Source organism: Streptomyces sp. NPDC057424, from assembly GCF_042803315.1.
Taxonomy (GTDB): domain Bacteria; phylum Actinomycetota; class Actinomycetes; order Streptomycetales; family Streptomycetaceae; genus Streptomyces.
Map to the genome: position 1 here is coordinate 1 of NZ_JBHVCP010000037.1, position 56491 is coordinate 56491.

Consider the following 56491-nt stretch of genomic DNA (forward strand, 5'->3'; position numbering starts at 1 on the left):
TCGCCATGATCAAGTCCGACCCCGCGTTAACAACGCTCGTGATCAATACACCTAGCGCCCTGCTCTGCCGGGCGCCCGCTTGTCTTGTCGCTTGTCGCCCTCAGAACAAGGACGTCCGCAGGCTTGTTCTGGGCGCCTAAACCACGTCTGACCTGCGAGCCGACAAGCGACAAGACAAGACAAGCGACAAGCCAGACGACAAGCAGCCGCGCACCGCCTGCGCTCCTTTTGAAATCGGGGGGCGGATCTTATGGCGCCCCCTTTCGTTCGTACGCCGCGACGGCTAGAAAGCCTTGTTCCGGTTGAAGTCGGTGATGTTGAGCTTGACATCCGCGGTCTTGAGCGTGGTGGGGAATTCGCCAGTCGCTGTTTGGCCAGGCTGGACGTTATTCTCCAGCTGAGTGCCGTTCGCTACTCGGGTGCCATTGGCGTCGACGGCTTCCCAGTCCCAGGAGTAGTTAGACTTCTCGGAGCTGTTGTTCTTGATCGTCCAGGTCAGCCAGATGTTCGTGATGCCAGCCTGGGAGCGATCGTCGACCTTGAAGCTGGTGAGATCTTGGCGCTCACTGGCTTCAGGATCTTCCCGGCCACCCTGTGGCTCTTCGCCGCCCTCGTTGGTCTGCGTCTCCTGGGTTGGAGCCGGTGTTGACCCCTCGTCCTCAGTGGTGCAGCCACCCAGCGCCAGCCCGCTGGCAGCGGCCAACGCTACAAACACTGATGCAATGCTGTGGTGCTTCATGGTGTACCTCTTTGTGGTGCTACCACTACATGTACTCCTGTGTGGCTTCAGTCGCACTGCACGCAACCTGAGCTGGCATCACGACCCGCCTGCCACCCACCGAGCACCCCGTGCACCTGCACCACTCTCCGGCAACAACATCGTCATTGAACCCCACCGCCCAGAGCGTGCGGGAGCTCCCCACTCGCCCGTCCCCGACGACGTCCGGCCGAGCTAGGCAGCGGCCCGGCGGTGCCCCTCAGGGGCGCAGCACGGCGCGATTCCGGGGCCTGCCCAGTCAGGCCGCTATCCGCTAACGCGCTGGTCACTGGCGGTTTTGACCGCTATCACTGCCGCTATCGTTAGCGCCCCCTGCCGCTATCGATAGCGGCAGATCGGGGCCCCGCGCTGGGCCGACTCTGGGCCGGTTGTGGGCCGGTAAGTGTCGGCCAACGACGACAAATGACCATCAACGACGACGGGTGCCGAGGGCGGGGCCAGCGCTCCGTAGCAGGTCAGAGCCCCCGGACCATACCCGTTTCCACCCAGGGGTGGCGGTACGGCAAGATGGGGTGTATCTGCCCACTGCCAGTTTCAAGCTGCCGGACGGTTTCTCTTGGCTGAGTTCATTTACACCATGCGCAAGGCGCGCAAAGCGCACGGCGACAAGGTGATCCTCGACGACGTGACGACGAGCTTCCTCCCGGGAGCGAAGATCGGCGTCGTCGGCCCGAACGGCGCCGGAAAGTCGACGATCCTGAAGATCATGGCCGGGATCGAGCAGCCGTCCAACGGTGACGCCTTCCTGACCCCCGGCTACACGGTCGGCATCCTGCTGCAGGAGCCCCCGCTGACCGAGGACAAGACGGTCCTGGAGAACGTCCAGGAGGGTGTCGCCGGGATCAAGGGCAAGCTCGACCGGTTCAACGAGATCGCCGAGCAGATGGCGACCGACTACACCGACGAGCTCATGGACGAGATGGGCAAGCTCCAGGAGGACCTGGACCACGCCAACGCGTGGGACCTCGACGCGCAGCTGGAGCAGGCCATGGACGCCCTGGGCTGCCCGCCCGGCGACTGGCCCGTCACCAACCTGTCCGGTGGTGAGCGCCGCCGCGTCGCGCTCTGCAAGCTCCTGCTCGAGCAGCCCGACCTGCTGCTCCTCGACGAGCCCACCAACCACCTCGACGCCGAGTCGGTGAACTGGCTGGAGCAGCACCTGGCCAAGTACCCCGGCACCGTCGTCGCGGTCACCCACGACCGGTACTTCCTCGACAACGTCGCCCAGTGGATCTGCGAGGTCGACCGCGGTCGCCTCTACCCCTACGAGGGCAACTACTCCAAGTACCTGGAGACCAAGGCCGCCCGCCTCAAGGTCGAGGGCCAGAAGGACGCCAAGCGGCAGAAGCGGCTCAAGGAAGAGCTGGAGTGGGTGCGGTCCAACGCCAAGGGGCGGCAGGCCAAGTCCAAGGCGCGTCTGGCCCGCTACGAGGAGATGGCCGCCGAGGCCGACAAGATGCGGAAGCTGGACTTCGAGGAGATCCAGATCCCGCCGGGCCCGCGTCTGGGCAACGTCGTCGTCGAGGTCAACAACCTCAGCAAGGGCTTCGGCGACAAGCTGCTCATCGACGACCTCAGCTTCACGCTGCCGCGGAACGGGATCGTCGGGATCATCGGCCCGAACGGCGCCGGCAAGACCACCCTGTTCAAGATGATCCAGGGCATCGAGGAGCCGGACTCCGGCGCCATCAAGGTCGGCGACACCGTCAAGATCTCCTACGTCGACCAGAGCCGCGAGAACATCGACCCGAAGAAGTCGCTGTGGGCGGTCGTCTCCGACGAGCTGGACTACATCAACGTGGGCCAGGTCGAGATGCCGTCGCGTGCCTACGTCTCGGCCTTCGGGTTCAAGGGGCCGGACCAGCAGAAGGCCGCCGGCGTGCTCTCCGGCGGTGAGCGCAACCGGCTGAACCTGGCCCTCACGCTCAAGCAGGGCGGCAACCTGCTGCTCCTCGACGAGCCGACGAACGACCTCGACGTCGAGACCCTCAGCAGCCTGGAGAACGCGCTGCTGGAGTTCCCGGGTGCGGCTGTGGTCGTCTCCCACGACCGGTGGTTCCTGGACCGGGTGGCCACGCACATCCTCGCCTACGAGGGCGAGTCCAAGTGGTTCTGGTTCGAGGGCAACTTCGAGTCGTACGAGAAGAACAAGATCGAGCGGCTCGGTCCGGACGCCGCCCGTCCGCACCGCGCCACCTACAAGAAGCTGACCCGGGGCTGATCGATCTTGCGGCACATCTACCGCTGCCCGCTGCGCTGGGCGGACATGGACGCGTACGGCCACGTCAACAACGTGGTGTTCCTCCGCTACCTGGAGGAAGCCCGTATCGACTTCCTGTTCCGCCCGGAGAAGGACTTCAAGCAGGGGTCCGTGGTGGCACGCCATGAGATCGACTACAAGCGGCAGCTCGTCCACCGGCACCACCCGGTGGACATCGAGCTGTGGGTCACCGAGATCAGGGCCGCGTCCTTCACCCTCACCTACGAGGTGAAGGACGACGACCAGGTCTATGTGCGGGCCTCGACGGTGATCGTGCCGTTCGACTTCGAGGCGCAGCGCCCGCGCCGGATCACCGCGGAGGAACGCGAGTTCCTGCGCGAGTACAGGGATGACGCCGAGGAGGCCGTCGCCGCATGACGGTGCTCCACCTCGCCGACGAGAGGGAGGCGGCGGATCTCGCGGCCTTCCTCTCCCGGCTGCTCCACTACGACCGTGGAGCAGCCGTGCGTCTGCAGGCGGCGGGCACCGCGCTGGCCGTCTTCGGGCGGCCGCCGTCCTTCGAGGTGCTCGCCGTGCGGGCGGTGCGGCTGGCGAAGCCGTACGAGAAGGGGCTCGATGCCACGCTGGACGTGACCGTGTCCGCCGGTGAGTTTCTGGAGACGGTGGACGAGAAGGCCGCCACGGCCGTCGTGCCCGGTGCGGTGACCGGGCCGCCGTGGGCGGGTGTGCTGCCGCCGCGCGGTGGCTGGCGGGCCGAGCCGGGGCTGCCGGCGCCGGACGACCTGCGGTCCCTGGTGGCCGCCGTGATCGCCGAGTTCCGCTCCCGTACGCAGGAGTTGCCCGCCGAGCTGCGGACGCGGGCCGAGCTGGACCGGATCGGGAGCGACATCTGGTCCCGTACGGTCGGGGACACCCGGCTCCCCGTCCGAGCCGTGCACGCGGCGCAGTCCCTCGGCTTCCTGCGGCCCGGGGTGCCGCCGGCGCTGTTCTCGTCGGGCGCGTGGCTGAGGCTGCGCACGCCGTACGGGTCCGTCGCCGTACGGCGTGCGGGGCTCGGGGCGCTGGACGTCAGCGTCCGCTGACCGGGCCCCGGGCGGGCGTCAGCCCGCGGTGTTGACCATCGAGGCCGCCGCGTACGTCAGGTAGTTCCACAGCGTGTGCTCGTGCTCCTCGGACAGGCCGAGTTCCTCCACGGCGACCCGCATGTGCTTCAGCCACGCGTCGTGCGCCGCACGGTCGACCGCGAAGGGCGCGTGCCGCATCCGCAACCGCGGGTGCCCGCGGTTGTCGCTGTAGGTCGTGGGGCCGCCCCAGTACTGGATGAGGAACAGCGCGAGGCGATCCTCGGCCGGACCCAGGTCCTCCTCGGGGTACATGGGCCGCAGCAGCGGGTCCTCGGCGACCCCCTCGTAGAAGCGGTGGACGAGCCGGCGGAAGGTCTCCTCCCCGCCGACCTGCTCGTAGAAGGTCTGCTCCTGAAGTGTGCCGCGCCGAATCTCATTCACGCGATCCATGGTCTCAGACGCCCCGGCATAGGACTCAAGACCTAGGACCCTCCCCCTACTGTGGAGGCATGGGCGGGTACGCACCCGGCAGGGAACTCGACGGTCTCGCCGCCGCCGCGCGGGCGGCGCTGGTGCGGCGGATCGAGGCGAGCGGGGTCTGGGCCGCCGATCCGGGCTGGCGGGAGGCCTTCGCGGCGGTCCCTCGGCACCTCTTCGTGCCGTACTACTACGTCGGCGTCGCCGGCGGTCACGAACGGCGCTGGGGCGAGAGCGCCGACCCGGGGGCACGGGAGCGGTGGATGCGGGGCGCCTACGAGGACACCCCGCTGGCCACCCGGCTGCGCGACGGCGAACTGCTGTCCTCCAGCAGCCAGCCCTCCCTGATGGCCGACATGCTGGCCGCGCTGGGCGTCGCGGAAGGCCACACGGTCCTGGAGATCGGCGCCGGCACCGGCTACAACGCGGCGCTGCTGGCCCATCGGCTGGGCGACGACAAGGTCACCACCGTCGACCTCGACCCGGAGATCACCGAGTCGGCCCGACGGCACCTGGCAGCCGCCGGGTACCACCCGGTCGTCGTCACCGGCGACGGTGCCCGGGGCGTACCGGAGCGCGCGCCGTTCGACCGGATCATCGCCACCTGCGCCCTGAGCGGCGTCCCGACCGCCTGGATCACCCAGAGCCGCCCCGGCGGCCGGATCCTCATGCCGCTCGCCACCGGCCTGATCGTGCTGACGGTGACCGCCGCCGGGCACGCCGAGGGACGTTTCCTGCACACGCCCGCCTACTTCGTGCCGCTGCGCGGCCCCGGCCGGCCCGGGGGCGAGCCGGTCCAGCTGGGCGGGGTGCCGCGCCGGGCCCGGGAGGACGACCTGTTCCGGTTCCTGCTGGCCCTGACCCGTGGCAGCCTCGATCCGCAGGAGGCGCACGCGCTGTGGGAGCAGGAGGGCAGGCCGCAGCGTGAGCGCTACGGCATCACGGTCACCGGTGAGCGGGGGGAGTGGGCCTGGCTGGACGACCCGGAGGGGCCGTACGCCTGGCCCCTCCCGTCCTGACGAGGCTGCTGAGCGGGGCTCGGGCTCAGCCGCGGCGGATCGTGATCGTCGTCCAGGCGCCCACGTGCACCCGGTCGCCGTCCTGCAGCGGTACCGGGACGAACGGCTGGATCGGGTCCTCCGAGCCGTTGACCGTCGTGCCGTTCGTCGAGTTCTGGTCGACGACCGCCCAGCTGCCGTCCGGCTGCTGGACCAGTACCGCGTGCTGGTGCGAGACGCCCGGGTCCTCCGGCGGCACCGACAGATCGATGTCGGGGGTGTCGCCGGTGGAGTGCCGGCGGCGGCCGATCGTGAGCTGGTTGCCGGTGAGCGTGCGCTGCTGCTCGGGCGAGTACGCGGGCAGGTTCAGGCCGGTGGCCTCCGGGCCGGAGCGCTGCATCATCGCCATGAAGTAGTCGCGGTCCGGGCCGATGGTCGCGGTCCACGTCGCGGGTCCCTGCGGCGCCTGGGGCTGCTGCGGGAAGCCACCGGGGCCGGGCGGGGCCTGGGTCGCGCCGGGCTGCGGGTAGCCGTAGCCGCCCTGGCCGGGACCGCCGGGACCGCCATGGCCGCCCGGGCCGGACGTCGGCGGGGAGATCACCCAGTCGTCGTCACCGCCGCCGAAGGACGGACCGCCCTGCTGCCCGGGCCGCTGGGTCCCCTGCGGGAATCCGGGCGGGGCCGGCGGGCCGGACTGGTGGAAGGCCTGCGGAGCACCACCAGGACTGCCGGGACCACCGGGTCCACCGGGTCCGGGTGGGGGCGGGACCGGACGGGAGGGGTCGGCACCGAAGCCACCGGGACCACCCGGGCCGGGAGGGCCGCCGAAGCCACCGGGGCCGCCCGGGCCGGGCGAGGTCGGGGCAGGGCCGGGCTGCGGGTAGCCGTAGCCACCACCCTGAGGGCCGCCGGGGCCGCCGGGGCCGCCCGGGCCGGGACGGCCGGACGGGTCGGCGCCGAACGGCGGGATCGGCTCGGCCGGGCGGTTCACCTGCGACGGGCGGGAGCCCTGGTACTCGTAGGAGTCACCGCCGCCGTACGACGGGCCGGGGGGCGGGCCGCCCTGCTGGCCCGGTGGCTGGAAACGCACGCCAGGGCCGGGCGGCGGAGCCGCGGGGGTGTACGACGTCGCCGTGTTCGTCAGGAAGTTCCACCGGCACTCCTCGCAGAACGGGGCGCCGCCCTCACGCGGCGTACGGCACTGCGGGCAGAGCTCCGGCTCGGCGTTCGGCACGGCGGACAGGTGCGGCGGGCGTCCACCGGGCTGGCCGCCGGGGCCCTGCGGGCCACCCTGGCCGGCGGGGGGCGGGAAGCCGTAGCCGCCGGGCGGGGGCGGCGGGGGAGGAGGCGGAGGCACGGCACCCGCCATGCGGTGACCGCAGACCTCGCACCAGTCGTCGGAACCCGACTGGTGTCCGTTCGGGCAGGTCGGCATGTCGGCGCGTCCCTCCTTCGATCTCTCTCAGATCACTTCTTCACGCGAACAGTCTTGGTGGACCGGGTTTCGAGCGTCATCTCGTCAGCCTCCGCGACCTTCGCCTTCAGTCGCACAGTACCGGTCGCGGCATCGACCACGTCCACCACCTTCGCAAGCAGTTTCGCAGTATCGGCGTTCCCTGAGGCACTCGCGAGCTGAACGGCCCGGCCCAGTTTGGCCGTCGCTCCGTCCATATCTCCGGACTTGCGGAGATCCAGCCCTTGCTGGATGACTTGTGCCAGTTCGGCCTGCCCGGTGTAGTGGGCGACCTGAGGGTTGATCGACGTCGAGGCGACCATGTCGTCCGTCCACACGGCCCGCACCAGACCCTGCGCGCCGAGGTTCTGGACGCTGCCGTCCGGCTGCGGAATGACCAGCGAGATCCGGGCCGCCAGCATCTCCTGCCCGATGTTCGCGACCGGGACCACGACGCAGACGTGGTAGTCACGGGACTCATCTCCCCAGGAACCGAGGGGGTAGTCGCCGGCGCGCGGGCCCGCCTCGGTGCGCCGGCCGGTCAGGTCCTCGACCGTCGGCGCGACCTGCTTGACGAACTTCACGGTCGTGTCGACCGGGGTCCACAGCCGCAGCGAGACGTCCGCGACCTCCTTGCCCATCGCCGTCTCCATCATCTGCGTGAAGTCGGCGGCGAGCGCGGCCGGATCGGCGACGATGTCGGCGGTGCCGAGCAGAGCCGAGGCGATCCCTGTGACTTCTTTCACTTCCCAGTCGGTGCCGACGCCACGCGCGTCACACGTGAAGCGCCCCGCGCACGCGTCGAGCGCGGCCTTCAGGTCCTGGGGTGCCTCGTGTTCGTTGCGGCCGTCGGTGAGCAGGATGCCGTGCCGGATCGCGACGTCCGCGGTGGACAGCAGCTGGTCGGCCAGTTTCAGCCAGGTGCCGATGGCGGTGCCGCCGCCCGCGCTGAGGGAGCGCAGGGCCTGCTTGGCCTGCTCGCGGGTGGTGGCGTCGGCGACCGCGAGGCGTCCGCCGCCCGGGTAGACCTCCTTCGCCACGTGCGTCCCGCCGATCACCGTGAAGTGCACACCGTCGCGCAGGGTGTCGATCGCCGCGGCCGTGGCGTCGCGGGCGTTGCGCATCTTGGTCGGCGGGTAGTCCATCGACCCGGAGCAGTCGACCATGATCGCCACGGCCGCGGACGGGCCCTGGCCGGGCGAGTAGAGGTGGGGCGCGGCGACCGCGCTGCCGATCGTGCCGCCGCCGGTCGCCGTCACCGTGAGGATGGCGTTGACCTCGCCGGCGCCCTCCGGCAGGTACTCGTTCTGGTAGACGTCCACGGAGAACTGGGGCACGTTCGACTTCGAGAAATTGGCCATGCCTGCTTCGATCCCCCTCCAAAGCCCCCGCCGCGGCGGGGTGATGACGGTAGGCGGACTGGTCCCCTCCGGTCCGCCGAGGCGTCCCCGTACGTGGCCTCAGGCCGATCCTGCCCCCTGGGGCACGGCCGGGAACGGCACGAGCGCCACTGTTACGTTGTCGTGGCCCCCGCCGTCCAGGGCGTGGCCGACCAGCACCCGGGCGCTGTGCAGCGGATGCGTGGCGGCGTCGAGCGGGACGACCCGGGCCATCTCCTCTGCCGCCTCCGCGTAGTTCCACAGGCCGTCCGTGCACACGACCACCACGCCGGGCCGGTCCGGCTTGAACGCGGCGGTGTGCGGTTCCAGTTCGTAGGCGTCCGCGCCGAGCCACCCGGTGATCGCGTGGGCCCGCTCGTCGGCGTAGGCCTCGGCCTCGCTCATCAGGCCCGCGGCGACCATCTGCGCGGCCCACGAGTCGTCCTCGGTGAGCCGGGCCGGGGGAGCGCTGCGGTCGACCGGGACCCAGTAGGCGCGGCTGTCGCCGACCCAGCCGACGATCAGCAGGCCCGACGTCACCACGGCGCCGACGATGGTGCACGCGGGGGCGTTCTGGTGGGGGGCCTGCTCACGGATCGTGGCGGGTTCCCCGGCGAGCGAGTTGACGGCTCGCGAGGCGGCGAGGATCGCGTCATGCATGGCCTGCTGTGGGTGCGTGCCGCGCGGCAGGGCCGCCAGCAGCGTCTCGCCCGCCGCCTTCGACGCGGCCGCGGAGGCGTCGTCGGGACGGGTCGCCGAGGAGACGCCGTCGCAGACGACCGCGACGGAGGCGGGGGAGCCGTCGGGCAGCGCGGTGGTGCCGACGGCGAAGGCGTCCTCGTTGCGGTGGTGGCGCAGGCCGCGGTCGCTGACCGCGGCCACCGGGCCGGACTCCTGCTCCATGTGGTCCCGTTCGCGCGGCTGGGCGTGGCCGCAGTTCTCGCAGTAGCCGTCGTCGTCCACGCGGCCGGCCCGGCAGGCGACGCAGACCTTGCCGCCGGTGCCCGCGGCCTGGGCCGTCGGCTCGGCGGACACCCGTGGGTCCGGTGCCTGGAGGAGGTACTCGTCGGGCTGTGTCTGGTAGATCTCCGGCGACGCGGCAGACCCGTCGGGCTGCGGCGGCCGGTCGAACCGCACGCCGGCGGCGGGGGTCGGCGGGGCGCTCGGGGGCGGGGGCGCCTGCGGCGGCAGGGCGGAGCCGCCCGAGTCCGTGCCCGGGAGGTCCGTCGGCAGGTGCGCCGCGTCCGGGGCGCCGGTGCCGCCGGGCCCGGGGGCGGGCCAGGCCGCGCCGGCGGGTGGCGCCGGCGGGGGCTCGGGATACTCACCGGCCGGCGCGCCCGGGGCGGGCACCGAGCCGTTCATGGTGATGGTCGGGTTGTCCTGAGGCCGTGCCGGCACGGCGGACAGGTCGTATCCGCACGCGCCGCAGAAACGGTCACCCGACTCGAGGGGTTCCTCGCAGCTCGGGCAGGCGGACAACTGGGGCATCTGCGACATCAACTACACCCACGTCCGGGGGCGGTAACGATTGGCACGTTCCACCAGGTCGATCCTCTCCTCGCCGCCCCGCGCCAGCCGGGCCAGCGTGCGGTACGAGCGTTCCAGACCGAAACGCAGGCCCCGCTCGTCCAGGCCGCTGCCGAGCAGCGTCCGTCCCCCGGCGGCGGGAGGGGCGGAACCCTGGTCCCCGGAGAGTACCCAGTCCAGCGCGCAACCGAGGACTTCGGCCGACAACTGCTCCCGCCGCGCCGGATCCAGACCGTACGCCTCCAGCGCCTCGACCTGCGCCGCGGCGGCCGAAAGATCCGCCAGGAACGGCGCGTCGGACGCGGTCGCCGTACGCTGCCGCAGCCGCGCCCGGACGGCAGCCACCCGCGCCGCCGTGTAGTGGATGGAGGACTCGGGAACCGACTCCAGCGTGCGTACGGCGTCCCGCCGGTCCCCGGTCGCCAGCTGGACCCGGGCCAGGCCGAACGCGGCGCTCACATAGCTCGGGTCGGTCGACCACACCAGCCGGTAGTACTCGGCGGCGTTGTCGAGCTGGCCCAGCACCTCCGCGCACAGGCCCAGCGCCAGCTTGGGCGCGATCTCGCCCGGGAAGGCGTCGTAGATCGCGTCGAAGGCGAGCGCGGCGCCCTCGTCGTCGCCCGTCACCAGCGCGGCCACGCCCCGGTACCAGACCACCCGCCAGTCGTCGGGCCGCTCGCCCTCCAGCGCGACCAGCGCCTGCAGCGCGGCGGCAGGGTCTCCGGTCTCCAGCAAGGCCCGGATCTGCCGGAGCCGGGTCTCGATCGACGGGGCGGGGGCGGTTGCCAGGGCACCGAGCAGTTCGGCCGGGGCGGAGGTCATCAGGCCCGCGAGGAAACCGGCGTTGGGGTCGGCCGGGTCGACGCGGGGGACGGGCAGGGCGAAGGCGGCAGCGGGGGCGTCGACGGGCTTGACGAGGCTGTGCGGGCTCTCGGGCCGCTGTGGGTGCGGCAGGGTGGCAGAAGCGCCGGCGCGAGCCCGGGGCCGCACCACCCGGGCCCCCAGGCGGGACACCTCGCCGTCCAGCCTGGGGAACAACTCCGTGTCGGTGACCCGCAGTTCCGGTCCGAACAGCGTGGACAGGGCGGGGCGGGCGCGGCCCGTCTGGAGGGACACGACCTCCCGCAGGACGCCCGTCAGCTGCTCGGTCATCTCCTGCGCGGAGGCGAACCGGCGGGCCGGGTCGGGGTCCGTGGCACGGACCAGGAGCCGGTAGAACGACTCGTACTGCCGGAACACCTCGATGTGGTCCGGGTCGGGCAGGGAGTCGACGTAGACGTTCGTGTAGCCCTGGAAGTCGAAGGTCAGGACGGCGAGGGTGCGGGCGACGGTGTACAGGTCGCTCGCCACCGACGGGCCCGCCACGGCCACCTCCGGGGCCTGGTAGCCGACCGTGCCGTAGATGGCCGACTCCTCGTCGTCCATCCTGCGCACCGCGCCCATGTCGATCAGCTTGAGCTGGTCCTCGGTCTGGATCGCGTTGTCGACCTTGAAGTCGCAGTACAGAAGGTTCCGGCTGTGCAGGTGCCCGAGCGCTTCCAGCGCCTCGATGCCGTACGCGCACGCCTGCTCCACCGGCAGCGGGTCACGCCTGCCCTGCGCGGTGCGGCGGGCGTTGGCGATCTCCTTGAGCGCCTTGCCTCCGACGTACTCCATGACGATGTAGCCGTCGAGCGAACCCGTGCGCTGGTCCAGATGCTCCACGAAGTTGTAGATCCGCACGATGTTGGCGTGTTCGATCTCCGCGAGGAAGCGCCGCTCGGAGATCGCCGCCGCCATCGCGTCCTGGTCGCCCGTGTCCAGCAGGCCCTTGAGGACCACCCAGCGGTCCGAGACCGCCCGGTCGACGGCGAGGTAGATCCAGCCCAGCCCGCCGTGCGCCAGGCAGCCGACCACCTCGTACTGGCCGTGCACCACGTCCCCGGCTCTCAGCTTCGGCACGAACGAGTACGGATGGCCGCACTTGGTGCAGAAGCCCTCCGTACGGCCAGGCCGGTCGCCCCGTGCCCGGCCCACCGGGGCGCCGCAGTCCGAGCGCGAGCAGTACCGCTTCCGCTCCGGAACCTCGGGGTTGTCCAGGACCATCGCGCGCGGGTCGGGCCGCGGGATCGGCGGCACCTGCACCAGCCCGGCGCCCAGCCGGCCCCGGGACCCGGAACCGGCGGTCGAGCCGGAGCTGCGCACCGACACCGAGCGGCCCGTCGACGTGCCCGACAGGGACCGCGACAGGCGCCCCGACACCGAGCGGCGGGACTTCGACGACTGGGACGACGTGCGCGAACTACGGCTGCTGGAGCGGGAACTGCCGCTGCCGGCCGACCCGCGGGAGCCGCCCCTGCCTCCGGCCGTGATGCCGGTGGGAGGCGAACCGACCATGCCTCCCCCGGAGGGGGGACCCCCAGCCGCGACGACCGGCGCGAGACCGCAGGTGTCGCAGTACAGTTCGCCGCCGCCCACGTCCTCGTAGGTGCCGCCGCAAGTGGGGCGCTGGCAGGTACGCGGAGGCGCGCCGGCCGGCTCGTGTGGTGCCTGACTCATGGACTCCCCCTCGTCGCTCATGCGCCCGGCCCCCTCCGGTCGTCCTCGGGCCCGCCCTGCCCCGGCACCCGTGGGCCGCCGAACAGCTCCGCCGCCGCGTGCTGGTAGCGCAGCACCGCCTGCTCGGCGGCGCGCAGGTCACAGGGCGCGCTCCACAGCATGCGGCGGGCCTTCTCGTACCGCTCCACCAGCAGCGTGTCCTCGGCGAACCCGTGCCGGGCGACCTTCGCCTTGTAGGCGTCTAGACGGCCGCGCAGCTCGGCGCGGACCGCCAGCGGGGCGGTGACCGCCGTCAACGACTCGCGGGCGCGCAGCAGTTCGTCCTCGGCCTTCTGCTCCAGCGACTCCAGCAGCGGGGACAGCCGGTGCCACTGCGCCTGTCTGCGGTACTCGGCGGCCGCCGCCAGCTGCTCCTGCAGCACGGTCGGCGGACCGCTGACGACCGGTACCTCCGTCGCCGCGATCTTCGCCAGCACCTCGCCGCGTGCCGTGCGCGCCTCCGCGAGCGTGCGGTCCGCGCGGCTGAGGATGTCCCGCAGTTTCACGATCCGCTTCTCGGCGTCCTGGCGAACCGTCAGTACGGCGTCGATCTCACGGCGTACGTCCTCCAGGGCGCGTGCCTCGCGGTCGTACACCGTCGTGTCCGGCCTGCCGCCGCCCGGTGCCGAACTGCCCTCCGCGGCCAGCCAGAACGCCAGCGGGTCCGAGACCACCTGCTCGCGCAGCTTCGTCAGTATCCGCGTGATGCGCTCCAGATCGTCGCCCGCCGGGTGCTCGCCGGGGCGAACGCCGACCGAGTGCGCGAGCCGTCGGGTGCGCTGGAGTTCGGCAGCGAGCAGATCGATCCGGGCCGGCAGGGCCGACCAGACCGCGTCCGCGGCGACGACCATGTCCAGGCTCGCCGCGTACAGCTCGTTCATCCGGTCGACGAGGGTGGCGAGTGAGTAGCGCTCGCTGAGTTTCGACGGACTGCCGTGCAGGGTGGGGGCGTTGGCCGTCGCCGTGGCGCTGCCCGCGACGGTGACCGAGTCGCCGTTCAGCAGTTCCGTCAGCTCCGCCAGGTCCTCGCGGCTGGACCAGCGGCGGCGGGCCCGGATGTCTCGGGCGGAGCGCAGCGCGTCCGTATAGGCGTCGAAGTACGTCCACAGCAGCGTGATCGACGCCTCCGTGGACGTCCAGCGCTCCTGGGTGACGCCGGTGAGCTCGGCGCCCTCCAGGAGTCTGCGGCCCGCGTGGTCCTGCAGGGCGAGGAGCGAGGTCTCGATCGCCTCGTGCTCCGCGCCGAGCCGCGCCAGCGCACGGTCCACCTCGTCCCGGTCCATCACCGGCCCGGTGGGTCCCGTGACGCCCATCGATCACCTCTCGCTGCGGTTGTGTGTCGCGTGTCGTCTGTCGTCGTCCGGTGGGGTGCTCGCGGGTCCAGCAGGTGTCAGGGGGTGCGGAGGTACTGCGGTGCCGGTGGTTCCGACTTCGTCGCATCCTTGCCCAGTGTGGCCGACAGCCATTGGTCGTACGACGCCTGCCAGCCGTTCGCCGTGTCCTTGCGGTAGTCCACCAGGATCTGGTTGACCCGGCGTACCAGGTCGTCCGCGTCCTTCTTCATCGCCACGCCGTAGTACTCGGCAGTGAAGGCGTCACCCTTGAGCTGGACCGTCGGATCCTGTGCCGCCTGGCTCGCCGCGAGCGCGCCGTCGGTCACCACCGCGTCGACCTCGCCGAGCTGCAGCCGCACCAGGCAGTCGAGTTGGTTCGGGACCGTGGTGGAGATGTCCGTGCTGGCGGGGAGTTCGCCCGCTTTCTGGTCCGCTTCCAGCGTGGAGTACGCCGTGGAGCCGGCCGCCGTGCAGACCTTGCGGTCCGCGAGCGTGTCGTCGTAGCCCTTGACGGGGGAGGACTTCGGGGCCAGGACCTGCTGGCCCGTCTTGAAGTAGGGCGCGGAGAAGGCGACGTCGGCGATGCGGGCGCAGTTGATCGTCATCGTGCGGACGACCATGTCCACGCGGCCGCCCTGGATCGCCGGGATGCGCTGGTCGGTGGGGATCGCCTTGAACTGGACGGCGTCCGGGTCGCCGAGTATGTCCTCCGCGATGCGGTGGACCAGGTCGATGTCGAAGCCCTCGAGTTCCGCGGTCTTGCCGCTGTTGGGGTTGCGGTAGCCCCAGCGGTAGCTGTTCTGGTCGACGCCGACGATCAGCTTGCGCTTCCCGCCCTTGCGGCCCTTGATCGTCCGGATCGTGTCGCCGTCGGACGAGGAGGGGGAGAGGGTCTGCTTCTCGGGGGCCTCGCAGTCCTCCTCCGCCTTGGTCTGGGCTGTTCGGTTCGCTGCGGTGGTGTGCTGGGTGGCCGTGGTGAGCGGCAGGCAGAGGGCCAGCAGCGCCACCAGGGCGCAGACGACTGCCATCGCGGTCACTCCGCCCCAGCCCCTGAGCGCGTTTCGCACGGTCGTTCCTCCCTTCGCCCCTGGCCGGTTCATCGGTACTCCGACAGCCTGCGGCCGATGCCCAGGACCGCGCCCGCGGCGCCCAGCACCGCGAGGACGGCCGTGCCCGCCGGCATGCCCGTCAGCGCGTCGCGGCCGTCGCCCGCCGCGCGCTCGAACTCCGTCTCCTCGTGCGCGAGGGCCGTGCGCAGGTTCTCGTCGACGCTGTCGAAGCATTCGCCCGTCGCGTCCTCGGTGCCGATGACCCGGTCCAGTGCCTCCTGGTAGTTGCCGTTCTCGTCCTGCTCGCGGGCCGCGGCGTGGCGCTTCTTCCACTCCGTCATGTTGCCCACGGCGGCGGTGACGGGGCGTTCGCCCGAGGTGTCGTCGGCGAGCTTCTCCGCCGCCGCCAGGTGCGTGGCGAGGGCCTTGATGTCCGTGCCGAAGTCGTAGTCGTAGGCGTCGTAGGTCTCTTCGCCGACCTTCTTCGTCTCCGCGCCGCGGGCCACCAGGGTCAGGTTCTCGTTGCCCCTGGCCTTGAGGGAGGCGATGCGCGCGTCGTGCAGGACGTTCAGGGAGCGGACGCCGTGGTCGTAGGAGTCGTTCAGGCCGGCGCGGGCGAGGGTGTGGCCCACGACCAGCCAGAGGAGGACGACCGTCGCGGTGGCTGTGGCGGCCACCAGGCCGTGGTTCAGGACCCTGTTCGTCCGCTGGTAGTTGCGGTGCTGGGCCCAGGCGAGGGCGGCCAGGGCGGCGACGCCGAGGGCGATGGCCGCCCAGGGGTAGGGCGTGGCGGCCGCGTAGTCCGCGCCGAGGCGCTGGTTCTCCTTCTTGTACAGGTCCTCCGCCGCCGGGAGCATCTGCTGCTGCATCTTCTCGTTGGCGTAGCGCAGGTAGGCGCCGCCGACGGGGAAGCCCTGGCGGTTGTACGTGCGGGCGCGCTCCACCAGGCCCTTGTACTCCGGGAGGAGCCGGTTGAGCTCGGCGATCGTCGCCGTGGACGGGGAGCCCGGTTCGGCGTTGGCGGCGGCGTTGACGAGCTTCTCGGCGGCCGTGCGGATGTCCCGCTCGTAGCGGTCGCGGGTGCCGGCCGACTCCTGGCCGCCGGCGAGGAAGCCGCTGGAGGCGGCGGTGTTGGCGTCCGCGAGCGAGCGGTAGATGTCGGCGGCGTCCGAGCTGAGGGGCTGGCTGCGGGTGAGGACGTCGTCGGCTGCGGCCGCGCGCTCGGTCATCTGCCAGGCGGTGACGGCGCCGAAGGCGATGACGAGGAGGGCCAGGAGGGCGCCGATGACGCGGAGGCGGCCTGGCTCGGTGGTGGCGGCGGAGCGGAGCTGGTCGAGGCCCTCGGCGAAGGCGGTGCGGCGGGGCCCTGCCGGGGACGGGGAGAGGGCCCGGGGGGTGCCGGGTGGCCCGGGCGGGGGCGCCGGTTGTGCCGGTACGGCCGGAAGGACGGGCAGGCCGGGGCCCGGTGGCGGTGTGCTGCTTTTCGCCGTGTACGTCACTGTGACCTCCCCCGTGGTCATCCGTCGCCGCAAGTATCGTTGCCGGGACCGGCATCCGCACCGGCCTTGCCTGGATCTTGATCGGATCGCAGTGTGGCGCACCCCCCTGCACCACTTCTCGCGGCTTCCCGTGCCACACCCCTCGTCCAGGAACACGTAAGGGGGGTTGGTTCGGTTCCCGGGCCCCCGGCGCGTCCCTCCCTTCCCGCCGTACGCGGGCACGGGTGCCTCACCTGTTGTAGTGCGCTCGCAGTCTCCCCTGCGCTCCCTCCCCCGGCCCGACCCGGTCCAGTCCGAGCAGTGCCGGGCCCAGGACCGGGCTGGACGTCACCACCTGCGGTACCGCTTTCGGTGCGCGCACGGTCAGCAACTGCTGACCCGCCTGGACCTCCTGGCCGAGGAGACCCCCGTCCTCCTGGGCGGTGGTGTCCTGGCAGCCCGGCACCCCCGGCTCAACGACCACCCCCCCCGGGTTCGGTGACACCGGCCCGCGGGATCGCGAAGGTGTCGTTGCGGACCCTCACCGTCGTGCCCCGGGCCCGCAGCGCCGCGGCCAGTCGTTCCTCCGCGAGGGGGAAGTCGGCGTTGACGAGGCATGCCGAGACGTGGGTGACCGAGGTGAGCCCCCCCACCCGCATCCGCACACGCGAGGAGGGCGGCACCCGGCAGGACCGGGTGCCGCCCTCTTCCTCAGGTGTGACGGCTACTTCGTGGTGGACGTCGGCGCGGGCGGCGCGAGCGGGGACGCCGCCACCGACTGCGGGGACGCCGAGTTGGCATACACCGACGGGGCGGCCATCGCCGCGGTCGGGTCGACGGGCTGTTCCTCGGCCGAGGCCGTGGCGCCGCCGACGATCCGGATGTCCGCCGTGTCGAAGGCCCGCTTGATGCGCCAGCGCAACTCCCGTTCCACCGTCAGGGACTTGCCGGGCATCGTCTTGGCCGTGACGCGCACGACCATGGAGTCCAGCAGCACGCTGTCCAGGCCGAGGACCTCGATGGGGCCCCACAGCAGCTCGTTCCAGGGCTCCTCGGCGCCCATCTTCTCGGCGACCTCGTCCAGGGCGGCCTTGACCTTGTCCAGGTCCTCGCCGACGTGGACGGTGACGTCGACGTTGGCCGTGGCCCAGCCCTGGGAGAGGTTGCCGATGCGCTTGACCTCGCCGTTGCGGACGTACCAGATCTCGCCGCCGTCGCCGCGCAGCTTGGTCACCCGCAGGCCCACCTCGATCACCTCGCCGGAGGCGACACCCGCGTCGATCGAGTCACCGACGCCGTACTGGTCCTCGAGGATCATGAAGACGCCGGACAGGAAGTCGGTGACGAGGTTGCGGGCGCCGAAGCCGATCGCCACACCGGCGACACCGGCCGAGGCCAGCAGCGGGGCGAGGTTGATCTGGAAGGTGCCCAGGATCATCAGCGCGGCGGTGCCGATGATCAGGAACGACGCCACCGAGCGCAGTACGGAACCGATGGCCTGCGAGCGCTGGCGACGGCGTTCGACATTGACCAGCAGCCCGCCGATCGCGCTGCTCTCCCCGGTCTGGGCGTTGCGGTTCATGCGGTCGATCAGCTTGGTGATCGCACGTCGCACGAAGACCCTCAGCACCGCGGCTATCACCACGATGAGCAGGACCCTGAGGCCGATCGCCAGCCACGTCGACCAGTTCTGCTCGACCCAGCCGGCCGCGTTCGTCGCGCTCTCCTGGGCGTCCTGGAGCGAAGGCACTCTCGGGGACTGGGTCTCCGAGGGGGTCGGCGACGGTGACGGGTCGGCGGCCGACAGGACGGCGTCCGCAACGGACAGGGACACGGCAGGTACCTCCAGGTGCAGCGGTCTGCCCCGGCGCGGCGGTTCAGGGGGTCAAGGTCACGACTGGGTCACCGAACGGGCAGAACCACCACACTAACGGGGCATTGTGTGTGCTCTCGCAGAATGTGTGAAGGAGGGGCTGTGCTCACCTGGGCTTGAACAGGCCACGATCCGTGGGATGAAGGTGATGTGGTCGAAAACACTCCCAGCCCGTTACGGGGACATGGTGGCGCTTCCACCAGGCATGAGGGGAAACTGGCTACGAATCGTCCCGGCGCGAGCCACGCGCCGCCGGCGTCCAAGGAGGCATCCGTGCCGCATGTCCTGGTCCTCAACGCGTCGTACGAGCCGCTAGGCGTCGTACCGCTCCGCCGCGCGCTCGTCCTCGTCCTCGAGAACAAGGCCGTATGCCTCGAGGAGTCCGGCGCCTATCTGCACAGCGCGACCGTCACAGTCCCCGCACCCAGCGTGGTCCGGCTCAAGCGATTCGTCCGGGTTCCCTATCGGGGGCCCGTTCCACTGACCCGCCGGGCGCTGTTCGCCCGCGACGGGGGCCGGTGCATGTACTGCGGTGGCGTCGCAACCAGCGTCGACCACGTCATCCCGCGCAGCCGCGGGGGCAAACACGTCTGGGACAACGTGGTGGCGTCCTGCCGCCGCTGCAACCACGTGAAGGCCGACCGGCACCTCTTCGAGATCGGCTGGCGGCTGCGCCACAAACCCGCCCCCCCGTCCGGCCTGGCCTGGCGCATCATCGGGACCGGCCACAGGGATCCGCGCTGGATGCCGTACTTGCAGCCGTACGGCGCGGAGGACGCCATGGCCCGGATCGACGGCATTTCCGCCTGAAGACGATCCGGGCCTTCGTCGTGCCGCGTGCGGCCGGCCGACCGGCCCGGGGAGCTCCTGTTCCCCGGGACGTCCGGCAGAAGGGGAGGGCGGCTATGCGTAGCGCAGCTCCCCCGGGCGTACCGAGCGGCGCAGCAGGGGCAGCGAGGTGGCCGCCGCCAGCAGGCAGGCGGCGTAGACGGCGACGGGGACCAGGACGGTCGCCCAGGGGACCGGGTGGCCGGTGAGCAGCGCGTACCAGGTGCCGATGGCCGTCCCGCCCAGGCCCGCGAGCAGCATCGCGGGGGCCAGCAGCAGGGCCCGGCCGGGCACCGCGCGTGGCACACCCGCGGCGGCCTGCGCGGCCAGCCCCCGGCGGCGGGTGGCCAGGGACTCCGCGGTGCCGACGGCGAGGCCGGACAGCGTGATCGCGAAGGCGACCGCGATGGCGGCGCCGGTGAGGTCGGTGCCGGTGGTGTAGTAGTCCGGGCTCTCGGTGAGGTTCGTGCGGGAGTGCACCGTGTCCAGGAGCACCTGCCGGATGCCCGTGAAACCGGTCCCGACGATCGTCACCAGCAGCACCGCCGCGTGCGTACGGGCAGCCGCCCAGGGGTCGTCGCGCAGCCGTTCCGCCGCGATCAGCGTCGTCGCCGAGCGGCCCGGACGGCGAGGATCTCGCCGGCGTTCAGCTCGACCGACGCGCCGCGCAGGGCGGGTGTCCGGCCGTGCGCCTTGATGAGGCCGCCGGCCGTGAGAAGGGGCACGGGTCTGCTCATGCTGCGTCGACCTCCGCGGTCAGGGTGGTGAGCCGGGCCGCCGTGGTGCTCATCCAGCGGAGGTCGGCGTCGAGGTGGTTGAGGGCGTAGTCAGCCGAGAGCACGGTCGCGAGGTCCGCGCCCTTGGCGGCCTTGACCGCCGTGAGCTCCCGCATCCGCTCCATGTGCGCGGTGCGCTGCGCGCTCAGATACGCGTCCGGATCGCCGCCCGCGAGGATCGCGACGACGACCTTGGCGAAGATCTCGTTCGCCACGAAGGGCGCGGGCGGCGCGATCTCCCCGGCCCACCGGGCCAGTTCGTGCGTCCCCTCGCCCGTCACCCGGTACGTCGTGCGCTCCGGGCCGCCCTCCGATGCGGTGCCGTCGACCTCGGCGAGGCCGTCCCGCACGAGGCGCTGCAGGGTCGTGTAGACCTGCCCGTAGGCCAGCGGGCGGGCCTGCGGGAAGCGTTCGTCATGGCGTCGCTTGAGGTCGTAGCCATGGCTCGGACCTGTCGCGAGCAGGCCCAGCAGGATGTGGCGGGTGCTCATGCCGCTCATTATTCACTGAGTACATGTACTGAGTGAATAGTGAGCGGTGAAAAAGTGCGCCACCGTGCCGGATGGGGGGTCAGTCCGAGACGGCGTACGCCTCCACCGACCACAGCGAGTACCCGTACGGCGTGGCCCGCTCGTCGCCCTGCACCCGCACGAAGCGCACGTCCCGTGCGTCCATCGGAACGATCTCCCGGCCGCCCCGGCTGTCCCGGACCGTGGCGGCGGTGCGCCAGCGGCGGCCGTCCGGGGAGACCTGGACGCGGTAGGACGCGGGGTGGGCGTCCTGCCAGTGCAGCGTGACCCGGCCGAGCCGCGCCGGGCGGGCCAGCTCGACCTGCCACCAGGCACCGTCGTCGACCGGGGACGACCAGCGGGTCTCCGGGTCGCCGTCGTTCGCGGCCGAGGCGGGGAAGTCGGGCGTCTCGTCGCCCGAGGAACGGGCGGTGCCGGTGCGGGCCAGGTCGGGGCCGCCGGTGGGCGGGACCGTGCGCACGGTGAGTGTGCGGTCCGCTCCCGCGAACCCCAGCCGGACGTCGTACGACCGCATCGGAGTGCCACGCTCCACGGTCACCTCGACCGGAACCTCGACCGTCGCTCCGCGCTGCACGGTCAGCTCGCCCTTCGGCACCCGGACCCGGACGCCCTCGGGCGCCTCGGCGGTGAGCCTGCCGCGGGCGTCTGCGGGGCGCAGCGACTCGAGCCGGGCGGTCAGCCGCTCGGTCCGGCCGGTCTCGATGTCCGCCCGGTCGCGGGGCAGGCCGAGGGAGGTGGCGGGGGAGTCGGTGAACCAGGGGATGAGGTGGTGGACGCGGGAAGGGGCGGGGCCGGTGACCCGCAGGGCGTCGGCGCGTCCCGCGAGCCGCACCTCGGTCGCCCCGGAGGCGTCGAGCCGGCCCGCCTCCCGCCAGCCCCGCCCCGGCTGGTGCACCTCGACGCTCCCCTCGGTGCCCGGCTCGGTCAGGGCCGTCACGGCGGTCAGCGCCCGGGGCCGCGGGAAGCGCAGGGTGCGGCCGTCGCCGGGGTTGCGGGGCGGCTCGTGGTGGATGCCCGACCAGGCCGCGTACGACTTCTGCGCCCGCTGCAGGAAGGGATCCAGCACGTCCTTGCCGACCTCTACCGGCGCCGACTCCAGCCGGGTCCGCAGCGCGCCGAGCCTGCGGTACGCCGTCCAGGCCGCCGCCGCGTCCCCGGCGCGCTGCGCGTCCAGCATGCCGAGCGCGGCCGTGCCCGCCTCGCCGTAGTCCGCCAGCTGCCGCGACCAGGGGGCGACCTCGGAGCCGAGGCCGGAGCCGGACAGTCGCCGGGGCAGCTCACGCAGCACGGTGAAGGCCTCGCGCAGGCGCCGCGCGGCGTCGTCGCCGGTGCCCGCGCCGCCCGCGGTGCGGGACCGCCAGTACGCCTCGGCCAGCGGCCGCAGGTACGCCGACTCCTCGTCGTCCAGGACCGACGACGCGTCGTTTCCGGCCAGCGCGGCCAGGGCCTGCTCGCGGCGCCGGTCCCCGCCCGCGAGGTCGGCGATCGCGGCGCGCCAGGACTCCGCGGGGCGGTAGGCGCGCGGGTTCCAGGCGTAGTCGGCAGCGGTGAACAGCGGGATGCGGGACGCCTCCGGCTGCTGCATCGCGTTGGCGAGCAGGGCGGCCGAGCCGGTCGCGACGGCCGGTTCACGGCCCCGGTAGGGGCCGAGGAAGATACGGCCGGGGTCGTAGTCGTTGACCGGATAGTTGTCCATCGTGACCAGCGGGTGCCCGAACGCCTCGCGCGCGTCGGCCAGTTCGCCTCCCGTGATGGTGCGGGGCACCACCCCGACGCCCGTCCACGCCACCTCGACGCCCGCGGCCAGCTCGTTCGCCAGCGCCCGCCGGTAGTCGGTCGTGCCGTCCTCGTAGTACTCGGTGGGCATCAGGGACAGACCGGCGGCGCCGGGGTGCCGTCGCGCCAGGTGCCGGGCCACCTCGTTCGCCACCCGGGCCTGGGCCCGCGCCGCCGCCTCGGGGCCGGAGCCGAACCGGTCGGCGTCCGCCCCGCAGTGCCACTCGCTGTAGCTGACGTCCTGGAACTGGAGCTGGAACGCCCGGAAGCCCAGCGCCCACATCGCGTCCAGCTTGCGCGTCAGCGCCCGCACATCGGCGTCGGAGGCGAAGCACATCGCCTGGCCGGGGGCCACCGCCCAGCCGAGTGAGACGTGGTTGCCGCGCGCCCGCTCGGCCAGCTCCCGGAACCGGGCCCGCTGCCGAGCCGGGTAGGGCTCACGCCAGCGGGCCTGCCGGTAGAGGTCGTCCCCTGGGGCGTACAGGTAGCGGTTCTGCTTGGTGCGCCCCATGAAGTCCAGCTGTGCCAGGCGCTGCCCGTGCGTCCAGGCGGTGCCGTAGAAGCCCTCGGTGATGCCGCGTACGGCGGTGCCGGGCCAGTCGCGGACGACGGCCGCCGCGATCGTGCGGTCGGGGCGCAGGAGCTGCCGCAGCGTCTGCGCAGCGTGAAAGAGGCCGTCCTCGCCGGTGCCGGTGAGGGAGACGCCGCCCGCGCCCACGGACAGCTCGTATCCCCCGGCGGGGAGGGCGCGCCGGTCGCCCGGGCGCACGGGCTCCGTCCGCGCCCGCACGACCAGGGCGCCCGGCCCGGGCGTGTCCGTGATCCGGCGGGCACCGGCCTGCCGCAGCAGCTCGCGCAGGGCCTCGACGGCGTGGGGGTCCGCTTGGGGAGCGGTGATCAGCGCGATTTCGTCCGGTACCGCGACCGGGGCGCCGTTCGCGCGCAGCGACTGCGGGCGCGGCCAGACGGAGAGGTCCGGTCCGGCGGTGTCGGGGGCCGGTGTCGCGGTCGTGCCCGGGGCCGGCGGAACCGCCATCGCGGCGGGCGGGGCGACGAGGCTCCCGGCGACGACGGCGACCGCGAGGGCCGCGGCCCGCTTCCCACACCGCAGTCCCACAGGCCCCCTCCAGATGTTCGACCGGTGGAACGAGCCCACCACCCGCCCGGTCGAGGTGTCAACGAGAGTGGCCGCTGTGGGCGAAATGCCGGAATCTGGACAGTGTGGAGGGGAGCGGAATGTGAGCAGGAGCACGATGTTGGGCCTGGGGCGTCTGCCTTCGCGTCGACTGGGTAGGGCTGCGATGACCCTTTGAAAGCCGTACTCGACAAGGAGGCCCCCGTGGCTGCGATGACTTTCCTTCCGCTCCCGGCCCAGTCCAAACCCGTGGCGGACCAGTCCGCCGACCTCGACGACCCTCACCATGCCGACCCCCGCTACTGCGTCTTCAGCTCCGAGAGCACCCACACCGAACTGCCGCTGACCAGCGAGCCCCCGCTGTCCGACGCCGAGCCCCTCACGAGTGAGCCGCCGCTCGCCGAAGCCGCTCCCCTGACCAGCGAGCCCTCGGCCTTCGTCCCGGATTTCACGAGGATGTAGATGACCGCACCCCGGCCGGCCGACCCGCCATCCGAGGACCTGTCCCGCCTCGCCGTCCTGCACGGCGTCGCCACTTCCTACAGCCCGTCCCCGGACCGCACGGTCCCGGCCTCGGCCACCGCGGTCACCCTGACCCTGGCCGCCCTCGGCGTGGACGCGAGCACGCCCGGCGCCGTCCGCGCCGCGCTCGCGGCCCGCGAGCGGGAACGGGACGAACGGCTGCTGCCGCCGACCGTGGCCGGCTGGAGCGGCAGCCCCCCGGCCGCCCTGGCGGCGCTCCCCGAGGGGACCCGGCTGCGGATCGACACCGAGCAGGGCGAGAGCCGCACCTCGGCGGACGCCCTCCCGCCCGGCGTCCACCGGCTGACCGCCACCACCCCCGACGGCCGCACCGCCGCGGCCCACCTGATCGTCGCCCCGCCCCGCCTGCCCACCCCCGCGGGACGGTCCTGCGGACTGCTCGTCCAGCTCTACTCCCTGCTGTCCCGCCGTTCCTGGGGCATGGGCGACCTCGGTGACCTCGCCGAGCTGGCCGGCTGGGCCGGGCGGTCGCTCGGCGCCGGGTTCGTCCAGGTCAACCCGCTGCACGCGGCCGTGCCCGGAGCCCCCACCGACCCCTCCCCGTACCGCCCCTCCTCGCGTCGCTTCCCCGACCCGGTGCACCTGCGCATCGAGGACGTCCCCGAGGCCGCCTACGCCGAGGACCCCGAACGCCTGCGCGCCCTGCTGGAAAGGGCCGGCCGGTTGCGCGAAGCGGTGCTGCGCAACGGCGCGTTGATCGACCGGGACGCCGTGTGGGAACTCAAGCGGGAGGCGCTGGAGCTGCTCGGCGAGGTCCCCCTCGGCCCCGGCCGGCGCGCCGCCTACTGCGACTTCCTCGCCGAGCAGGGCCAGGCCCTGGAGGACCACGCCACCTGGTGCGCGCTCGCCGAGGTGCACGGCTCGGACTGGCACCGCTGGCCGACCGGCCTGCGCGACCCGCGTTCGGCCGAGACCGCCCAGGCCCGCAACGGCCTCATGGACCGGGTCGACTTCTGGTCCCGGCTCGCCTGGCTCACCGACACCCAGCTGACCGCCGCGCAGCGCGCCGGGCGCGAGGCCGGGATGCCGGTCGGGATCGTGCACGACCTCGCGGTCGGCGTACACCCCGGGGGCGCCGACGCCTGGGCGCAGCAGGAGCACTTCGCCGCCGGCATGTCGGTGGGCGCTCCACCGGACGCCTTCAACGCCCGCGGCCAGGACTGGGGCCTGCCGCCCTGGCGCCCCGACCGTCTGGCCGAGTCCGGCTACGCCCCGTTCCGCGAGCTGCTGCGCGCCCTGTTCCGTTACGCCGGTGCCCTGCGCATCGACCACGTCATGGGCCTGTTCCGCCTCTGGTGGGTCCCGCAGGGCCACCCGCCCACCGAGGGCACCTACGTCCGCTACGACGCCGAGGCCATGCTCGCCGTCCTCGTCCTGGAGGCCTCCCGGGCCGGGGCGCTGGTGATCGGCGAGGACCTCGGCACCGTCGAGCCCGGCGTCCGCGAGGCGCTGCGCGAGCGCGGCGTGCTCGGCACGAGCGTCCTGTGGTTCGAGCGCGACTGGGAGGGCGACGGACGCCCCCTGCCCCCCGACGGCTGGCGCGCCGACTGCCTGGCCACCGCCACCACCCACGACCTGCCCTCCACGGCCGCCCGCCTCACCGGTGAGCACGTCGAGCTCCGCGACAGCCTGGGCCTGCTGACCCGCCCCCTGGAGGAGGAGCGCGCCGAGGCCGCCGCCGACGCCGGGGAGTGGCTGGCCCTGCTCTCCCGGCTCGGCCTGCTGCACGGCACGGGCGGCGGCAGCGACACCTCGTCGGAGGAGGCCGAGATCCAGGCCGTGCACCGCTTCCTGCTGCGCACCCCGGCCCGCATGATCGGCGTCTGGCTCCCTGACGGCGTCGGCGACCGCCGCCCGCAGAACCTCCCCGGAACCTGGGACCAGTACCCGAACTGGCGGCTGCCGATCGCGGACGCGCAGGGGCGGCCGGTGACGCTGGAGGACCTGGCGGCCTCGCCGCGGCTGCACGCGCTGATGGAGGTGCTCAGGGAGGGCGGCACATGAGGCGAGGGCTTCTTACGGCACCCCGGGCGCGCGTCCCGGGTCGGCGTTGGATACTTTGACACCGTGGACAAGAAGAACGCCCTGCGCGCCGGCGCCCTGGCAGCCGGTACGACGCTGATGATGCTGCTCATGTCGTCCCCCGCGAGCGCGCTCAACCGCGACGACGGTGACGACCCCGGCCCGGGCCTGAGCGTCATCGAGACGCTGGGCCTCTTCGTCGTGGCCCCGATCGTGCTGTACCTGGTCATCCACGGTCTGGTGATGATCGGCGACAAGTCGCACCAGAAGAAGGACCCGACCAGCTCCAACATCGCCACCAAGGCCGACGCGAAGAGCGAGGTCAAGGCCTGACCAGCGTTCCTCTTCGAGGGCGCCGTCGCGATATCCGCGACGGCGCCCTCGTCGTGTCAGGCCCTGTCCGTCCCGGCCAGTAGGTCCCGCAGCAGATCGGCCAGCTGCCCGGCCCGCCGCGCGCCCAGGGCGGACAGCGCCTCCGTCTGGACCGCCAGCCCCGCCCCGACCGCCTCGTCGACCAGTTTCAGGCCCTCGCTCGTGAGCGTGACGTGCAGCCCGCGCCGGTCGTGCGGGTCGGGAGAGCGGCGCAGCAGCCCCGCCCGCTCCAGCTTGTCCAGCCGTCCCGTCATGCCGCCGGTGGTGAGCATCAGCGTCGCGGAGAGCTGCCGGGGCGAGAGCGTGTAGGGCTCGCCGGAGCGGCGCAGGGTCGCCAGGACGTCGAACTCCCCGCGGGCGATCCCGAACTGCTCGTACGCCTTCCCCACCCGCTCGCCGATCGCGTGCGAGAGCCGGTTGATCCGGCCGAAGACCTCCATGGCGGCGGTGTCCAGGTCGGGCCGGACCGTCGCCCACTGGTCGATGATCGCGTCGACGGGGTCCTTGCGCTGCTCCGGGCGTTCGCTCATGCCACGAGTATCGGCCGCCTCTCGGTCACCTGCAAGAAAGTGGCTTGACTATAAGTTGCTTAGCGTTAAGCTACTTTCTGCCGACCTACTCCGAAGGGTGTCTTCCATGGCCACCTCCCGACCGGCCCTCATCACCCTCACCGCCCTCGCACCCGTCTCCTGGGGCACGACCTACGCGGTCACCACCGAGTTCCTCCCGCCCGACCGCCCCCTGTTCACCGCCCTGGTGCGTGCCCTGCCCGCCGGTCTGCTGCTGCTCGCCCTCGCCCGGATGCTCCCGCGCGGCGCCTGGTGGTGGAAGGCGACGGTGCTCGGCGCACTGAACATCGGCGCCTTCTTCCCGCTGCTGTTCCTCTCCGCCTACCGGCTGCCCGGCGGCCTGGCGGCGGTCGTCGGCTCGGCCGGTCCGCTGTTCGTGGCCGGCCTCTCGGTACTGCTTCTCGGGCAGCGGCCGTCGGCGCGCACGCTGGTGACCGGGGCCGTGGCCGCGTTCGGCGTCAGCCTCGTCGTGCTGCGGGCGGACGGGGCGCTGGACACGCTCGGCCTGCTGGCCGCCGTCGCCTCCACGGCGTCGATGTCGACCGGCATCGTGCTCACCCAGCGCTGGGGGCGCCCCGAGGGCGTCGGACCGCTGGCCCTCACCGGCTGGCAGCTGACCGCGGGAGGCCTGCTCATCGCGCCGCTCGCCTTCCTGGCCGAGGGCGCGCCACCGGCGCTGGACGGCCCGGCGGCCGGCGGCTACCTCTACCTCGCCGTCGCCAACACGGCGGTCGCGTACTGGCTGTGGTTCCGTGGCATCGGCCGTCTCACCGCCACCCAGGTCACCTTCCTCGGACCGCTCTCCCCGCTGACCGCGGCCGCCGTCGGGTGGGCGGCACTCGGACAGACGCTGACTCCGGTGCAACTGGCCGGCATGGGGCTGGCGTTCGGGGCGACCGTGGCGGGGCAGTTCGTCACCCGGCCCTCGCGAACCCCCGGCTCGGCCGGGAAAAACGTCCGCACAGCCGCGGCGGACGCGCGGGACGGGGCGTTGCGACGGTAGAGGCGGGCCCGCGGGCGCAGCGGCCCCGGTCGGCCACCCCCGGCCGTCAGGAGCCCTTGGCCGTCGGGAGCCCTTGGCCGCGCCGGGAGGAACGCCGCAGCGACTCTCGGCCGGTCCCGCCCACGGGTGGGCCGAGGGCAAGCGAAGGGGCGCCCGGCACACGCCGGGCGCCCCCACCGCTTCCGTGGCCGGTTACTCCCCGGCCGCCGCGTCCGCCCGCTGGGCCCGCAGGGCGCGCTCCACGCCCGCCCGGGACTCCGAGACCAGGCGCCGCAGGGCCGCGTTCGGCTCGGCCGAGGCCAGCCAGGCGTCCGTCCTGTCCAGGGTCTCCTGGGAGACCTGGACGGTCGGGTAGAGGCCGACGGCGATCTGCTGGGCCATCTCGTGGGAGCGGGACTCCCAGATGTCCTTGACCACCTCGAAGTACCGGTCCGCGTACGGGGCGAGCACCTCGCGCTGGTCGGTCTGGACGAAGCCGCCGATGACCGCCTCCTGCACGGCGTTCGGCAGCTTGTCGGAGTCCACGACCGACGCCCACGCCTCCGCCTTGGCCTCCGGCGTCGGACGGGCCGCCCGGGCCGTGGCCGCGTGGCGCTCACCGGCGGCCGTGCGGTCGCGGTCGTACTCGCCCGAGATCTCCGCCTCGTCGAACCGGCCGACCGCCGCGAGCCGCTGCACGAACGCCCACCGCAGCTCCGTGTCGACGACCAGGCCCTCGACGGTCTGCGAGCCGTCCAGCAGCGCGTCCAGCACGTCCAGCTGCTCGGGTGTACGGGCCGTCGCGGCGAACGCGCGCGCCCACGCCAGCTGGTGGTCGCTGCCCGGCGCGGCCGCCCGCAGGTGCGCCAGCGTCGCGTCGGTCCAGCGGGCCAGCAGCGCCTCACGGGCGGCCGGGTCGGCGTACAGGTCGATCGCCAGCTTCACCTGCCGCTGCAGCGACTGCACGACACCGATGTCCGACTCCTTGCCGATGCCGGACAGCACCAGGGACAGGTAGTCGCGGGCCGCGAGCTGGGCATCGCGGGTCATGTCCCAGGCCGACGCCCAGCACAGGGCGCGCGGCAGGGAGGACTCGAAGTCGCCCAGGTGCTCCGTGACGAAGGCCAGGGACTGCTCGTCCAGGCGGACCTTCGCGTACGACAGGTCGTCGTCGTTGAGCAGGATCACGGCCGGGCGGCGCCGCCCGGCCAGCTGCGGAACGGCCGTCAGCTCGCCGTCGACGTCCAGCTCGATCCGCTCGTCGCGGACCAGCTTGCCGCTGACGTCATCGAGCTCGTACAGGCCGACGGCGATCCGGTGCGGCCGCAGTGTCGGCTCGCCCTTGGCACCGGCGGGCAGGGCCGGGGCCTCCTGACGGATCGCGAAGGAGGTGACGACACCGTCCGCGTCCGTCTCGATCTCCGGGCGCAGCACGTTGATGCCGGCGGCCTGGAGCCACTTCTCCGACCAGGTCTTCAGGTCGCGGCCGGAGGTCTCCTCCAGTGCCCCCAGCAGGTCCGACAGGCGCGTGTTGCCGTAGGCGTGGCGCTTGAAGTACGCCTGCACGCCCAGGAAGAACTCGTCCATGCCGACGTAGGCGACGAGCTGCTTCAGGACGCTGGCGCCCTTGGCGTACGTGATGCCGTCGAAGTTGACCAGGACGTCGTCCAGGTCCCGGATCTCCGCCATGATCGGGTGGGTGGACGGCAGCTGGTCCTGCCGGTACGCCCAGGTCTTCATGGAGTTGGCGAAGGTGGTCCACGCGTGCGGCCACCGGCTCCCGGGCGCGTGCGCCTGGCAGGCGATCGAGGTGTACGTGGCGAACGACTCGTTCAGCCACAGGTCGTTCCACCACTCCATGGTCACGAGGTCGCCGAACCACATGTGGGCCAGCTCGTGCAGGATGGTCTCCGCGCGCACCTCGTACGCCGCGTCCGTCACCTTCGACCGGAACACGTACTGGTCGCGGATGGTCACCGCGCCCGCGTTCTCCATCGCGCCCGCGTTGAACTCCGGCACGAACAGCTGGTCGTACTTCTTGAACGGGTACGCGTAGTCGAACTTCTCCTGGAACCAGTCGAAGCCCTGCCGGGTCACCTCGAAGATGGCGTCCGAGTCGAGGTACTCGGCGAGCGAGGGGCGGCAGTAGATTCCCAGCGGGACGGACTGGCCGTCCTTCTCGTACACGCTGTGCACCGAGTGGTACGGGCCGACGATCAGCGCCGTGATGTACGACGAGATGCGCGGAGTCGGCTCGAACTCCCAGACGCTGTCCTGCGGTTCGGGCGTCGGCGAGTTGGAGATGACCGTCCAGCCCTCGGGCGCCTTCACGGTGAACTGGAAGGTCGCCTTCAGATCGGGCTGCTCGAAGCTCGCGAACACCCGGCGAGCGTCCGGCACCTCGAACTGGGTGTAGAGGTAGGCTTGGTCGTCGACCGGGTCGACGAACCGGTGCAGACCCTCACCGGTGTTGGTGTACGCGCAGTCGGCGACCACCCGGAGGATGTTGCGGCCGTGGAGCAGTCCGGGCAGCGTGATCCGGGAGTCCGCGAAGACCTCGGCCGGGTCGAGGGAGTCCCCGTTCAGGGTCACCTCGTGCACGGCCGGCGCCACCAGGTCGATGAACGACTCCGCGCCGTTCTCGGCCGTCACGTCGAAGCGCACCGTGGTCACGGACCGGTAGGTGCCGCCCTCCTGCGCGCCGGAGAGATCGAGCTCGATCTCGTACGAGTCAACGGCGAGCAGCTGCGCCCGCTGCTGCGCCTCTTCGCGGGTCAGGTTTGTGCCAGGCACGCGGTCATCTCCTCGTTATGGGTGGGTTGCGCCATCTTTCCACGGCGGCTCGGCGTCAGGCGACGACCGGGGCGTCTCCTAGGGATACCCCTCGGGTGGTGAGGGTCCGGGCGAACGCGCGCACCGCCGCCGTCCGCCCGTCCCGGTGCCGCACCGGGCCCGGAGCCGGCTCCGGCACGCCCTCCACTTGGCGTCGCCGGGACGCTCGACCGGTCCGAAGAAGCGGGTCAGCCCGCCCCGCCGTCGAGCAGCCAGTTGTAGCGCAGCCACAGCGCCCGCTCCGTGCTGGCGGCCACAGTGGCGAGCCCGACCACGACGTTTCCCCATGCCGGTAGATCAATGGGCGAGGTGAAGGTCCCGACGTACTGGGCGACGCCCTCCGGCGCCCGGGTGACCTGTTCGGCGGCGTGCATGTTCATGCGCTCCGGCAGCGTGAGGCGCCGGCCCCGTCCGCCCGTGCGGTCACGCGGGCGGACGGGGCCGTGGGCACCAGCTGGCGCGACGTGCCGTTCTCAGCTGTCGGCGCCATGAGCTGCTCGGCGATGCCGCGCCGAGCTGTGGCAGGACTGGACAGGTGTTCAGCGCGCTCACGCCAGGAAGCCTCGATCATCTGCGCGAACGGGCACGGGCCCAGCGGGAGAACTTCCCACAGGCCTTCCTGGAAGCGTTCGACGACCCGGCCGTGGTACTTGTCCACGTCCGGGCCGTCGAGTACGGCTGTTTCCTCTACGAGGTGCGCAGGGACTAGCCCTGCAGCTCCGCAGCCACCAGCTCCGCGATCTGGATCGCGTTCAGGGCGGCGCCCTTGCGGAGGTTGTCGTTGGAGACGAAGAGCGCGAGGCCGTTGTCCACCGTCTCGTCGCGGCGGATGCGGCCGACGTAGGACGGGTCCTTGCCGGCGGCCTGGAGGGGGGTGGGGATGTCCGTGACGACGACGCCGGGGGCGTCCTGCAGGAGCTCCGTGGCGCGCTCCGGGCTCAGCGGACGGGCGAAGCGGGCGTTGACCTGGAGGGAGTGGCCGGAGAAGACCGGGACGCGCACGCAGGTGCCGGAGACCTTCAGCTCGGGGATCTCCAGGATCTTGCGGGACTCGTTGCGGAGCTTCTGCTCCTCGTCGGTCTCGTTCAGACCGTCGTCGACGATCGAACCCGCCAGCGGCAGTACGTTGAAGGCGATGGGGCGCTTGTAGACGCCCGGCTCCGGGAAGTCGACCGCCTCACCGTCGTGCGTGAGCTGGTCCGCGTCGGCGACGACCTTCTGCGTCTGCCCGTGCAGCTCGGCGACGCCCGCCAGGCCGGAACCGGAGACCGCCTGGTACGTGGCGACGACCAGGGCCTCGAGGCCCGCCTCGTCGTGCAGCGGGCGCAGGACCGGCATCGCGGCCATGGTCGTGCAGTTCGGGTTGGCGATGATGCCCTTGGGGCGGTTCCTGATCGCGTGCGGGTTGACCTCGGAGACGACCAGGGGGACCTCCGGGTGCTTGCGCCACGCGGAGGAGTTGTCGATCACGACCGCGCCCTGCGAGGCGACCTTTTCGGCCAGCGCCTTGGACGTGGCACCGCCCGCGGAGAACAGCACGATGTCCAGGCCGGTGTAGTCGGCGGTCGCCGCGTCCTCCACCGTCACGCCGTCCAGCTCCGAGCCCGCCGAACGGGCCGAGGCGAACAGACGCAGCTCCGTGACCGGGAAGTTCCGTTCCTTGAGGATCCTGCGCATGACCGTGCCCACCTGTCCGGTGGCTCCGACGATTCCGACCCTCACGGTGACTCCCTCTCCTGCGTCTCTTCACGTTCTCGTTGCTTGGCCGAGGCTTTTCCATCATGCGGCCGACCACGGCCCGCCTGTCCACTTCTTTCCCCGGTCTGCCCGGAGAGTGGGACGGCCTGTCCCGCTCCATGGTTGCGGACCTGCGGTGTCGACCCCGCTGAGCTGGAGGAATTCGTCCGGCAGGGGTCGTCCGCCGCAAGCTCGCCTGCCCATGCCGGTCCCGGCCACACGGAAGTGTGATGTACGCCTCTGTCGCCGGGCCGGCACGCGTCGGGAAAACGACCGAACGTTCCGCGGCGTGCCGGCGTCGTAGGAGAAACACGGTGAGGGGGGTGGCTTGTGCTGCTGCGCGGGAGGGCCCGGCGCGCCCGGGAGGCGCACGCCGCGACCGGCGGCGATCCGCTGGACGCGGCCGATCCGCCGAGCGAGGCCGATCCGCTGGACGCGGCACAGGAGCGCCGGGTGCGGGCGGTGCTCGCGCTCGGCGGGGTGCCGCAGGCGGACCTGCCGGACGGGGTGCAGCAGGTCCGCCTGCGGCTGCTGGAACGGGCCGCGAGTGGCCGGGAGGCGCCGCGGGACGTCTCGGCGTGGGCGGCGGTCGTCGCCTCCAACCTCGCCATGGACTGGCACCGGGCCAGGCGCCGCCAGGAGCGCCTCGGAGAGCGGCTGGCCGCCCTGCGCCAGCCGGCGCATCCCTCCGGCGAGGACAGCAGCGTGCTGTCCGTCGCCGTCGCCCAGGGCCTGGACGAGCTGCCCGACGCCCAGCGCCAGGTCGTCGTCCTGCGCTTCTACGCCGACCTGCCGCTCCGGTCCATCGCCGAGCTGCTCGGCGTCCCCGAGGGCACGGTCAAGAGCCGGCTGCACACGGCGGTACGGGCCCTGCGCGCCCGCCTGCACGAGGACGAGGTGGTGTGACGTGACCGCCCGGAACGACGACGACCGGCGCCATGGAGAGCGTGACGGCGGCGGTGAGTACGACGGTATGGACCCGCTGATGGCCGTACTCGCCGGGGACCCCGTCCCGGAGGAGGCCCGCCGGGACGCGGCCTTCATGGCCGCCCATGATGCGGCGGCGGCGGATGTGGCACTGCTCCGGCGACAGCTCGGGCTGCTCGGGGACACGCTGGCTCGGGCGGGTGAGGCGGAGGCCGGTGCGGACACCGGAACGCCGGCGGAGCGAACCGAGCCGGGGCCGGGGGCGACTGCCGGGTCCGGGCCGGGCGGGCTGTCCGCGGCGGCCGGAGGCGAGGGCGCGGCCGAGCCGGGAGGGGGCGGTGGCTCGCCGGTCACGGCGCTGTCCTCGCGGCGGCGCACCCGGCCCGCACCCCGCGCCGTCGCCCTGAAGGGCCTCGTCGCGGCCGTCGGTGCCAGTCTCGTGATCGGTATGGGCTGGCTCGTCACCCAGAGCGGCGGCATGGGCGCCGGGGGCGACCAGGGCGCCGCCTCCGACAGTGCCGGCGGCCGGCCGCAGACCAGTGGGGAGGACGCGAAGCTCGGCCACGCCGGGTATCTCGCCTGTGCCCGGATCGTCGTGGAGGGCACCGTCGCCGGGGTCGAGACCCTCCCCGGCACCGGCCGGGACCGGATCACCCTCGACGTGGCGCGGTACTACAAGCCGGACAAGGGCCGAAAGCGGATCACTTTCCCCGTGGAGACCGGCGTCGAGCCCCGGCTGCGGGCCGGTGACCACGTTCTCGTCGGTATCCCCGGCGGGCAGGCCGGGCCGGACATGTGGACCACGGGGGAGAAGGAGATCGCCCGCGACCGGGCGTGGATCACCGAGGCGCTGCCGGCCTCGCGCACCTCCCCGTGCCGGTAGGAACAGCAAGGGCGGGCGTCCCACCGGAACGCCCGCCCCAGGTTGCCGCGATACCGCTACGGCAGCACCTTCTCGATCTTCACGCTGCCCAGGCCCGCGACCGTGCCGCGCGCGTTGACCAGCTGGACCTGGCCGAAGAACTCACGCCCCTCGGGAGCGGCCGCCGCGGCGGTGACGCTGCCCGAGACCGTCGCGGAGTCGCCCGTGCCGAGCTTCACCGGTGCCGACCCGTCGACGGTGATGCTGCCGAGGGAGGCGGAGAAGAACACGTCCTGGTAGTCGTACTCGGTGGTGCCGGCCGGCACGGAGTAGCCGACGACCTCGACGGTGTACTTCCCGGCGGCCGGGGACGGCACGGAGACCGACTCCTCCGAGTCACCGTCGGCGGAGCTGCCGACCTGCGTGCCCGACGCGTCGTACACGGCGAGGTCCAGGTCCGCGGCCGCGTCCGAGACACCGCCGATGGCGACGTCCAGCGACTTGGCGCCCGCGGGCACCTCGACCGTCGTGGTCTGGGTCTCGCCCTGCCCGATCGACGGACGGGCCGCCTTCGACGAGCCGAGCGGGCCGCCCACCAGCTTGCCGTCCAGCGCGGCGAAGCCGTTCGTCACCTTCCAGGAGGCGGCGGCCGGGGTACCGACCTTCGCCTCGGGCACGGTCACGGTCTCCGGGTCGAAGGCCGCGCCGAGGACGGCGACATCCAGCTTGTACGGGTTGTTCAGCAGCGGCGACGTACGGCGCGACTCGACCTCGATCTCCCATACGCCGGGCTGCGGGTCCGCGTACGAACGCAGGTCCGGGCGGCAGGTGTTGGCCGGGTTGGGGTAGTCCGGGTAGCAGTTGATCGTCGACGTCGGGTCGGACGGGACGCCGTACGGGTGGATGGAGATGAACCGGGTCTGGCTCTTGTCCTTCAGCCCGCTCATCGCGACCTCGAGCGTCTTCGCGCCCTCGGGGACGGTGACGAAGTAGTGCCGCGTGCTGTTGCGCTGCACCGAACCCTTCGCGGAGTACGTGTACTTCAGCGGCGCCGAGACGACCACCGTGCTCAGGACCTGCCGGTCGATGCCCTCGGTCTTCGGGTCGTCGACCTCGAGGATCGCACTCTTGATGCCCGCGGACTTCGGCGCGGCCTGGACCTTGACGGTCACCGGCTTGTTCAGCGGCAGCCTCACCTCGTCGGAGCCGACGATGCGGAACGTACGGCCCGCGTTGTTCTCGAAGTGCAGCTCGTGCCGGATCGCCTTGTCGGCGCCGGACGTACGGGTGAGGGTGATCTCGTACGTCTTCTTCTGGCCGGCCTTCAGGCCGCCTTCACGGTCGTAGAGGCCCGTGCCGTAGCCCGGGGTCTTCAGGAACTGGTCGATCGCGGTGTCGACGGGCGCCTTGACCGTGTAGGAGTGCGCGGTGGCGTCGTCGCGGATGGCGTCCCAGGCGTCCTCGATGTTCATGAGGCCCACGCCCTCCTCGTACGCCTGCACACCCTTGATGTGGTCGGCGGTGGAGGTCAGGGCCGTGCGCAGGGTGGCCGGGGTGAGGTCGATCTTCTTCTGCTTGGCGGCTGAGATCAGCAGCGCCGACGCACCGGCGGCCTGCGGGGAGGCCATCGAGGTGCCCTGGAGCATGCCGTAGCCGGCCGGCAGGGTGTAGCCCGCCTCGGCGACCGGCTGGCCCGGCATCCAGGTCTGGATGGTGTTGATCGCCGCGCCCGGGGCGACCAGGGTCGGCGTGAAGCCGCCGTCCTCACGCGGGCCGCGCGAGGAGAACGGCATCATCGCGTACTTCTTCTTCACGACCGAGCCGTAGTTGGCGGCCCAGGTCTCCCTGGAGACGGACGCGCCGACCGAGATGACCTTGTCGGCCAGGGACGGGTCGCCGATGGTGTTGGCGCCGGGGCCGGAGTTGCCCGCGGAGATCACCAGCTGGACGCCGTAGTCGTCGATGAGCCGCGTGTACAGCTCGGCGCGCGCGTTGTTGCCGTCGTTCAGCGCCGGCAGGCCGCCGATGGACATGTTGACGATGTCGACGCCGCGCTGGGTGACGAGGTCGATCATGCCCTCGGTCAGCGCCACGTTGGTGCAGCCGCCCGACCAGGTGCAGGCGCGGGAGGAGACCAGCTTGGCGCCCGGGGCGGCACCGTCCATCTTCCCGCCGAACAGGCCGTTGGCGGCGGTGATGCCGGCGACGTGCGTGCCGTGCTCGGACTCGATGACGCCGATGTTGACGAAGTCGGACTTCTTGCCGACCCAGGAGCCGCCCAGCGGGTCCATCGGGACGTCCTTGCGGATCTCCACGACGAACGGCTGCCGCTCGGCGATGTCCGTCTTCGGGTCGTCGGTGCCGAAGTACCCGACCTGGTGGCCGTCCTTGTACGGCTTCATCGGGGTGTCGTCGGCGAAGTCGTTGTTGTTGTTCAGGTCGACCCTGACCGTGCCGGACTTCGCGTCGTACAGCACACCCCAGGCGTCGGTGGTGTCGCCGTCCCGGTTGGCGTCGCCCTTGGCGTCGCCGCCGGTGGTGTACGACTCCTTGAAGAGGCTGACGGCGTACGAGCCCGCCGGCGCCTTCCACGACTGGCCCTGGTAGGTGAAGGCCGGGCCGGACACGGCCGTGACCATCGGGCGCCAGGTGTTGTCGTTGTCGATGATCGGGTCGGTCGCCGTCACCCAGTCGACGATCTTCCGCTCACCTGTCGTCGTCTTCTGCAGCGCCGGGTGGCCGAGGTCCACGCCGGAGTCGAGGATGCCGATGGTGACGCCGCGGCCGTCCGCCTTCGGGTGGTCCTCGACGAAGTCGACCGCGCCCGTCTCGAAGGACGGGTTGTACGGGTTCTCGGCCGGGGTCTTCTTCCCCGGCCCCGAGTACCTTCCCTTTGCGGCCTTGGCGCCCCTGACGGCGTCCGCGCTCGGCGTCGGGTCGTCCAGCGGGATCTCCTCGCGCAGGTCGATGCCGTGCACGGAGGAGAGCTTGGCGGCGGCGGCGATCGCCGAGTCCGCCCTGGTCGTCGGGACGGTGGCGCGGACGTAGCCCAGCTTGTCGTCGGCCCGGCCCACCGAGCCGCCCTTGACCGCGTCCAGCTTTCCGGCGACCTGCTCGGTCTTCCCGGGCGCGGTGGCGATCATCATCGTGACGGTCTTGTCGCCGTCGGCCTTGGCCTCCGCGAGCAGGTCCGCGTCGTCCGAACCGAGCTTGGCGTGCGCGGACTTGACGTCCGCGTCGGCCGGAGTCGAAGCGCCCGGCCCGTCGGCGGAGAAGGCCAGCGGGACCGGCCCGGCCGCGGAGAGCGCGGCGACGAGGCCGGCGGCCACGGCGATGCGTGCCACACGTCTCCGGCCCCGTATCGGGTCGTGCTGGGGGGTGAGGGTCATCGGCATCCCTTGTAGGTAAAGGAACGAGCGGTAAGCGACCGGGGCCCGATCGGTCCTGGTCGCACACGGTCCGAACGGCAAGTCCGGACGATCGCACAGCCTTACGCAAGGGGAAGTTCTTTGGGGAGGGTTGACTCAAACGAAATGGATGTATGGGGAAAACCCGCGATGCGTTTTGTGAGCATCAGTCCTGAAGATGGTAAAGAAATCGGTTAACGTCCCTGAGTGCGAAAGAAGTTGAGGGTGGCGGCCTACGCCATATGCGTCCGGGACGGACAGATCCTCCTCGCCCGCTCGCCCGCCCGGGACGGCACGCCCGAGTGGGTCGTGCCGGGCGGCGGCATGGAGCACGGCGAGGACCCCTACGACACCGTCCGGCGGGAGGTGGAGGAGGAGACCGGGTACCGCATCGAGGTGACCGGGCTGCTCGGCGTGAACTCCTTCCACCGCGTCTTCCGCGACGGCTTCGGACCCGCCGTCGACCATCACGGCGTCCGGCTCGTCTACGAGGGCCGGATCGCCGGCGGTGAACTGCGCAACGAACTGAACGGCTCCACCGACCTCGCCGCCTGGCAGGACCTGGACGCGGTCCCCGGTCTCGTCCGGGTGCCGATGGTCGACGTCGCCCTGCGGATGTGGCGCGAACGCCCGGTCACCGGACGGCTGGCCGACGCCCTGGAGTAGGTGCACTGCCCGGGAAGATGAACGCCGCGTGACCGGCTCCGGGCCGTATCCGGAGCGGGCGGCGACGCGCAGGGTAGTCCAAGATCCACGTACGGTGATCGGCGCTGCCCGTTGCCGCCTCGTTTACGCGCAGGTCATTCCCGGTGCCAACGATCCAGTACGAGCGGGGTGTTCACGTCGTGAACACCCCGCGACCACTGCCGACGCGTTCGCACTCGGGGAGAGAAGCGCATGTCGCGCACACGCTCAGTCGCCGGCTCCGGCCAGGGCATCCACCGTCGTTCCGTCCTCGCCGCCACCGGCGCCGTGGCCCTCTCCGGGGGCGTCGGCTACGCCCTGCGGCCCAGCGACAGCCAGGCCGCCACCACCGGGGAGAGCACCGCGGCCGTAGCCGCGTCCTCGCGTCAGGCACCCGCGGCGCCGCTGGCCCCGTACACCAAGGGCACCACCGTGGCGTCCGTCGCCGCCCCGCGTGGCGGCTCCGGCTACCGGCGCCTGGGCGAGGGTCCCGGCTGGCAGCGGGTCGTCCGCTCCGAGCTGGCCGCCCCCAAGTCCGGCCGCGCCGGGCGCCGTACCGCGCTCGCGGCGTTCGTGCAGCTCACCGACCTGCACATCATCGACGCCCAGCACCCGCTCCGCCTGGAGTACCTGCGCTCGGCCGACATCCACGCCTGGCGGCCGCACGAGGCGCTGACCGTGCAGGGCGCGATCGCGCTCGTGGAGCGGATCAACGCGCTGCGGGGCGCCCCCGTCACCGGCGCCCCGCTGCACTTCGCCATGACCACCGGCGACAACACGGACAACAACGCCAAGTCCGAGCTGGAGTGGTTCCTGAAGATCATGAGCGGTGGGCGCATCACGCCCAACACCGGCGACCCGCGTCGGTACGAGGGCGTGCAGAACAGCGGCCTCAAGCAGTACTGGCAGCCGGACGCCGCCGTCCGCGACAGCGACAAGCAGGCCGGCTTCCCCCGCCTCGACGGCTTCCTCAAGGCCGCGATCCGTGAGGTGCGGAGCCCCGGCCTCAACCTGCCCTGGTACTCGACCGTCGGCAACCACGACTCCCTCCCGATGGGCTGCTACGCCTCGCACGGTGACGCGTACCTCACCGAACTCGCCGTCGGCGGCAAGAAGCTGATGGACGTGACCGCGGCCGAGGCGCAGCGGCTCCAGGCGCAGATCAAGAAGGCCCGGGACCCCGAGGGCGTCCGCTACCACGACTTCCTCACGTCCCACGCCCGCGGCATGCGTTCGGTCACCCCCGACGAGAAGCGCGCGCCCTTCACCCCGGCCGAGTACCTCCGGGCGCACCTGGATCCGGCCTACCGCGGCGTCGGCCCGGCCGGCCACGGCTACTCCTCCGCCAACCTGGACGCGGGCACCCAGTACTACGCCTTCCGCGTCTCCGACGACGTCATCGGCATCAGCCTGGACACCACCGACGCGGGCGGCCACTACGAGGGCTCCCTCGGCAGCGCCCAGCTGCGGTGGCTCGACAAGACGCTGCGGGACAACAAGGACTCCTACGCGGTGATCTTCAGCCACCACACCAGCAGGACGATGACCAACACCCGCCGCGACCCGGCCCGCCCCCAGGAGCGCCGGCACAACGGCCAGGAGGTCCTCGCCCTGCTCGGCGGTCACCGCAACGTGCTCGCCTGGGTGAACGGCCACATCCACAAGAACGTCATCACGCCGCACTCCCCGTCCGGCGGCCGTTCCTTCTGGGAGATCTCCACCGCCTCCCACGTGGACTTCCCGCAACTGGCCCGGATCATCGAGCTGACCGACAACAAGGACGGCACGATCTCCCTGTTCACGACCCTGGTGGAGTCCTCGGCCCCGCACCGCACGGACTTCTCCGACCTCTCCCAGACCGGCCTCGCGGCCCTCTACCGCGAACTGTCCCTCAACGCCCCCGGCGCGAGCACGACCCTCGGCGGCGACCCGGAGGACCGCAACACCGAACTGGTGCTCAAGAAGGGCTGAGAACCGCTCAACGGCCCGGTCCGCGACACGAGGAGGGGCCGCCGGCGCGCCCCGGCGGCCCCTCCTCTCCCCTCCTGGCCCTGCCCGGCCCTTCCCTACCGGGGCAGCACCACGACATACGCCGCCGGTTCGCGGTCGGCCGAGGCCATCAGGGCCGTGCGGATCACCGTCGCCTGCTGCTCCGGGAAGTCGCGGAGCTTCCTCGGCGTGATGTGGACGACCGTGATGCCGAGCCGCTCCAGGTGCTCGCGCTTGCGGGCGTACTCGGACCACAGGGCGTCGTCGTCCTGCCGGGGCGCCCGGGTGTCGAGTTCCACCGCCACCGCCTGGTCGGGCCAGTACGCGTCGAGGCCGCCGAGGTAGGGGCCGCCGGGCAGGCGCAGGTCGACGTTCCAGACCGGGTCGGGCAGGCCGTACTCCTGGACCGTCCGGTACAGGCGGTCCTCCGCGCGGGCCCGGCCCTCGGCGAGCAGGGACTCCACCGCGTCCACGACGTGGGGGCGGCTCAGCAGCCGGGCCTGGTTCAGCTCGCGGACCACCGCCGTCGGGTCGCAGTGGGCGCCGCGGACCGCCTCCGTGAGCAGCCGGCGGACGACGCCGGCGTCCGCGAGTTCGGCCACCGCGTCGGCCAGCGCGCGGGCGACCGGAGCCACCGGCACCCCTGTGACCTGCTCGGGGGCGGGCATGTCGGGTGTGCGGACGATGCGCGCGCAGCCCGTCGAGCGCAGCCGCCGCAGCCGCGGGACCAGGACGTCGACGGTGTCCAGGGACGGCAGCGGGGGAGTGGAGGCGAAGCCGTGCAGCGTCAGCGCGGCCAGGCCCGTGATCATCACCTCGGGGTAGGCGGGGGCGTGCGGCCGGCCCGCGCCCGGCTGGGCGGGCACCCCGGTGCCGCGTTCCCGCGCCGCGTACATCAGCACCGCGTGCAGCCGCTCCTCGCTGGTCGGCGGGCCCTGGTGGAGCAGGACCACGCCCGGGAGGAGCTGCTGCCAGGGGCCGCCCGCGCGGCACTGCTCGTTCGTCTCGGCCGTGGAGACGCCGTGCGAGCGGAGCTGGGCCGTCGTCATCACACGGGGCCGGGCGCCGCCGGACAGGTCGTGCAGCGGGCCGGGTGAGAGGGGGGTGTTGTGGGTCATGACCCGCAATTTCCCGCGCTCCGGCCCTCCTTGAACCGCTGTTACAGGTCCGTCGACAAATGCGGACAACCCGGCGCTAAAGGACGAGTGTTCGGATGCCGAAAGCCCCTGGTCCGTTCGGGTGCGGGCCAGGGGTCACGGCTTACGGGGCACTCATCTCGTAACGAAGGCGGAACGCCCGGATCTCAGGCCAAAGCTACTGGTCAGCGGCCTCGTCGCACGCCTGTCCGCGCAACGCCCGTGCCAAGTCGTCACGAGACTCCAGCACCAGCCGGCGCAGCGCCGGGGCCGCCTCCTTGTGGGCGTCCAGCCAGGCGTCCGTGGCGTCCAGCGTCTCCCGCGACTGCTGGAGCGACGGGAACAGGCCCTGCACCACGTGCATCCCGATCTGGATCGACCGCTCGGCCCACACCCGCTCGATCCCCGCGAAGTACTTCTCCGCGTACGGCGCGATCAGCTCCCGCTGCGAGGCCTGGGAGAAGCCCGCGATGGTCGCCTCGACCATGGCGTTGGACAGCGCGTCCGACTCCACGACCTGCGCCCACGCCTGCGCCTTGACCGCCTCGGACGGGCGGGCGGCCAGGCAGCGCACCTGGTGGCGCTTGCCGGAGGCGGTGTCGTCCCGGGTCAGCTCCTCGGCCAGCACCTTCTCGTCCACGGCCCCGTGCGCGGCCAGCGGCTCCAGGAACACCCAGCGCAGCTCCTGGTCCAGGTCGAGGCCCTCGACCGTCGCCGTGCCCGCGAGCAGGTCCCGCAGCAGGCCGAAGTCGGCCTCGGCGGCGGCCGTCCGGGCGAAGAAGCGCGCCCAGGCGAGCTGGTGCTCGCTGCCCGGCCCGGCCGCGTACAGCTCGCGCCGGGCGCCCTCGGCGAGCAGCCGGGCGGCCGTCTCCCGCCGGGCGGGCGCCGCGTAGTGCGTGACCGCCGACTCGGCCCACGCGTGCAGCATCTGCACGACACCGATCTCGGACTCGCGCCCGGCGAACCGCAGCACCAGGTCCACGAAGTCCCGCGCCGGGAGCAGCGCGTCCCGCGTCATGTTCCACAGCGCCGACCAGCACAGGGCGCGCGCGAGCGGGTCGGTGACCGAGCCCAGGTGCTCGCGCAGGGTCGCCAGCGACGTCGCGTCGAAGCGGATCTTGCAGTACGTCAGGTCGTCGTCGTTGACCAGGACCAGGTCGGGGGCGTCGGCTCCGGCCAGTCCCGCCACGACCGTCCGCGCGCCGTCGACGTCGGTCTCCACGCGCGCGTACCGCTCCAGCGTCCCGCCGTCCGTCACCCGGTACAGGCCCACCGCCACCCGGTGCGGGCGCAGTTCGGGGTGCGACTCGGCGGCCTCCTGCAGCACCGCCAGCTCCTCGACACGGCCGTCCGCGCCCAGCAGCACCTGCGGGGTCAGCGAGTTCACCCCGGCCGTCTGCAGCCAGGACCGCGACCAGGCGCTCATGTCCCGGCCGCTGGTCTCCTCCAGCACCGACAGCAGGTCGCCCAGGCGCGTGTTGCCGTACGCGTGCCGCTTGAAGTAGCGCCGGGCGCCCTCCAGGAACGCGTCCTCACCGACGTACGCCACGAGCTGCTTCAGCACCGACGCGCCCTTGGCGTACGTGATGCCGTCGAAGTTCAGCTTGGCGTCCTGCAGGTCGCGGATGTCCGCCGTGATCGGGTGGGTTGAGGGCAGCTGGTCGGCGCGGTAGGCCCAGGCCTTGCGGCGGTTGGCGAAGGTGATCCAGCCGTTGACGAAGCGGGTCGCGCCGACGAGCGAGAACTCGCCCATGAAGTCCGCGAAGGACTCCTTCAGCCACAGGTCGTCCCACCACTCCATGGTGACCAGGTCGCCGAACCACATGTGCGCCATCTCGTGCAGGATGACGTTGGCCCGGCCCTCGTACGACGCCTGCGTCACCTTCCCGCGGAAGATGAACTCCTCCCGGAACGTCACCAGGCCCGGGTTCTCCATCGCGCCCAGGTTGTACTCGGGCACGAACGCCTGGTCGTACTTCCCGAACGGGTAGGGGTAGTCGAAGTGGTCGTGGAAGAAGTCCAGGCCCTGCTTGGTGACGAGGAACACGTCGTCGGCGTCGAAGTAGGGCGCGAGGCCCTTGCGGCACAGGGCGCCGAGGGGGATCTCCAGCGTGGTGCCGTCCGCGAACGTACGGGAGTAGGAGTCCGTCACGTAGTGGTACGGGCCCGCCACCACACAGGTGATGTACGTGGAGATCGGCTTGGTCTCGGCGAACCGCCAGACCCCGTCGGTCTGCTCACCGGCCCCGTTGCTCCACACCGTCCAGCCCTCGGGCGCTCGCACCTCGAACCGGTAGGGGGCCTTCAGGTCGGGCTGCTCGAAGTTCGCGAAGACGCGGCGGGAGTCGGCCGGCTCGTACTGCGTGTACAGGTACACCTCGCCGTCCTCGGGGTCGACGAAGCGGTGCAGGCCCTCGCCCGTACGGGAGTAGGCGCACTGGGCGTCGACCACCAGCTCGTTGTCCGCGGCCAGGTCCTCCAGCGTGATCCGGGAGCCGTCGAAGACCTCGCCGGGGTCCAGATCACGGCCGTTGAGGGAGAGGGCCGTCACACTCGGCGCGATCAGATCGGCGAAGGTGCTCGCCCCGGGCTCGTTGCAGCGGAAGCGGATCGTGGTGACCGAACGGAACGTGCGGGGCCCGTCGCCCACGTCCTCACCGACCGCGGACCGCAGGTCGAGGGACACCTCGTACCCGTCGACGCTCAGCAGGGCGGCCCGCTCGCGGGCCTCGTCGCGGGACAGATTCTCACCGGGCACGGGCGGAACTCCTCAAGCGTCGTGGGATACGGCTGAACAGCACCGATCCTGCCACGTGCCCCTGACGACGGGCAGCAGGGAATGAGGCGTGCGGGCACCGGCGTTCCCTGGGAAACGGATTCCCTGCTGAGGAGAGACATGTCGGACAAGACCCCCGTCGACTTCTGGTTCGACCCGCTGTGCCCCTGGGCGTGGATGACCTCCCGTTGGGTGCTGGAGGTGGAGAAGGTCAGGGACATCGAGGTCAGCTGGCATGTCATGAGCCTCGCCGTCCTCAACGAGGACAAGCTGGACGAGCTGCCTGAGGAGTACCGCGAACTGCTGGAGACCAAGGCGTGGGGCCCCGTCCGGGTCGTCATAGCCGCGCAGCAGGAGCAGGGCCCCGAGGTCCTCGGCGACTTCTACACCGCCCTGGGCACCCGTATCCACAACCAGGCCGAGGGCCCCGGCAAGGAGACCGTCGCCGCCGCCCTGAAGGACGTGGGCCTGCCCGATTCCCTCCTGGAGCACTGGGACTCCACGCCGTACGAGGCGGAGCTGCGTGCCTCCCACAAGGAGGGCATCGACAAGGTCGGCCAGGACGTCGGCACCCCGGTCATCGCCGTGCCCGGCCCCGACGGCGAGCAGATCGCCTTCTTCGGCCCGGTCGTCACCCCGGCCCCGCAGGGCGAGGAGGCCGGCCGCCTCTGGGACGGCACCCTCGCCGTGGCCTCGGTCCCCGGCTTCTACGAGATCAAGCGCACCCGCACCAAGGGCCCGGACTTCTCCAACCTGTAGGGATCACTCGGCGGGGGCGGCCTGGATCTTGAGCTCCTCCGGGAGCAGGCCGTCCTCGCCGCGGTTGAGGTAGCGCTGGTACCACCGGCAGCCGACGGCGGTGCAGCGCCAGTAGTCGTCCACGAAGTGCCCGTTCCCCTTCATCGCCCGGACCACCGCCCGCTCGGCCGCGTTGAACATCCGGAACTCCTGCATGGTGCCGCAGGTCCGGCACGCCCGGCTCACCGCCATCAGCTCCTCCTCGCGATCACCGCCAAGTCCGGGAAGTCGGTTACTACCGCATCGACCCCCATGCGGTAGTACAGCGCGTATTCGGCGAACGCGTCCCCGAAATCGTTCGCTCCGCTCCCGCGCCGGAACTCGGCCGGCAGAAACCGGTTCTCCGCGCGGAAGGTGTACGGCCCGATCCGCAGCCCCGCCGCGTGCGCGTCCGCGACCAGCGATGTGCCGACGGGCGAGCCCTTGTCCGGCCCGATCCAGGCCGCGTACGCGGCGATCCGCGCGAGCCCCGCCGGGCTCATCATGTCCTTGTACGTCGTCGGATCACCGGCCGCGACCAGGTCGTAGGGCCCGCCCGTCGTTCCCAGCGCCTGCCAGAGCGGGACGCCCAGCCGCTCCGCCGCGATCCGCTGCAGGCTCGTCGGCTCGAACGACTGCACCACGCATTCGCGCCGCCCGAGCCGGTTGCGGCGGATCGCGGCCGCCAGCTTCGGCTCCAACGGCAGGCCGAGGGAACGGAAGTACGTGGGGTGCTTGGTCTCCGGGAAGACCGCGATCGTCCGGCCGTGCTCCCGCGACAGCCGCCGCGCCAGGTCCACGACCTCCTGGAACGTCATGACCTCCGCGCGCCCGTCGAAGACGGTGTTGCGGTTGCGGACCGCGGGCAGCCGCTCCACCGCCCGCAGCGTCTTCAGTTCGGCCAGCGTGAAGTCCTCCGTGAACCAGCCGGTCACCGGCCGCCCGTCGACCGTCTTCGCCGTACGGCGGTCCGCGAACTCCGGCCGGCGGGCCACGTCGGTCGTCCGGGAGATCTCGTTCTCGTGCCGGACCACCAGCACGTGGTCCTTCGTCGGCACCAGGTCCGGTTCGATCCAGTCGGCGCCGGTCTGCACGGCGTACGTGTACGAGGGCGCCGTGTGCTCCGGGCGCCAGCCGGCCGCGCCACGGTGGCCGATGACGACCGGGCCACCGCCCTCGCGGGGTTCGGCCGCCGCGGTGGCTGTGGCGGCGGTTCCGGCGGCCGCCGCGAGCAGGAGGGATCTCCGTCCGAGTGGCATGCGACTCCTCTTTGCCGAAGGCAGGTTCACCGACGTGCCCGGCCCCGGGCCTGTGACAGCAGGTCCAGATGCTCCTGGTAGCCCCTGGTGTGGAACGCCGCTCGGTCCGGGTCCGGCTCGACGACCGCGGTCGGTTGCGTCCACGCCTCCACGTCCAGCGGTACCCCGTACCGTCCGGCCGCCGCCAGGACGGCTCCCCGCGCGCCCACCTCGCCCTCGACGACCCGCAGGGGCCGCCCGAGCACGTCGGCCAGCAGCCGCATCCAGGCGGAACTGCGGGTGCCGCCGCCGCAGACGGCCAGGGTTCCGGTGAGGCCCGCCGCCTCCAGACAGTGCCGGGCCGCGTATCCGATGCCCTCGCAGGTGGCGCGGACCAGATCGCCCCGGGTCGACTCCAGGGAGACACCGGTGAGTTCGGCCCGCAGACGCGGTTCGACGAAGGGGGCGCGTTCACCGGAGGGCGCGAAGTACGGCAGCACCCGGACGCCGTGCGCGCCCGGCGGCGTCCCGGCCAGCAGACCGTCCACCTCGTCGTGCCGCACCCCCGTCGTCGACAGCACCCAGTCCAGCGCCGCCGTGCCGACCATCGCGGGCATGGCGCGCAGCCAGTGCCCGGGCCGGTCGGTGGAGATGTACAGGCCCGCCGGCTCCCCCGTCAGGTCGAGCTCGGTGGTGGCGACCAGGCTGGCCAGACACGTGCCGACGATCAGCAGACCGTCCCCCGGGGACGTCACCCCGGCACCCAGCGCACAGGCCGGCAGATCGTACGGGCCGTTCGAGACCCGGGTCCCGGACGGCAGGCCCTCGCCCCGCGCCCCGGCCGTCGCGACCGGGTCGCTGACCGGGGCGAGCAGACCCCGGCGGTGCGCGAGACCCAGCACTTCGACGACCCGGTTGTCGTACGTCCGGGTCCGCGGGTCCAGGAACGGCATCGACGCGTCCGACACATCCGTCGTGGGACCTGCTCCGGTCAGCCGCTGGAACACCATGTCCTTGCAGTACAGGGCGGCCTTCGCGGCGTCCAGCGCCTCCGGTTCGTGATGGTCGAACCACGCCAGCAGCGGGCCCGGGCAGCCCGGGAACATCGCGCTGCCCGTCCGCCGGAACACCGTCTCGAACGTGCCGTCCGCCAGCCACCGGTCGACCAGTTCGTGCGCCCGCCCGTCCATCCAGGAGGCGGCGGGGCGCACCGGCCGGCCCTCGCCGTCGACCAGCCACACGCCATCGCCCTGCCCGGTGAGCCCGGCCAGTTCGACCGGCTCCGGGACCTGTTCGGTGACCTCTCCGAGCACGGCGACGACTGCTCCGTACACCTCCTCCATGTCCTGCTCGACGACCCCTCCGGCCAGGGAGAGGCTCACCGGCCGGGAGGCCACGGCGAGTTCACGGCCCAGGGCGTCGAAGGCCGCCGCCTTGACCATGGACGTGCCCACATCGATACCGACGTACATGCGGCTCTCCTCCGGGTCCTCAGGTCAGACAGTGCGCGAGCGGCTCCCCGCGCACCCAGCGGCCCACCTCTTCGGCGGCGATCCGGGCGGCCTTCTCCGCTACCGCCCGCGACGCCCCGCCCAAGTGGGGGGTGAGGACCACGCGTTCGGCCAGCCCCAGCAGCCGGGACTCCACCGGCAGCGGCTCCCGCTCGTAGGTGTCGAGCGCCGCCGCCGACACCCGCCCGCTCTCCAGCGCGTCGCACAGCGCGCCCTCGTCCAGCAGCGGGCCCCGGGCCACGTTCACCACCACCGCGCCGGACGGCAGCAGCCCCAGCTCCCGGGCGCCGATCAGCCCCCGCGTCTCGGGCGTGAGCCGGGCGTGCAGGGTGATCACCTGGGAGCGGCGCAGCAGGTCGTCGAGCGAGGCCACGCGCAGGCCGTGGATCTCGCCGTGCACGTACGGGTCGTAGACCATCACCCGGGCCCCGAACGCGCACAGCACGCGCGCGACCCGGCTGCCGACCGCCCCGTACCCGACCAGCCCGACCGGCAGGTCCTCCAGCTCCAGTCCGCTCCGCTCGTAGGTGTAGTACGTCGCCCCCTCCCAGCTGCCCTGCCCGGCGAGCGGGGCGTGGGCCTGGGGGATGCGGCGCAGGGCGGCCAGCATCAGGCCGACGGTGAACTCGGCGGTGGCCGCGGCGTTGCGGCCCGGCGCGAAGCACACCCGCACGTCACGGTTCTTCGCCGCGTCCAGGTTGACGTTGACCGGGCCGCCCCGGCAGACCACGACCAGCTTCAGATCCGGGCAGGCGGCGAGGACCCTCTCCGTCACCGGTCCCATCTGCGTGACCAGGACCTCCGCTCCGGCCAGCGCCCCGATCATCCGGTCCTCGGCGTCGCTGGCCTCCTGCACCTCGGCGACCGGCCCGAACGGCTCCAGCGGCCAGCCGAGTTCCAGTTCCTCGACGTCCGCCCGCTCCACCTCGTGCCGCACCGCCCGCGTGATCAGCGAGGGCAGGACGAAGTGGTCGCCGGCGGCCACCACCCGCACACTGTTTCCGGAGGTCATCGCAGGGATTCTCCTGTCTCGGCGTCGAAGACGTGGGTGTGCTCGGGGTCGGGGGCGACCCGGACCCGGTCGTCGTGGGCGAGTCGCACCCCGGGGCCGGTCAGGACGACCAGGTGCCGTTCGACTCCGTCCAGGGCGAGGGTCGCCAGGCCCGACTCCAGGAGCGGTTCGTGGGCGACGACCCGGGCGGGCAGGCCGCCTTCGGCGGTGAGCCGGACGTCCTCGGGCCGGATGCCGACCACCACCTCACGGCCCCGTTCCACCGGCACGGGCAGTGCGATGCGCACCGTGCCGGAGAGACGGGCGTGGCCGTCACCGGCGATTCCCGGCAGCAGGGTGATCGCGGGCTCGCCGACGAAGTCCGCGACGAACACGCCGGCCGGGCTGTCGTAGATCTCGAAGGGGGTGCCGAGCTGCTGGATGACGCCGTCCTTCATCACGGCGATCCGGTCGGCGAGGGAGAGAGCCTCCTCCTGGTCGTGGGTGACCAGGATCGTGGTGTGGCCCAGGTCCTGCTGGATGCGTTTGAGTTCACGGCGGGTGGTGTCGCGCTGGGCCGCGTCCAGGTGGGAGAGGGGCTCGTCGAGGAGCAGCACATCCGGCTCGCGGATCAGGGCCCTGGCCAGGGAGACACGCTGCTTCTGGCCGCTGGAGAGCCCGGCCGGGCGGGCGCCCAGGAGGCCGGTCAGACCGACCCGCTCGGCGATGTCCCGCACCTTGCGGTCGACGTCCCCCCGAGCCTTGCGGCCCCGGGCCTTCAGGCCGAACGCCAGGTTCTCGGCGACCGACAGCGGCGGATACAGCGCGTAGTTCTCGAACGCGACCCCGATGTTGCGCCGCTGCGCGGGCCGTTCGACCACCGACACCCCGCCGACCAGGATGTCCCCGCCGGTCACCGGCTCCAGACCGGCGATCATCCGCAGCGTCGTCGACTTGCCGCAGCCCGACGGGCCGAGCAGCCCCAGCAGTTCCCCGGAACGCAGCGCGAGGTCGAGGCCGCGCACCGCGTCCACGGCCGGACGTCCCCGGGCCCGGTAGGTCTTGCGCAGATCACGTAGCTCCAGCTCGGTCATCGCTGCCCTTCGTCGCACAGACCTCGTAACGGACCTTGTGCTCGTCCAGATCCCGCAGTGCCTCCGGCGACGCCCCGTCGTCCACGAGGAGCGTGTCGAAGCGGGACAGCGGGACGACCCGGTGCAGCGCGACCCGGCCGAGCTTGGTGTGGTCGATCAGCAGCACGTTCCGTGCCGCCGCGTCGAGCATCGCCCGCTTCACCGACACGATGTGCTGCTCCTGGTGGTAGGCGTAACCCCGGTGCACGGCCGACGTCGACGCGAAGCACACATCCACCCGGAGCTGCTCGACCGCCTCCACGCACGACACCCCGAGGAACGAGGAGTGCAGCGGGTCGTAGTCGCCGCCGAGCGCCATCAGATGGATGCCCCGCTGGTCGGAGAGCAGGTTGATGGCCTCCAGGAAGTTGGTGACGACCGTCAGCGGCGTGACCTCGGCCGTGCGCAGCCGCCTGGCTATCTCCAGCGTGGACGTGGAGTCGTCCAGCAGGATCGCCATGCCGGGCTCCACCATCCGCACCGCGCGCTCGGCGACGGCCGCCTTCTCGGCCCGCATGGTCTTCAGCCGGTACTGCACGTTCGACTCGAAGACCCCCGACGGCTGCGCGGTCACCCCGCCCCGGAACTTCCGTACGACGCCCTGCCGTTCGAGCTCGTCGAGATCCCGGTGGATGGTCATCAGGCTCACCCCGAACCGCTCGGCGAGCTCCGCCGCCGTCGCCGATCCGTCGGCCAGCACCTGCTCGGCCATGGCGGCCTGCCGTGCCGCGGGGCCCTGCTGTCCAGCGCTGCTGTTGCTGCTCATGACTGCGTCTCTATCCGTCGTCCCGGTCGCTCCGGCCGGTCGGCCTCGAACAGCAGCAGGCTCTCAGGCCGGACGACGAGCCGTACCGGATCGTCCGGACGAAGGCGCGCCGCGTCCGCCCGGGGGGCCACCAGCGACACCCGCTGCTCCCCGGTCCCGAGCCGGACGGTGACCTCGACGGACCGGCCGAGCACCTCGGTGACGTACACGGTCCCGGTCAGCTCGTGCCCCTCGCCGTGCAGGGCGAGGTCCCGGGGGCGCAGACCGACCAGGACGTCCGTGCCCGGGGCGGCCTGTGCCCGGACCGGCACTTTCACACCGCCGTCCGAGCGCACGCCGCTCTCCGTCACCACCCCCGGCAGCAGGTTGATCCGGGGCCGGCCGAAGGCCCGCGCGACCTCGGTGTCGTACGGCTGGTACCAGATCTCCTCCCGGGTGCCCGTCTGCACGATCCGGCCCTGACGGATGACCCCGATCCGGTCGCCGAGCGCCAGTGCCTCGACCGAGTCGTGGGTGACGTAGAGGGTGGTGGTGTGCTGCACGGCCCCGATCGCCTTCAGCTCGGCCCGCATCTGCTGGCGGAGCTTGGCGTCGAGGTGGGAGAGCGGCTCGTCGAGCAGGAAGGCCCGGGCCGGGCGGACCAGGACCCGGCCGAGGGCGACGCGCTGCCGCTGGCCGTTGGACAGCGCTCCCACGTTCCGGTCCAGCAGCCCGGAGATGCCGAGCAGTTCGGCGATGGCACCGATCCGCAGCCGGGCCTCGGCGGCGGGCAGCCGGTACCGGGGCGAGCGCAGGGGCGAGGCGAGGTTGTCGTAGGCCGAGCGGTGCGGGTAGAGGGCGTAGCTCTCGAAGCACATCGCCACGCCCCGGTCGTACGGCTCGACGCCCCGCATGTCCTCGCCGCCGAGCACGACCGTGCCGGAGTCGGGCTGTTCGAGCCCGGCGACGGTCTTGAGCGTGGTCGTCTTACCGGCCCCCGACGGACCCAGCAGGCAGAAGAACTCGCCTTCCCGGACCTCCAGTTCGAGTTCGTCGAGCGCGACGGTCCTCCCGTACGCCTTGCGGATCCCGCTCAGCCGGATCATGACTTCACCGCCCCGAACGACAGGCCCCGCACCAGGTACCGCTGGATCGTCAGGGCCAGCAGCAGCGGTGGTACGACGGACACCAGTGCGGCGGCGGCCGTGAGGTTGTACTTGGGCCGGTCCCCGCCGAGGAACGACAGCGCGCCCACGGTCACCGTCTGGGCCTCGTTGGAGGTGAGGATCAGCGGGAAGACGAAGTTGTTCCAGGCGAAGATGAACGCCAGCAGCGACACGGCCGCGATGCCCGGCTTGACCAGCGGGAGCGCCACCCTGAAGAACGCCTGCTTGCGGGTGTAGCCGTCGAGCAGGGCCGCCTGCTCCAGCTCCGGTGTCAGATCGGCGAAGTAGGACCGCATGATCCACACGATCAGCGGCAGGGTGACCAGCTGCAGCACCCACACCACGCCGACGTACGTGTCGAACAGGCCGAGCTTCTGGTAGAGCACGAACAGCGGGATGATGACGGTGAGTTCGGGTGCGAAGCGGAACGACAGCAGCGTGAACATCAGGTTCTCCGAGCCCTTGAACCGCCACCGCGCCGAGGCGTACGCCGCCGGCAGCCCCACCACCAGCGACAGCACGACCGCCCCGACCGACACCACCAGGCTGTTGACGAAGAACCGCACGAACGGGATGCCCTCGCTGTCGCCGAGGACCGTCCGGTAGCCGTCGAGGGTCGGGGAGAAGGAGAAGTAGGTGGAGAAGAGCTGGTCCGCCGGCTTCAGCGACAGGATCACCATCCAGGCGATCGGGAACAGCGCGAAGACGAAGTAGAGGACGAGGGCGGCGTCCGCCAGCCACCCCAGCAGACGTTTCCTCATGGGGAGACCTCCGCGGCCTTCCGCTGGATCTTCCCCAGGTGCTTCACCAGCACCATCGCGGCCAGGTACACCACGGCCCACAGCACGATCGTGTAGGAGATGCCGAAGGAGTAGCGCTGGAAGCGGATGGCCTCCAGGTACGCCCGGATCTGGAGGACGACGGTCGAGTCACCCGGCCCGCCCTCGGTCAGGGCGTAGATGATGTCGAACACCTTCAGCGAGTCCATGAACCGGAAGATCACCGCGACCAGGACGTACGGCCACAGCATCGGCAGGGTCAGCCGGCGGAAGGTGTACCACCACCCCGCGCCGTCCACGGCCGCCGCCTCGAACGGGGAGGTGGGCAGCGACCGCAGGCCGGCCAGGGCGAGGATCGCCACGAACGGGGTGTACACCCACACGTCCACGGCGATCGACGACAGCAGCGCACCCGTCGGGGTGTCGGTCCACTGCACACCGCCCAGCCCGAACGGCCTGAGCAGGTAGTTCACGACCCCCACCGACGGCTGGAGCATCAGCTTCCAGATGATCGCCGCGATCACCGGTGCGATCATCAGCGGCAGGATCAGGATCTTCTCCAGCACACGGCCCACCAGGGTGGAGCGGTGCAGGAGCAGGGCGACGGCGACCCCGAGCACGGTCTCGACGAGGGCCGCCCCGACCGCGTACAGCACCGTCACCCACGCCGAGTTCCAGAAGGCCTCCTGCGTGAAGACGGCTCCGTAGTTCTCGAACCGCACCATGTCCGGCTGCGGTTTGCTCGCCGAGAAGTCGAACAGCGTGTAGTACAGCCCGAGCCCGAAGGGGTAGAGGATCCCGCAGGTCAGCAGCAGGGCCGGGACGATCAGGACGTACGGGCGCAGGGTGAGCCGCCACCCCATCGGCTAGCCCACCTTGCCGGCGAGGTCGTCCGCCAGCCCGTCCAGGACCGGCTCCGCGCCCTTGCCGCCGTAGATCTCCTGGAGGGCCGCCGCCCAGCTGGTCGTCGCGTCGAAGAACTGCGCCTGCGGGGTGAACTGGATCTTCGTCTGGTCGACGACCGTCTCGAAGGTCTCCAGGAAGCCCGGCAGATGCCGCATCTTGTCCTTGTACGCGGCGTCCTCGGCGACCGACTTGCGCACCGGGTCGATGTGGTTGTGGGTGATCGCGCTCCTGCGCAGGTGCTCCTTGCCGGTCGCCCACTGCAGGAACAGCCAACCGGCGCTCTTCTTCTTGCTCTTGGCGTTCATGCCGAGCGACCAGATCCACATGTTGGTGGCGAGCGAGCCGCCCGGCCCCTTCGGCCCGGGGTGGAAGGCGATCTTCCCGGAGGCGGGGCTGGCGCCCTCCACCGCCTGGAAGTAGGCGGCCGTGTCGGCGTCGAACAGCATCCCGGCCTTCTTCGCGCCCAGGTCGCTGGAGCACTGGTACCAGGTGTACGACGTCCAGGACGGCGGCCCGCCCTGCTTCACCATCCGCGCCCAGTCCTCGGTGAAGGCGACGGCCTCGGGGCTGTTCATCGCGGGTGTCAGCTTCCCGCCGTCGACCGTGAAGTCCTTCAGCCCGTTGCGGGCGTACATCGTCATGAAGCCGGGGTGGATGGTGGCCCAGCTGCGCGAGCCGCGGACGGCGATCCCGTACATCCCGTCGAAGCCCGCGGCCGGTGCCTTGCGTTTGATGGTCCCGGCGAGTTCGGCCAGCTCGTCGAAGGACTCGGCGGGTTTCAGGCCGAGTCTGCGGAACACCTCGGTGTTGTAGGCGACGACGTTCGTCTCCCAGCCCCACGGCAGCGCGTACTGCCCGCCCTGGCCGAGGGGCGCGCCCGCCTTCAGCGACCACTGGTCGGCCTGGAGCAGGTTCGGGAAGAAGTCCGCCTGGTCCCATTCGGCGCCGGTCGCGGAGGCGTTGCGCATCCAGGGCCCGAGGTCCTCCAGCCAGCCCGGCGGCCCGTACTGCCACACCATGTACGCGCCGAGCATGAAGACGTCGTAGGAGGCACGCCCGCTGGACAGGTCGACGGTGAGCTTGTCGAAGTAGTTGTCCTCGGGGAAGACGTCGTACTCGACCTCGATGCCGGTCTTCGCGGTGAAGGACTTCAGGTCGGCGATGAGCGCGTCGGTGTACGGGTGCTTGTTGAGGAGCGCCTTGACGGTGGTGCCCTTCTCCCGCTTCCAGTCGAAGGAACCGGTGACGTCGTCCGCGGCGGAACCGTCGCTCTTGTCGTCGTTCCCGCCGAAACCGGCACCGCAGGCCGTGAGCAGCGGGGCCGCCGCCGCCCCGGCGGCGAGGGCGAGGAAGCGCCGGCGGTCGTGCACGTGCGTGTCCATCCGTACCTCCGCGGGGAGCCTGGCCAACACGTCGAGTCGACTCGTCAACAGAGCGTGGAACGGCTGAAGTTGGGCGTCAATCCCTCGCGCACGGGAAAATATCGGTGCACAGTGAGAAGTTCACAGATCCGGCTGCGACGGCGTGGGAGGTTCCGGATGGTGGACGAGGATGCGGCCTGGCTGGGCGTCGACCTGGGCACGCAGAGCGTGCGCGTGCTGCTCGTCACCGGCGACGGCACGGTCCTCGGCAGCGGCTCGGCCCCGTTGACCGGGCGGCGGGACGGGGTGCGGCACGAGCAGGATCCCCTGCGCTGGTGGGCGGCGCTGTGCACCGCGTCCCGGGCCGCCCTCGGCTCCGCGCCCCCGGGCCTGCCGATCGGCGGACTCGCGGTGTGCGGCACGTCCGGCACGGTGCTGCTGACGGACGGCCCGGGCCGCCCGGTGAGCCCCGCGCTGATGTACGACGACGGGCGGGCGAAGGCGCAGGCCGCCCGGGCCCGGGAGGCGGGGCTCGCGGTCCAGGACACCTGGGCGCTGCCGAAGGCGTCGTGGCTGGTGGAGGAGTACGGCGGCACCTCCCTGCGCCTGACGCACCAGCCCGACCTGATCGTCTGCCGGCTCACGGGCGAGCCGCCTCCGGCCGATTCCAGCCATGCCCTCAAGACGGGCTACGACCTCGAGGGCGACCGCTGGCCGGAGGCCGTACTGGCCGAACTGGGCCTTTCCGACGGCCTGTTCCCAAGCGTCGTCCGTCCGGGGACGCGCCTCGGTGAGGTCTGCCCGGCCGCCGCCGGTGCCACCGGCATCCCCGCCGGCACGCCCGTGCTCGCCGGGATGACCGACGGCTGCGCGGGCCAGATCGCGTCGGGCGCGCTGCGGCCCGGCTCCTGGAACTCCGTGCTCGGCACCACGCTCGTACTGAAGGGCGCCGCCCGCGACCCGGTCCGCGACCCCACCGGCGTGGTCTACAACCACCGCGCTCCGGACGGCACGTGGTTGCCGGGCGGGGCGTCGAGCGTCGGGGCCGGTGCGCTCGCGGCGCATTTCCCGGAGGCCGACCCGTCGGAGATGGACGCACCGGCCATGGCGTTCGAGCCGTCGAGTGCGATCGCCTACCCCCTCGTCTCTCCGGGGGAGCGGTTCCCGTTCCGCGCACCGGAGGCCACCTCGTTCGTCCTGGGCGACCCCGCGGAGGACGCCGACCTGTGGGCGGCACTGCTCCAGGGCGTCGGATTCGCCGAACGCCTGTGCCTGGACTACCTGCACCACCTCGGCGCTTCCCTCGACGGCCCGCTCACCTTCACCGGCGGCGGCGCCCGCAGCCCCTACTGGAACCAGCTGCGCGCCGACATCCTGGGCCGCCCGGCCCGCGTCCCCGAGCAGACGGAACCGGCCCTGGGCATGGCGGCACTGGCCGCCTACGGGGCGTCGGGGGCCGGTGCGCTCGCGGACGTCGCCGAACGCATGGTCCGCGTCCGGACCGTCGTAGAACCCCGACCCGGCCGCACGGCGGCCTTCGCCGAGCCGTACGCGCGTCTCGTCGACGTCCTGCGGGACCGCGGCTGGCTGCCCGGTCCGGTCGCCGCGCACGCACACAGCCGTCTCAGCCGGGATACTTCCGCATCATGAGTACGACCCTTCTGCTGGTCCGCCACGGGCAGACCGTCTGGCACGCCGAGAACCGCTACGCCGGCATCAGCGACATCGACCTCACCGACACCGGCCGCGCCCAGGCCGAGGCCCTCGGCAGGTGGGCCGCCACCCATCCCGTC

General features: G+C 72.1%; 48 protein-coding genes and 2 pseudogenes (1 of these 50 cut by a window edge). 17 read left to right on the forward strand and 33 right to left on the reverse strand.

Annotated features, from left to right (window positions below):
- Positions 1–283: 283 nt before the first annotated feature.
- Entirely contained in the window at positions 284–739 is a 456-nt protein-coding gene (locus ACFU3E_RS25745) for a hypothetical protein (protein ID WP_384162695.1), read from the reverse strand.
- A gap of 595 nt (positions 740–1334) precedes the next feature.
- On the opposite strand from ACFU3E_RS25745, the gene ettA reads away from it, so the two are divergent.
- From ettA to ACFU3E_RS25760, 3 genes are read left to right on the forward strand one after another with little or no spacing between them, the layout of a single operon-like run.
- The gene (gene ettA / locus ACFU3E_RS25750; RefSeq protein WP_384162698.1) at positions 1335–2999 is read left to right on the forward strand and encodes an energy-dependent translational throttle protein EttA; all 1665 of its coding nucleotides are present in this window, start codon (positions 1335–1337) and stop codon (positions 2997–2999) included.
- Between the two features lie 6 nt (positions 3000–3005).
- Positions 3006–3416, forward strand: coding sequence for an acyl-CoA thioesterase (locus tag ACFU3E_RS25755; RefSeq protein ID WP_384162702.1), 411 nt, complete (start codon positions 3006–3008; stop codon positions 3414–3416).
- On the forward strand, positions 3413–4081 hold the full coding sequence (locus tag ACFU3E_RS25760; protein WP_384162705.1) for a hypothetical protein: 669 nt from the start codon (positions 3413–3415) through the stop codon (positions 4079–4081). The genes ACFU3E_RS25755 and ACFU3E_RS25760 overlap by 4 nt, the downstream gene beginning before the upstream one ends.
- An 18-nt stretch (positions 4082–4099) precedes the next feature.
- Here the strand turns inward: ACFU3E_RS25760 and ACFU3E_RS25765 are convergent, their stop codons facing one another.
- Positions 4100–4513, reverse strand: a complete 414-nt coding sequence (locus ACFU3E_RS25765) for a globin (RefSeq protein WP_384162707.1) — start codon at positions 4511–4513, stop codon at positions 4100–4102.
- Positions 4514–4572: 59 nt separating this feature from the next.
- On the opposite strand from ACFU3E_RS25765, the gene ACFU3E_RS25770 reads away from it, so the two are divergent.
- On the forward strand, positions 4573–5559 hold the full coding sequence (locus ACFU3E_RS25770; protein ID WP_384162710.1) for a methyltransferase domain-containing protein: 987 nt from the start codon (positions 4573–4575) through the stop codon (positions 5557–5559).
- A gap of 25 nt (positions 5560–5584) precedes the next feature.
- Here the strand turns inward: ACFU3E_RS25770 and ACFU3E_RS25775 are convergent, their stop codons facing one another.
- The 10 genes and pseudogenes from ACFU3E_RS25775 to ACFU3E_RS25820 form a co-directional block, all read right to left on the reverse strand.
- Positions 5585–6973, reverse strand: a complete 1389-nt coding sequence (locus ACFU3E_RS25775; RefSeq protein WP_384162713.1) for an FHA domain-containing protein — start codon at positions 6971–6973, stop codon at positions 5585–5587.
- 32 nt (positions 6974–7005) lie between these two features.
- On the reverse strand, positions 7006–8352 hold the full coding sequence (locus tag ACFU3E_RS25780; RefSeq protein ID WP_384162716.1) for a VWA domain-containing protein: 1347 nt from the start codon (positions 8350–8352) through the stop codon (positions 7006–7008).
- Positions 8353–8451: 99 nt separating this feature from the next.
- The gene (locus tag ACFU3E_RS25785) at positions 8452–9867 is read right to left on the reverse strand and encodes a PP2C family serine/threonine-protein phosphatase (protein ID WP_384162719.1); all 1416 of its coding nucleotides are present in this window, start codon (positions 9865–9867) and stop codon (positions 8452–8454) included.
- A 3-nt stretch (positions 9868–9870) separates the two neighbouring features.
- Positions 9871–12435: a tetratricopeptide repeat protein gene (locus tag ACFU3E_RS25790; protein WP_384162722.1), complete on the reverse strand. Its 2565-nt coding sequence runs from the start codon at positions 12433–12435 to the stop codon at positions 9871–9873.
- Between the two features lie 17 nt (positions 12436–12452).
- Positions 12453–13787, reverse strand: coding sequence for a hypothetical protein (locus ACFU3E_RS25795; protein ID WP_384162725.1), 1335 nt, complete (start codon positions 13785–13787; stop codon positions 12453–12455).
- A 77-nt stretch (positions 13788–13864) separates the two neighbouring features.
- On the reverse strand, positions 13865–14908 hold the full coding sequence (locus tag ACFU3E_RS25800; protein ID WP_384162728.1) for a glutamate ABC transporter substrate-binding protein: 1044 nt from the start codon (positions 14906–14908) through the stop codon (positions 13865–13867).
- Entirely contained in the window at positions 14905–16356 is a 1452-nt protein-coding gene (locus ACFU3E_RS25805; RefSeq protein ID WP_384162731.1) for a hypothetical protein, read from the reverse strand. The genes ACFU3E_RS25800 and ACFU3E_RS25805 overlap by 4 nt, the downstream gene beginning before the upstream one ends.
- 229 nt (positions 16357–16585) lie before the next feature.
- Positions 16586–16819 (reverse strand): hypothetical protein, encoded by a 234-nt coding sequence (locus ACFU3E_RS25810; RefSeq protein ID WP_384162891.1) that lies wholly within the window; start codon positions 16817–16819, stop codon positions 16586–16588.
- Position 16820: 1 nt separating this feature from the next.
- A pseudogene (locus ACFU3E_RS25815) lies at positions 16821–16982 on the reverse strand (ATPase); the annotation flags it as partial.
- Between the two features lie 77 nt (positions 16983–17059).
- Positions 17060–18169 carry a mechanosensitive ion channel family protein gene (locus ACFU3E_RS25820; protein ID WP_384162734.1) on the reverse strand — a complete coding sequence of 370 codons (1110 nt, stop codon included), beginning with the start codon at positions 18167–18169 and terminating at the stop codon, positions 17060–17062.
- A 312-nt stretch (positions 18170–18481) separates the two neighbouring features.
- Here ACFU3E_RS25820 and ACFU3E_RS25825 point away from each other — a divergent pair, with 312 nt between their 5' ends.
- On the forward strand, positions 18482–19018 hold the full coding sequence (locus tag ACFU3E_RS25825) for an HNH endonuclease (RefSeq protein ID WP_248500445.1): 537 nt from the start codon (positions 18482–18484) through the stop codon (positions 19016–19018).
- A gap of 93 nt (positions 19019–19111) precedes the next feature.
- Here the strand turns inward: ACFU3E_RS25825 and ACFU3E_RS25830 are convergent, their stop codons facing one another.
- From ACFU3E_RS25830 to ACFU3E_RS25845, 4 genes and pseudogenes are all read right to left on the reverse strand, one after another.
- On the reverse strand, positions 19112–19579 hold the full coding sequence (locus tag ACFU3E_RS25830; RefSeq protein WP_384162741.1) for a hypothetical protein: 468 nt from the start codon (positions 19577–19579) through the stop codon (positions 19112–19114).
- A 71-nt stretch (positions 19580–19650) separates the two neighbouring features.
- Positions 19651–19773: pseudogene (locus ACFU3E_RS25835) on the reverse strand (ABC transporter ATP-binding protein); the annotation flags it as partial.
- Positions 19770–20303, reverse strand: coding sequence for a PadR family transcriptional regulator (locus ACFU3E_RS25840; protein ID WP_384162744.1), 534 nt, complete (start codon positions 20301–20303; stop codon positions 19770–19772). The gene ACFU3E_RS25840 and the pseudogene ACFU3E_RS25835, both read right to left, overlap by 4 nt.
- A gap of 79 nt (positions 20304–20382) precedes the next feature.
- Complete coding sequence (locus tag ACFU3E_RS25845; RefSeq protein WP_384162879.1) at positions 20383–23229, reverse strand: beta-N-acetylglucosaminidase domain-containing protein; 2847 nt, start codon at positions 23227–23229, stop codon at positions 20383–20385.
- Positions 23230–23457: 228 nt separating this feature from the next.
- On the opposite strand from ACFU3E_RS25845, the gene ACFU3E_RS25850 reads away from it, so the two are divergent.
- The 3 genes from ACFU3E_RS25850 (at position 23458) to ACFU3E_RS25860 (ending at position 26151) form a co-directional block, all read left to right on the forward strand.
- Entirely contained in the window at positions 23458–23715 is a 258-nt protein-coding gene (locus ACFU3E_RS25850) for a hypothetical protein (RefSeq protein WP_384162747.1), read from the forward strand.
- The gene (gene malQ / locus ACFU3E_RS25855) at positions 23716–25800 is read left to right on the forward strand and encodes a 4-alpha-glucanotransferase (RefSeq protein ID WP_384162750.1); all 2085 of its coding nucleotides are present in this window, start codon (positions 23716–23718) and stop codon (positions 25798–25800) included.
- Between the two features lie 63 nt (positions 25801–25863).
- The gene (locus tag ACFU3E_RS25860) at positions 25864–26151 is read left to right on the forward strand and encodes a hypothetical protein (RefSeq protein ID WP_384162753.1); all 288 of its coding nucleotides are present in this window, start codon (positions 25864–25866) and stop codon (positions 26149–26151) included.
- Positions 26152–26207: 56 nt separating this feature from the next.
- On the opposite strand, the gene ACFU3E_RS25865 is transcribed toward ACFU3E_RS25860, so the two are convergent.
- Positions 26208–26720, reverse strand: coding sequence for a MarR family winged helix-turn-helix transcriptional regulator (locus ACFU3E_RS25865; protein WP_384162756.1), 513 nt, complete (start codon positions 26718–26720; stop codon positions 26208–26210).
- Positions 26721–26826: 106 nt separating this feature from the next.
- Here ACFU3E_RS25865 and ACFU3E_RS25870 point away from each other — a divergent pair, with 106 nt between their 5' ends.
- Positions 26827–27762 (forward strand): EamA family transporter, encoded by a 936-nt coding sequence (locus ACFU3E_RS25870; RefSeq protein ID WP_384162759.1) that lies wholly within the window; start codon positions 26827–26829, stop codon positions 27760–27762.
- 192 nt (positions 27763–27954) lie between these two features.
- On the opposite strand, the gene pepN (ACFU3E_RS25875) is transcribed toward ACFU3E_RS25870, so the two are convergent.
- The gene (gene pepN, locus ACFU3E_RS25875) at positions 27955–30534 is read right to left on the reverse strand and encodes an aminopeptidase N (RefSeq protein ID WP_384162762.1); all 2580 of its coding nucleotides are present in this window, start codon (positions 30532–30534) and stop codon (positions 27955–27957) included.
- Positions 30535–30761: 227 nt separating this feature from the next.
- Complete coding sequence (locus ACFU3E_RS25880; protein ID WP_384162765.1) at positions 30762–30953, reverse strand: hypothetical protein; 192 nt, start codon at positions 30951–30953, stop codon at positions 30762–30764.
- 191 nt (positions 30954–31144) lie between these two features.
- On the opposite strand from ACFU3E_RS25880, the gene ACFU3E_RS25885 reads away from it, so the two are divergent.
- Positions 31145–31282: a DUF1203 domain-containing protein gene (locus tag ACFU3E_RS25885; RefSeq protein ID WP_384162882.1), complete on the forward strand. Its 138-nt coding sequence runs from the start codon at positions 31145–31147 to the stop codon at positions 31280–31282.
- On the opposite strand, the gene ACFU3E_RS25890 is transcribed toward ACFU3E_RS25885, so the two are convergent.
- Complete coding sequence (locus tag ACFU3E_RS25890) at positions 31279–32295, reverse strand: aspartate-semialdehyde dehydrogenase (protein ID WP_384162768.1); 1017 nt, start codon at positions 32293–32295, stop codon at positions 31279–31281. The two genes, ACFU3E_RS25885 and ACFU3E_RS25890, sit on opposite strands and share 4 nt — an antisense overlap.
- A gap of 348 nt (positions 32296–32643) precedes the next feature.
- Between ACFU3E_RS25890 and ACFU3E_RS25895 the strand changes: the two genes are divergently transcribed.
- Together ACFU3E_RS25895 and ACFU3E_RS25900 are read left to right on the forward strand one after the other, a co-directional pair.
- Entirely contained in the window at positions 32644–33216 is a 573-nt protein-coding gene (locus tag ACFU3E_RS25895; protein WP_384162885.1) for an RNA polymerase sigma factor, read from the forward strand.
- Between the two features lies 1 nt (position 33217).
- Positions 33218–34120: a hypothetical protein gene (locus ACFU3E_RS25900; protein ID WP_384162771.1), complete on the forward strand. Its 903-nt coding sequence runs from the start codon at positions 33218–33220 to the stop codon at positions 34118–34120.
- Positions 34121–34176: 56 nt separating this feature from the next.
- On the opposite strand, the gene ACFU3E_RS25905 is transcribed toward ACFU3E_RS25900, so the two are convergent.
- Positions 34177–37488: a S8 family serine peptidase gene (locus ACFU3E_RS25905; protein ID WP_384162774.1), complete on the reverse strand. Its 3312-nt coding sequence runs from the start codon at positions 37486–37488 to the stop codon at positions 34177–34179.
- A gap of 225 nt (positions 37489–37713) precedes the next feature.
- Between ACFU3E_RS25905 and ACFU3E_RS25910 the strand changes: the two genes are divergently transcribed.
- Together ACFU3E_RS25910 and ACFU3E_RS25915 are read left to right on the forward strand one after the other, a co-directional pair.
- Positions 37714–38172 carry an NUDIX hydrolase gene (locus tag ACFU3E_RS25910; RefSeq protein WP_384162777.1) on the forward strand — a complete coding sequence of 153 codons (459 nt, stop codon included), beginning with the start codon at positions 37714–37716 and terminating at the stop codon, positions 38170–38172.
- A 231-nt stretch (positions 38173–38403) separates the two neighbouring features.
- Positions 38404–40161 carry a TIGR03767 family metallophosphoesterase gene (locus tag ACFU3E_RS25915; protein ID WP_384162780.1) on the forward strand — a complete coding sequence of 586 codons (1758 nt, stop codon included), beginning with the start codon at positions 38404–38406 and terminating at the stop codon, positions 40159–40161.
- Positions 40162–40256: 95 nt separating this feature from the next.
- On the opposite strand, the gene ACFU3E_RS25920 is transcribed toward ACFU3E_RS25915, so the two are convergent.
- On the reverse strand, positions 40257–41297 hold the full coding sequence (locus tag ACFU3E_RS25920) for a hypothetical protein (RefSeq protein ID WP_384162782.1): 1041 nt from the start codon (positions 41295–41297) through the stop codon (positions 40257–40259).
- Positions 41298–41493: 196 nt separating this feature from the next.
- Complete coding sequence (gene pepN / locus ACFU3E_RS25925) at positions 41494–44073, reverse strand: aminopeptidase N (protein WP_384162785.1); 2580 nt, start codon at positions 44071–44073, stop codon at positions 41494–41496.
- A 138-nt stretch (positions 44074–44211) separates the two neighbouring features.
- Here pepN (ACFU3E_RS25925) and ACFU3E_RS25930 point away from each other — a divergent pair, with 138 nt between their 5' ends.
- Positions 44212–44850 carry a DsbA family protein gene (locus ACFU3E_RS25930; RefSeq protein WP_384162788.1) on the forward strand — a complete coding sequence of 213 codons (639 nt, stop codon included), beginning with the start codon at positions 44212–44214 and terminating at the stop codon, positions 44848–44850.
- Between the two features lie 3 nt (positions 44851–44853).
- Here the strand turns inward: ACFU3E_RS25930 and ACFU3E_RS25935 are convergent, their stop codons facing one another.
- The 10 genes from ACFU3E_RS25935 to ACFU3E_RS25980 are packed head-to-tail and all read right to left on the reverse strand — an operon-like array spanning position 44854 to position 54719.
- A complete protein-coding gene (locus ACFU3E_RS25935; protein ID WP_384162791.1) occupies positions 44854–45081 on the reverse strand; it encodes a hypothetical protein in 228 nt (75 codons plus the stop codon).
- Positions 45081–46127 (reverse strand): glycerophosphodiester phosphodiesterase family protein, encoded by a 1047-nt coding sequence (locus ACFU3E_RS25940; protein ID WP_384162794.1) that lies wholly within the window; start codon positions 46125–46127, stop codon positions 45081–45083. The genes ACFU3E_RS25935 and ACFU3E_RS25940 overlap by 1 nt, the downstream gene beginning before the upstream one ends.
- 26 nt (positions 46128–46153) lie before the next feature.
- On the reverse strand, positions 46154–47578 hold the full coding sequence (locus ACFU3E_RS25945; protein ID WP_384162797.1) for an FGGY family carbohydrate kinase: 1425 nt from the start codon (positions 47576–47578) through the stop codon (positions 46154–46156).
- A gap of 19 nt (positions 47579–47597) precedes the next feature.
- Positions 47598–48629, reverse strand: a complete 1032-nt coding sequence (locus ACFU3E_RS25950; protein ID WP_384162800.1) for a 2-hydroxyacid dehydrogenase — start codon at positions 48627–48629, stop codon at positions 47598–47600.
- Positions 48626–49702, reverse strand: a complete 1077-nt coding sequence (locus ACFU3E_RS25955; protein WP_384162803.1) for an ABC transporter ATP-binding protein — start codon at positions 49700–49702, stop codon at positions 48626–48628. The genes ACFU3E_RS25950 and ACFU3E_RS25955 overlap by 4 nt, the downstream gene beginning before the upstream one ends.
- Positions 49680–50507 carry a DeoR/GlpR family DNA-binding transcription regulator gene (locus tag ACFU3E_RS25960; RefSeq protein ID WP_384162806.1) on the reverse strand — a complete coding sequence of 276 codons (828 nt, stop codon included), beginning with the start codon at positions 50505–50507 and terminating at the stop codon, positions 49680–49682. Before ACFU3E_RS25960 ends, ACFU3E_RS25955 begins: the two co-directional genes overlap by 23 nt.
- Positions 50504–51592 carry an ABC transporter ATP-binding protein gene (locus ACFU3E_RS25965; RefSeq protein WP_384162809.1) on the reverse strand — a complete coding sequence of 363 codons (1089 nt, stop codon included), beginning with the start codon at positions 51590–51592 and terminating at the stop codon, positions 50504–50506. The genes ACFU3E_RS25960 and ACFU3E_RS25965 overlap by 4 nt, the downstream gene beginning before the upstream one ends.
- Complete coding sequence (locus tag ACFU3E_RS25970) at positions 51589–52413, reverse strand: carbohydrate ABC transporter permease (RefSeq protein ID WP_384162812.1); 825 nt, start codon at positions 52411–52413, stop codon at positions 51589–51591. Before ACFU3E_RS25970 ends, ACFU3E_RS25965 begins: the two co-directional genes overlap by 4 nt.
- On the reverse strand, positions 52410–53294 hold the full coding sequence (locus ACFU3E_RS25975; RefSeq protein ID WP_384162814.1) for a carbohydrate ABC transporter permease: 885 nt from the start codon (positions 53292–53294) through the stop codon (positions 52410–52412). The genes ACFU3E_RS25970 and ACFU3E_RS25975 overlap by 4 nt, the downstream gene beginning before the upstream one ends.
- A gap of 3 nt (positions 53295–53297) precedes the next feature.
- Positions 53298–54719 carry an ABC transporter substrate-binding protein gene (locus tag ACFU3E_RS25980; protein ID WP_384162818.1) on the reverse strand — a complete coding sequence of 474 codons (1422 nt, stop codon included), beginning with the start codon at positions 54717–54719 and terminating at the stop codon, positions 53298–53300.
- Positions 54720–54875: 156 nt separating this feature from the next.
- Between ACFU3E_RS25980 and ACFU3E_RS25985 the strand changes: the two genes are divergently transcribed.
- On the forward strand, positions 54876–56348 hold the full coding sequence (locus ACFU3E_RS25985) for an FGGY-family carbohydrate kinase (protein WP_384162821.1): 1473 nt from the start codon (positions 54876–54878) through the stop codon (positions 56346–56348).
- On the forward strand, positions 56345–56491 hold the beginning of the coding sequence (locus ACFU3E_RS25990) for a histidine phosphatase family protein (protein WP_384162824.1). Its footprint extends 477 nt past the window's final position; only the first 147 of its 624 coding nucleotides appear in the window; the start codon lies at positions 56345–56347; its stop codon lies beyond the right edge, outside the window. The genes ACFU3E_RS25985 and ACFU3E_RS25990 overlap by 4 nt, the downstream gene beginning before the upstream one ends.

What these genes read in the sequence shown, in the direction of transcription:
- ACFU3E_RS25985 (WP_384162821.1), top strand. Translation starts at nt 54,876, where the DNA reads ATGGTGGACGAGGATGCGGCCTGGCTGGGCGTCGACCTGGGCACGCAG.
- ACFU3E_RS25880 (WP_384162765.1), bottom strand. Translation starts at nt 30,953, where the DNA reads ATGAACATGCACGCCGCCGAACAGGTCACCCGGGCGCCGGAGGGCGTC.
- ACFU3E_RS25865 (WP_384162756.1), bottom strand. Translation starts at nt 26,720, where the DNA reads ATGAGCGAACGCCCGGAGCAGCGCAAGGACCCCGTCGACGCGATCATC.
- ACFU3E_RS25960 (WP_384162806.1), bottom strand. Translation starts at nt 50,507, where the DNA reads ATGAGCAGCAACAGCAGCGCTGGACAGCAGGGCCCCGCGGCACGGCAG.
- ACFU3E_RS25950 (WP_384162800.1), bottom strand. Translation starts at nt 48,629, where the DNA reads ATGACCTCCGGAAACAGTGTGCGGGTGGTGGCCGCCGGCGACCACTTC.
- ACFU3E_RS25955 (WP_384162803.1), bottom strand. Translation starts at nt 49,702, where the DNA reads ATGACCGAGCTGGAGCTACGTGATCTGCGCAAGACCTACCGGGCCCGG.
- ACFU3E_RS25935 (WP_384162791.1), bottom strand. Translation starts at nt 45,081, where the DNA reads ATGGCGGTGAGCCGGGCGTGCCGGACCTGCGGCACCATGCAGGAGTTC.
- ACFU3E_RS25760 (WP_384162705.1), top strand. Translation starts at nt 3,413, where the DNA reads ATGACGGTGCTCCACCTCGCCGACGAGAGGGAGGCGGCGGATCTCGCG.
- ACFU3E_RS25975 (WP_384162814.1), bottom strand. Translation starts at nt 53,294, where the DNA reads ATGGGGTGGCGGCTCACCCTGCGCCCGTACGTCCTGATCGTCCCGGCC.
- ACFU3E_RS25785 (WP_384162719.1), bottom strand. Translation starts at nt 9,867, where the DNA reads ATGTCGCAGATGCCCCAGTTGTCCGCCTGCCCGAGCTGCGAGGAACCC.
- ACFU3E_RS25980 (WP_384162818.1), bottom strand. Translation starts at nt 54,719, where the DNA reads ATGGACACGCACGTGCACGACCGCCGGCGCTTCCTCGCCCTCGCCGCC.
- ACFU3E_RS25915 (WP_384162780.1), top strand. Translation starts at nt 38,404, where the DNA reads ATGTCGCGCACACGCTCAGTCGCCGGCTCCGGCCAGGGCATCCACCGT.
- ACFU3E_RS25790 (WP_384162722.1), bottom strand. Translation starts at nt 12,435, where the DNA reads ATGAGTCAGGCACCACACGAGCCGGCCGGCGCGCCTCCGCGTACCTGC.
- malQ (WP_384162750.1), top strand. Translation starts at nt 23,716, where the DNA reads ATGACCGCACCCCGGCCGGCCGACCCGCCATCCGAGGACCTGTCCCGC.
- ACFU3E_RS25905 (WP_384162774.1), bottom strand. Translation starts at nt 37,488, where the DNA reads ATGACCCTCACCCCCCAGCACGACCCGATACGGGGCCGGAGACGTGTG.
- ACFU3E_RS25870 (WP_384162759.1), top strand. Translation starts at nt 26,827, where the DNA reads ATGGCCACCTCCCGACCGGCCCTCATCACCCTCACCGCCCTCGCACCC.
- ACFU3E_RS25945 (WP_384162797.1), bottom strand. Translation starts at nt 47,578, where the DNA reads ATGTACGTCGGTATCGATGTGGGCACGTCCATGGTCAAGGCGGCGGCC.
- ACFU3E_RS25965 (WP_384162809.1), bottom strand. Translation starts at nt 51,592, where the DNA reads ATGATCCGGCTGAGCGGGATCCGCAAGGCGTACGGGAGGACCGTCGCG.
- ACFU3E_RS25775 (WP_384162713.1), bottom strand. Translation starts at nt 6,973, where the DNA reads ATGCCGACCTGCCCGAACGGACACCAGTCGGGTTCCGACGACTGGTGC.
- ACFU3E_RS25795 (WP_384162725.1), bottom strand. Translation starts at nt 13,787, where the DNA reads ATGGGCGTCACGGGACCCACCGGGCCGGTGATGGACCGGGACGAGGTG.
- ACFU3E_RS25840 (WP_384162744.1), bottom strand. Translation starts at nt 20,303, where the DNA reads ATGAGCACCCGCCACATCCTGCTGGGCCTGCTCGCGACAGGTCCGAGC.
- ACFU3E_RS25970 (WP_384162812.1), bottom strand. Translation starts at nt 52,413, where the DNA reads ATGAGGAAACGTCTGCTGGGGTGGCTGGCGGACGCCGCCCTCGTCCTC.
- ACFU3E_RS25920 (WP_384162782.1), bottom strand. Translation starts at nt 41,297, where the DNA reads ATGACCCACAACACCCCCCTCTCACCCGGCCCGCTGCACGACCTGTCC.
- ACFU3E_RS25745 (WP_384162695.1), bottom strand. Translation starts at nt 739, where the DNA reads ATGAAGCACCACAGCATTGCATCAGTGTTTGTAGCGTTGGCCGCTGCC.
- ACFU3E_RS25930 (WP_384162788.1), top strand. Translation starts at nt 44,212, where the DNA reads ATGTCGGACAAGACCCCCGTCGACTTCTGGTTCGACCCGCTGTGCCCC.
- ACFU3E_RS25770 (WP_384162710.1), top strand. Translation starts at nt 4,573, where the DNA reads ATGGGCGGGTACGCACCCGGCAGGGAACTCGACGGTCTCGCCGCCGCC.
- ACFU3E_RS25780 (WP_384162716.1), bottom strand. Translation starts at nt 8,352, where the DNA reads ATGGCCAATTTCTCGAAGTCGAACGTGCCCCAGTTCTCCGTGGACGTC.
- ACFU3E_RS25765 (WP_384162707.1), bottom strand. Translation starts at nt 4,513, where the DNA reads ATGGATCGCGTGAATGAGATTCGGCGCGGCACACTTCAGGAGCAGACC.
- ACFU3E_RS25800 (WP_384162728.1), bottom strand. Translation starts at nt 14,908, where the DNA reads ATGAACCGGCCAGGGGCGAAGGGAGGAACGACCGTGCGAAACGCGCTC.
- ACFU3E_RS25940 (WP_384162794.1), bottom strand. Translation starts at nt 46,127, where the DNA reads ATGCCACTCGGACGGAGATCCCTCCTGCTCGCGGCGGCCGCCGGAACC.